This is a genomic window from Duganella phyllosphaerae (genome assembly GCF_001758785.1).
Lineage (GTDB): Bacteria > Pseudomonadota > Gammaproteobacteria > Burkholderiales > Burkholderiaceae_D > Rugamonas > Rugamonas phyllosphaerae.
On record NZ_LROM01000016.1, the window covers coordinates 1 to 51,678 of the forward strand.

The following is a 51,678-nucleotide window of genomic DNA, read 5'->3' on the forward strand; positions in this document are numbered from 1 at the left end:
CTTTGCCGAGGTTAGCCGGCTACGCCATCGCCGACTACGCCACTGCGCACCAACAGGGCGCCTCGAAAAACCGTCGCGAGCGGCCTGTTATCGTCGGGAGTAGCGCAAGCGTACTCCGGTACGCTGAGCAACGCAGCGGCGATAGCGGGCCGCGCAGTAGGTTTGTCGAGGCGCACCAACATTGATAGGACTGTTATGACCCACGTTGTCACCGAATCTTGCATCAGCTGCCGTTATACGGACTGCGTCGATGTTTGCCCGGTAGATTGTTTCCGCTCTGGACCGAACTTCCTCGCCATCGACCCGGACGAGTGCATCGACTGCGCCGTGTGCGTGGCCGAGTGCCCGGTCAATGCGATTTACGCCGAAGAAGACGTTCCCGGCGACCAGCAGCAATACATCAAGCTCAACGCCGACCTGTCGCGCCACTGGCCTTCGATCACCAAGACCGTCGCCCCGCTGCCGGACGCCGACCAGTTCAAGGACGTTAAAGATAAGCTGCACCTGCTGGTACGCTAAGACGTCTGTCTGGCCAGGCAACACCGGGCCGCGCGCCAGCTACAGCGTGCAGCGTGGTGTCGCCTAACCACTATTGAAATCACAGGAAAAACGAATGAATAGCACTGTCACCCCTACCGGCGTCATCGAAACCGATGCCGTCATCATTGGCGCCGGCCCGGTCGGCCTGTTCCAGGTCTTCGAACTGGGCCTGCTGGAAATCAAAGCCCATGTGATCGACTCGCTGGGCGCGGTGGGCGGACAATGCGTCGAACTGTATCCTGACAAGCCTATCTACGACATCCCGGCCGTGCCTTCGTGCACCGGCCAGGAACTGACCGACAACCTGCTCAAGCAGATCGAGCCGTTCGAGCCGACCTTCCACCTGGGCCAGGAAGTGGTCAAGGTGCAGCGCCGCGACGACGGCCGTTTCGACGTCGCCACCACCGCCGGTACCGAATTCATCACCAAGACCATTTTCATCGCTGCCGGCGTCGGTTCGTTCCAGGCCCGCACCCTGAAAGTGGACGGCATCGACGTCTTCGAAGGTTCGCAGCTGCACTACAAGGTCAAGGATCCGGCCCAGTTCGAAGGCAAGAACCTGGTCATTTGCGGCGGCGGCGACTCGGCCCTGGACTGGGCCCTGAACTTCGTCGGCAAGGCCGAATCAGTCGTGCTGCTGCACCGCCGCGAAGACTTCCGCGCCGCACCGGCGTCGGTCGCCAAGATGAAAGCGCTGTGCGACGACTACGAAATGCAATTGATCGTGGGCCAGGCCACCGGTTTCGAGACCAAGGACGACAAGCTGACCGAACTGAAGGTCACCGGCCAGGACGGCGTCACCCGCCGCGTGCCGCTCGACATGCTGCTGGTGTTCTACGGCCTGTCGCCAAAGCTGGGCCCGATCGCCGAATGGGGCCTGGACATCGAGCGCCGCCAACTGAAGGTGCAAGATACCGAGAAGTTCGAAACCAATGTGCCGGGCATCTTCGCCGTGGGCGACATCAACACCTATCCGGGCAAGAAAAAGCTGATCCTGTCGGGCTTCCACGAAGCCGCGCTGGCCGCCTTCGGCGCCGCGCCGTACATCTTCCCGGACAAGAAGATTCACATGCAGTACACCACCACCTCGCCGAAGCTGCACAAGGTGCTGGGCGTCGAGACTCCGGTCTTCGACTGAGCATGAATCGCGCGTTACTATCGCCACGCCAGTAACGCAACACTCAAGTGGATGTCCTACACAAAAGCAGCGGAAACGCTGCTTTTTTTATGGGTTCGGCAGTATTATTCTTTGGAGGGGCATGTTGCGCAATATCAGCAATTTTGCTTCGAAGCACCTAAAATACGCTGATCGCCAGCCCGAAGCGGCTTGCCACGTTGAATTGGCGTATCATGCAGTAATTGGTGCAACGCACCATAAATACACCGGGACAACTACCATGCTCTACCAGCTGCACGAAATGCAACGCTCGATGCTCACGCCACTGATGCAGTGGGCCGACGCCTCCGCCAAAATCTTCAGCAACCCGGTCTCGCCGCTCGCGCATACGCCGTTCGCGCAGCGCATCGCCGCCGGCTACGAATTGATGTACCGACTGGGCAAGGACTACGAAAAGCCGGCCTTCGAGATCGATACCTCGCCGGTCAAGGGCCTGGACCAGCCGGTGGGCATCATCGAACAGGTGGAAGTGAACAAACCGTTCTGCCGCCTGATCCACTTCAAGAAAGACTTGGGCGAGCAACAGGTCAAGGACCTGGCGCAGTCGACCGTGCTGCTGGTCGCGCCGCTGTCGGGCCACCACTCCACGCTGCTGCGCGACACCGTGCGCGGCCTGCTGGTCGAGCACGACGTCTTCATTACCGACTGGACCGACGCGCGCATGGTGCCGCTGAGCGACGGCGCCTTCCACCTCGACGATTACATCTATTACGTGCAGGATTTCATTCGCCACCTGGGTCCGGACGTGCACGTGATTTCCGTTTGCCAGCCGACCGTGCCGGTGCTGGCTGCCATTGCGCTGATGGCCACTGCGAAGGATCCGAAACTGCCGAAAACCATGACCATGATGGGCGGCCCGATCGATCCGCGCCGTTCACCCACGGCAGTGAACAACCTGGCCACCGAGAAGAAATTCTCGTGGTTCGAAAACACCGTGATCTACCCGGTGCCGTCGAACTACCCCGGCTTTGGCCGCAAGGTGTACCCGGGCTTCCTGCAGCACGCCGGGTTCATCGCCATGAACCCGGGCCGCCACGCCCAGAGCCACCGCGATTTCTACAACCACCTGGTCAAGGGCGACGAGGAAACCGCCGAATCGCACCGCAAGTTCTACGACGAGTACAACGCCGTGCTCGACATGCCGGCCGAGTACTACCTCGACACCATCAAGACCGTGTTCCAGGACTTCGCCCTGCCGCTGGGCATCTGGAAAGTGGGCGGCCAGCTGGTGCGTCCGCAAGACATCACCACGGTGGCGCTGTTCACGGTCGAGGGCGAGCTGGACGACATTTCCGGCGCCGGCCAGACCCAGGCCGCGCACGACCTGTGCAGCAATCTTCCGGACACCATGAAGCAGGACTTCGTGGCCCCGGGCGCCGGCCACTACGGCATCTTCTCGGGCCGCCGCTGGCGCGAGATGGTGTGCCCAAAGATCACCGACTTCATCAAGCAACACGCTTAAATCGCGGACCCAAAGCCGGCACCTGAACACGCCGGGCTTTTTTTTCAGCCAAATACATCACGTTGTGATATATTTCTTCATGACTTACAAAACCCTGGCCAAATCTGACTTCGCCGCGCTGTCCGAATTCCGCTACCAGATGCGCCGCTTCGAACGCTTTTCCGAAGACGTGGTGCAAGCGCAAGGCATCACTCCGCTGCAATACTTGCTGCTGCTGCACATCAAGGGCTACCCGGGCCGCGACTGGGCCACGGTGGGCGAACTGGCCGAACGCCTGCAAGCGAAGCATCATGGCGTGGTGGCGCTGGCCACCCGCTGCGAAGCGATGGGCCTGGTCGTGCGCCGGGTGAGCGAGACCGACCGCCGCCGCGTGGAAATCCACTTGCTGCAGCACGGCGAAACCATCCTGGCGCAGCTGGCCGAACAGCATCGCATCGAATTGCTGTCGCTCGACGGCGTGTTTACGATTCCGCGGATCCGCCATGCGTAGCGGGAGACAGTACGCCGCATGCGGTTTTTCGGTGCGCGGCGCGCAGATGTCGGATAATGGCGTTTTACCGATTTTAAAACCGCCGTGTCCGACCTCCGCACCCTCGCCGACCGCATCGAAGACGTCCTGCCGCAAACACAATGCACAAAGTGCGGCTTCGATGGCTGCCGTCCGTACGCGCAGGCTATAGCGGACGGCGCGGCCGAGATCAACCAGTGCCCGCCGGGCGGCCTGGAGGGCATCGCCCGGCTGTCGGCAGTCACCGGCCGCAAGATCATCGCGCTCAATCCCGTCAACGGCCTCGAACGGCCGCGCGCGGTGGCGTATATCGACGAGACGCTGTGCATTGGCTGCACTTTGTGCATCCAGGCCTGCCCGGTGGACGCCATCGTCGGCGCCGCCAAGCTGATGCACACCATCGTGCCCGACCTGTGCACCGGCTGCGACCTGTGCGTGAACCCGTGCCCGGTCGACTGCATCGTGATGTACCCTGTCACGGAAGCGACCGGCTGGGCCGCGTGGAGCCAGCCTGACGCCGATGCCGCGCGCGAACGCCACGACTTCCGTATATCGCGCCTGAAGCGCGAAAAGCAGGAAAACGACGAACGCCTGGCCAGCAAGGCCGCTGCCAAGATGGACGCGGTGGAAGCACTGGCGCCGGTGGACGACGCCGGCGCAGCGGAAAAGGAGCGCAAGCGCGCCATCATCGCCGCGGCCATGGAGCGCGCGCGGGCCAAGAAAGAAGCAGCTGCCGCTGCCGACAGCCAGAACGGAACCGAGCCTGAATGAATCCAGCCAAACGCCACGAAATGTTCGTGCGCTTCCGCGCCGCCAATCCCCATCCCAAGACCGAACTCGAATACACCACGCCGTTCGAACTGCTGATCGCGGTGCTGCTCTCGGCGCAAGCGACCGACGTGGGCGTCAACAAGGCCACCCGCAAGCTGTACCCGGTGGCCAATACGCCGCAGGCTATCCTCGATTTGGGCGAGGAAGAACTCAAGACCTATATCCAGACCATCGGCCTGTATAAAACCAAGGGCAAGAACGTGATCGCCACCTGCAAGATGCTGGTGGAGCTGCACGGCGGCGAGGTGCCGCGCGACCGCGAGTCGCTCGAAGCGTTGCCCGGCGTGGGCCGCAAGACCGCCAACGTGGTGATGAACACGGCGTTTGGCGAGCCGACCATGGCGGTCGATACGCACATCTTCCGTGTTTCCAACCGCACCGGCCTGGCGCCCGGTAAAAACGTCGACATTGTCGAGCAGAAGCTGTTAAAGTTTGTACCCAAGGAATTTTTGCAGGATGCGCATCACTGGCTGATCCTGCACGGCCGCTACACCTGCAAGGCGCGTAAGCCGGAGTGCTGGAATTGCATGCAGATCGATTTGTGTGACTACCGCAGCAAGACCCCGGCGCCAGCAACGTTGTAAGCACGCCACGCGCCTGCTATCCTTTACACGTTTATTAATGCAAACAAATACGTTCGACGCCCTGGCATGTCCTGCATGCCGCGTACCACTCAATGCCGGCATGACAATTACGACCGGCTTGTCCGTGCAAAGTGGCGTGCTAAGCTGTCCTGATTGCGCGATCCATATCCCGGTGGTACAAGGCTTCCCGATGTTTACCGAAGCGCAGCTCGGCAGTGCGACCGATGCGCACGCGGCGCTGCCAGCCCTCGACGCCAAACTGGCCCCAAGCGCCGATTACATGTCGTTTCTGCACCGCCGCCATGTGCGCCGGATTCCCGACCGCTACGCCGCCTTCCAGCCATTTAACGAATCGACGCGGGCGTTCTACGCCTTGCTCGACCTGGTGCGCATGCAGCTGCGGCCTGGCGACCTGATCCTCGACAGTTGGGGCCGTACCGGCTGGAGCGGCGAGATGCTGGCGGCGCTGTTCCCAGAGCAACACGTGGTGTCGATATGGGAGGGCAACTTCGACGTGCTCGGCTACATGGGCTATGCGCACTGGCTGGCGGCCGGGCGACGCGCGCCTAACCACGATATCGTGTTCGTGCCGCCGGGTGGGCCGCTGCCGTTCGGAGACGGCAAATTTGCACTGGTCCACGGCCTCGACTCGCTGCACCGCTACGCACCAGCCACCTTCATCGGCGACCTGCTGCGTATCGCCCGAGACGACGCGCCTATCATCTTCCCGCACGTGCACATGGCCAACAGCGAACCGTCGCCGTACTTCGACCGTGGCGGACTGATCGTGCACGGCAGGCGTCACCTGCAACGGCTGCAAGCTGCCAGCAAGCGCCAGGCGCGCAGCGCCATCGTCATGGCCGAGGTAACGCTGTTCGATGCCGGTGTGCATGGCGCCACGACCTTGCTGAACGAGCCCGATACGCCACATTACAACGGCCTGGTGGCGTTGGTCCCGCCTGCATGGGAGAACGCCCCGCTGCGCCGCGCCGACCTCGACTTTGCAGTGCCCGGCGCGCACGGAATCGTCAACGCGCTGCTCGACCTGGACGGCCTGAATGGCCGCGCCGTCGTCGATCCGAATGCACTGGGCGGCCTGATGGCAGATCTGCTGCTGCGCCATCCATGCTATGCCGGGCGCCTGGAACGGCTCGAAACGCAAACGCTCGCGCCGCAACAGTTGCAGATTTTGTTCCAACTGGGCCAGATGCGAACCATGGACGAGACCGCGAAACGGCTGCAACTGCCACTCGGGCACGTCTGCGACCTGGCGCGCGCCATGGTCAACACCGAGCTGCTGCAACTGGCGCCGGTCAGTGGCGCCATGGCGCGCCTGCAAACGTACTACGCAAGCCAGATCGTCCGACCGCTGCCGCAGGAGGAAACCTTCGACTACCTGTGGCAATTGCTGCCGGCACTGTACCGTGACCGGCCACTGCTACTGTGCGGTATCGACGACAGCGCCTTCGGCGTGGATGAGGTGACGCTGCTCGTACCGACCCTGCAACAGGGCTTGCGCGCGCTGGGCGTTGGCCCCGGCGACCGCGTCGTCATGTTGTGCGCCCAACACCCGGAAGCGGTGCTGCTGACCTGGGCCATCTGGCGCGTGGGCGCGGTGGTGGTACCGCTGCGTAAAGAGCTGGCGGAGACGCCCACCCAGCTGACGCCGTTGCTCAACCGCATCGAACCGGCCCTGCTGGTGCTGGACCGTCCGCGCCACGGCGCCGCTGCCCTCGCCGCCTGCCCGGCCGTGCTGCTCGACGCCTTGCAAGACGACGAGGCGCCGCTGCCTGCCAACAACACCCTGCCGGAACTGTCCGACCTGCTCAAAGGCTGGCTGGAACTGCCTTCCGAGTCCACCGCGCACGTGGTGCAACCGGACGACCCCGCCGTTATTCTGTTCACCTCGGGCAGCACCGGCACGCCCAAGGGCGTGGTCCACAGCCAACGCGCGCTGCTGCACAGCGGCCAGTTGGCCGCCACCGAGTTTGGCTGGCATGACCAAGACTTGCTGCTGTCGCTGGGCGACTTCCACACCATGAGTGGCTTGCGCAACCCGCTGGTGGCAGCGCTGTTCGCGGGCGCGGGTGTATACTTGGCCGACGAGACCGAGCGCCACGGCGTGGGCAAGACCTTGCAGGCGGCGCAGCGCCATGGCGTGACCGTGCTGTCCACCGGCCCGGCCTGGCTGGCTATGCTCGACCTACTGCCGTCCCACCTGACCCTGCATCCGGCCCGCCTGCGGCAAATCCTCTGTACCGGCGCGCCACTTCAATCGACGCTGCATGCGGCCTTGGCGCAGCGCATGCAGCTTGCCATCGTCGATTATTACGGCCTGACCGAAACGGGCGGCCTGTGCATGGTGTTCGACCATGCACCCGGCGCCGACGATGCTGCCCCCCAGGCAGGCGGCAGGCCGGTGGGCGCCGTGGTGCAGATTTGCGACGCCAGCGGCGCGCCCTTGCCAGCCGGCCAGCCCGGCGAACTGCGCGTACACAGCAACCAGCTGATGCTCGGCTACTGGCGCGATGCCGGGCAAACCGCCCAGGTGGCGCGCGACAACTGGCTCTACACCGGTGACATCGCCAACCATGACGGCCACGGCCGTATCACGCTGCTGGGCCGGTACGATGACCGGCTCAAGAACGAATATGGCGACATCGTCCACCCGGCGCTGCTGGAGCGCGCCGTGTGCGCCCTGCCCCAGGTGCGCGAAGCCGCCATCACATCCGGTCCGCAAGGCCTGGTGGGAATGCTGGTGGTCGATGTCGGTTTCGACATGGCGGCGTTCGTCGCGGCCTGCCGTCACCAGCCCACTGCGGATGTGATGCCACGCCAGTGGCAGGTGCAAGATGCCCTGCCCTATACCGCCGCAGGCAAGCTCGATCGCAAATCGCTGGCGCAATCCCTCATCAAAGTTTAGAAAGCAGCATATGTTCGAATTCCGTCCCGGCCTTGCCGAAGCGCCCTTTTTGATAGGTCCGAAAGCCCTGTACCATGGCGAACTGGACAAGCAGATCGCCATGGTGGCGGCCCGTCTGCTGGCTGGCAACATGGGCCAACAACGCGTGCTGTTTATGGTACGTGACGACCTGGCCCTGATTCCACTGTTGCTCGGCTGCCTACGCGCTGGCGCGATCCCGCTGCTGCTCGACCCCGGCACCGCCGCTGGCCAGGTACAGTACCTGCTCGAGCACGCGCAAGTGGCCGGCGTAATCGCCGATGCCGACCGCATCGCGCAATGGCAGCAGGCCGGCATGACCCTGCCCGCGCAGCAGATCGGGGTAGCCGGCGCCCAAGCCAAGGGCAAGCTGCTCGGCAAGTTGCTGGGGCGACGCGCGCCGGTCGACCTCGACAACTGGCCCGGCCTGCTGTCGGCGCCGGCACCGGCAGCACTGCCGCCAGCGCGCCAGGAAGGTCCCGCCTACGTGGTCTTCACCTCGGGCAGCACGGCGCGCCCGAAGGGCGTGGAGATGCACTGGCCGGCACTGCTGGCGCACCTGAGTACGATCGGTAATCACTACGGACTGGACCACAACTCGCGCATCATGAACCTGATGCCGCTCTCGCATGGTGATGGCCTGGTGCAGGGCGTGCTGCTTGCGTACCAAGTGGGCTGCGCGCTGGTCCGACCGGCGCCGTTTTCCATCATCGGCATCGAGGCACTGTTGATCGCTGTCTACCGCGAGCAGGTTTCCCACCTGATCGCCGCGCCCACCGCGCTGGCGCTGATACAGCAGTACGGCAGCCACCTGGCAGAAAACTTCAGCAACGGCCGTTTCCAGTTTGCGATCTCGTGCAGCGCGCCCTTGAATCCCGCCATCTGGACCGGCTTTGCCAGCACTTTCAAGGTCAAACTGATCAATACCTACGGCTTGAGCGAAACCGGCGCCTGCGGACTGTACGCCGGACCGGACGCCGCCAGCCACAAGGTAGGGAGCGTGGGCATGCCGCGTGACATGCAGGCCAAAATCCTGCTCGAGGACGGCAGCGCAGCGGGGGACGACGAGTCCGGCGAACTGTGCCTGCAAGGCGCCAACCTGATGCACGGCTACCTCGACAATCCCGAAGCCACCGCCGCCGTGTTGCGCGACGGCTGGCTGCACACGGGCGACCAGGCGCGGCGCGACAGTGACGGTGTCTACTGGATCACCGGCCGCCTCAAGGACCTGATCATTTGTGGCGGCTACAACCTGTCACCGGAAGCCATCAACAGCGTGCTGCTGCAACACCCGGCCGTCCTGGAAGCGGCCACCGTCGCCCTGCCCGATGCGACCTGGGGCGAAATACCGGTGGCCTGCGTGGTGCTGCGCCCCGCCATGGAGGCCGACAGTGCGCAATTGTTGGCCCATTGCGGTAGCCAATTGGGCGCGCACGAGCTGCCCAAGCGAATCGTGTTCAGCTCGCAATTGCCGCGCACGCCGTCGGGCAAGGTCATTACGGCCCAACTGCAAAAGTCGCTGTCCGTAATGCCGGCTGGAGCGGCCGCCAGCCGTGATTGGCGTGCCCAGGTTTTTTCTCTTGCTGCGGAACTGTTCCACGTTGCACCCGACGCGTTGCAGGACAGCTCCGGCCCTGCCAACACGCCGGGCTGGGATTCGCTGGCCCATATCAATTTCGTGATCGGACTGGAAGCGCGGTTCGGAATCCGGCTCAGTCCAACCGACGTGGTGCACATGGAATCGCTGGGGGCGACCGTGCAAATGATCGAGCGGCTCGCGCGCTGAGATGGGGACAGCACCACAGTTGCCACCGCTGCGCGTCTGGCTGTACGGCCTCTTTTTCGCCGCAGCCGTGCTGGCGCTGCTTATGCCCCTGCGTCAGCTGGTCGAAAAAAAGACTGGCGAGACACTGGCAGCCGACGTGCAGCAGTTTCTGAGTGCCCCGCGCGCCCAAGGCGATGTACGCGTACTGGGACTGGGCTCCTCGCTGCTCCGGGCCGCAACGCCAGCTGCGAACTACCAGCACTTGCAAGGCCCGCGATGGCGGCGACTTACGAAGAGCTATGTTGGCCTCGGTCACCTTGACGTAGTGCTGCAGAGTATCGTCCAGCAGCCGCCAGACGTGCTGGTAATCGACACGAACCTGCTGCTGCCGAGCGATACGCTGATGGAGGATCTGCGCGATACCTTGGCCGATGCCCCAAAAAACGCCGTCTACGCGGTGATGGCGCGGATGGGCCGGGGTGCGCCTTGGTCCGAACAGGTGCTCCAGCAACAAGACGCCCCATTCCGCTGCGTTGCCGTCGCGCCAGAGCGACTGCAACAGCAAAGAGCGATCCTGGTGCCGCTACAGCAGGCGGAGTTGTCACGTGCAGCGGTCGACACAGTGCTAGCCGGTAAGTTATCGCGCCTGTCGCAGAAAGGCGTGCGGATCGTTTTTCTCGACCTGCGCCGCAGCCAGCAATTCGAGCAGGACCTCCTCGTGGAAAAACAGCGCTGGCTACAACGCTGGCAGCGCGTGCTGCCTCCGGGGCCGACCATTCGTTACCTAAGCTCACCGGATTTCCATCAACCCGACCTGTACTGCGATGGCCGCCACTTGAGTAGCGCAGGCGCGCTGCGCTTCGCCCCTTGGTGGCGGTACCAGCTCGAGCAGATGAGCAAGGATCACTAGGATGGTGTGGCTCACTACTTTCGGCTTGTTATTCCTGCCGGTTATGGTTGTGTTGTATTGGCGCCTGTCGGTCGCGTGGCGGTCGTGGCTGCTGGTGGGGGGCGGGATCGGGCTGCTGGTGCATGATGGCTGGGCCAGCCTGTTGGCATGGACTGCTTTGCTACTTTGGGTGGCACTGATCTGCGGACCACAGTGGCGGCATCGGGGCGCAATGCAGACATTAGGCCTGACCGGACTGCTGCTTATGTTTGGTGGCTACCAGTTTGGCAAGGCCAGCCACGGTCTGATCCCTTGGCTGGGATACGCATTCGTCTCGCTAAAAGCTTGGCACATGATCGCCGAACACGGCGGCGGCCTGCTGCGCGAAGGCCGCGCCGGCGTCACCCTGGCCTACCTGCTGTTCCCTCCCACGCTGGCAGTTGGTCCGGTGCAACGCTATGACAGCTTCCGGCTAGAACTGCTGCGCGCGCGATGGAACAGCGCGATGGCATCGCAGGCACTGCAACGCCTGTTGTACGGTTACGTAAAAGTAGCGTTGCTGGCCGCCTACCTGCTGAACCACAAGCTCGGCATGCTGGGCATGGGCACTGGCAACCAATGGCTCGATACGTACCTGCCCTTGCTCGGCTACGGCCTCAACCTATACTGGCAATTTTCCGGTTACTGCGACATCGCCATCGGCTTTGCCGCGCTGCTTGGCATACGGGTGCCGGAGAATTTCCATTTCCCGTTCTCCGCCAGCAATTTGCAAGACTTCTGGCGCCGCTGGCACATCACAGTATCGGAATGGTGCCGCGACTTCGTGTTCCGCCCCATCCTGTCGCGCACCCGGCAATACATGCTGGCCAGTCTGGTCAGCATGGTAGTGCTGGGCCTGTGGCACGAGCTCTCGCCGCGCTACCTGGCCTGGGGTTTGTTCCACGGCGCCGGCTTGGTGGTAACGCACCTTTGGGCAAAACACATGCCATGGGCGGCGGCGTTGCGCACCAATGCGCTGTGGCGCGCTGCCAGCTGGTTCCTCACGCTGCAATTCGTCATCCTCAGCTTTGCACTGACTTCGACGCCGGACCTGGCGGCCGCCTGGCGCTGCCTGGCAACGCTGTTCGCACCATTGATACCGGGGAGTTAAACCATGTACGCATTCCTGTTACGCCACCTGCCGACGCCGCTGGTGCACGCGCTCTACACGCTATGGTACGGCGGTCTGCTGTTGCTGCTGTGGCTCAAGTGGCCGGCTGCGCTGGGCATGGGGTTCCGCTACGGCCAACTTTGATTACACCAGCACCAGGTTATCGCGGTGCACCAGCTCCTTGCCTTCCAGGAAGCCGAGGATGCCTTCGATTTCGCTCGACGGCTTGCGCATGATGCGGCGCGTTTCGGCGCTGGTGTAGTTCGACAGCCCGCGCGCCACCGGCACGCCAGCGTGGTCCACGCACGTGATCACCGCGCCGCGACCGAATTCCCCCTTCACTTCCACCACGCCGATCGGCAGCAGCGACTTGCCCTCGGCCGTCAGCTTTTGCACCGCGCCCGCATCGAGCACGACCTGCCCTGCCGTGTGCAGGTGGTCGGCCATCCATTGCTTGCGCGCAGTGAGGTGGCCGGTTTGCGCGGCCAGTTCGGTGCCGATGGCTTCGCCGGCGGCGAGGCGTTCGAGCACATGATCTTCGCGCCCGTAAGCGATCACGGTGTGCGCACCCGACTTGGCGGCGCGCTTGGCGGCCAGGATCTTGGTCAACATGCCGCCGCGCCCCAGGCTGCTGCCGGCGCCGCCGGCCATCGCTTCCAGCGCCAGGTCGCCGGCGCGGCCGTGCTGGATCAATACCGCTTGCGGGTCCTTGCGCGGATCGGCGCTGTACAGGCCCTTCTGGTCGGTGAGGATGATCAGGGCGTCGGCCTCGATCAGGTTGGCCACCAGCGCGCCCAGGGTATCGTTGTCGCCGAACTTGATCTCGTCGGTGACCACCGTGTCGTTCTCGTTGATGATCGGCACGATGCCAAGGCGCAGCAAGGTGGTCAGCGTGGAGCGGGCGTTCAGATAGCGTTCGCGGTCGGCCAGGTCGGCATGGGTGAGCAGCACTTGCGCCGTGCCCAGGTTGTGGGCACGGAAGCTGGTTTCGTAAATTTGCGCCAGGCCCATCTGGCCGACGGCCGCGCAGGCCTGCAATTCGTGGATGTCGTGCGGACGGCGCTCGAAACCGAGGCGCAACATGCCTTCGGCAATCGCGCCGGACGAGACCAGTACCACCTGCTTGCCGAGCGCGCGCAAGGCGGCGATCTGCGCGGCCCAGCGGGCGATGGCGGCGTGGTCGAGACCGCGGCCGTCGTTGGTAACCAGCGACGAGCCGACCTTGATGATGATGCGTTGGGCTTTTTGTATGACGGAATTCATGGGTGCGACACTGCTCCAGACAAGCGAAAAAAACGACCGTGGTTGTGCTGTGATTGTGCTTAATGTGCGCAGGTCGGGCGGATGGCCTTGCTTGCTGCAGAAGGTTGCCGGGCTCGTGGTGACAAAGGCCGGCGGGCATCATCAGCTGATGGCGATTATGCCGATGGAAAAAAAAAAAGGCATAAGCAGCTACTGCTGATTATGCCTTTGATACCAGATTCCGTCGAGGACCGGTGCGGTCCCCGCGTGAAAATCAGTCGAGAATCTTGAAGCGCGGATCGTCCGGATCGATCGACGAAATGCCGCGTGCTTCTTCGGTCATCTGCGTCTCTTCGCTGCGCTGCTCGGTGTGACGCACTTGTTCCAGGTGCATCTGGATGGCGTTGACCAGCTCTTGCGTACCATCGCGGCTCAGCGCCGAGATCTCGAACACCGGGCCCTTGAAGCCGAACTTCTTGATGAAGTCCTTGACGCGCTTGACACGTTCCGCTTCCGGCACCATGTCGAGCTTGTTGAGCACCAGCCAGCGCGGCTTGTCCACCAGCGCTTCGTCGTACTTTTTGAGCTCGTTGACCAGGGCCTTGGCTTCCTTGACCGGATCGACATTGGTCTCGAACGGCGCCAGATCGACGATGTGCAACAGCAGACCGGTGCGCTGCAAGTGACGCAGGAACTGGTGGCCGAGGCCCGCGCCTTCGGCGGCACCTTCGATCAGACCCGGGATGTCGGCGATCACGAAGCTTTTCTCGTGCGATACGCGGACCACGCCCAGGTTCGGGAACAAGGTAGTAAACGGGTAGTCGGCGATCTTCGGACGGGCGTTCGATACGGCCGAAATGAAGGTGGACTTGCCGGCGTTCGGCATGCCCAGCAGGCCGACGTCGGCCAGCACTTTGAGCTCCAAGCGGATTTCGCGGCGTTCGCCTTCTTTACCCTCGGTCTTCTGGCGCGGTGCGCGGTTGGTCGAGGTCTTGAAGTGGATGTTACCCCAGCCGCCCTCGCCGCCCTTGGCCAGCAATTCCATCTGACCGTGCTCGGTCAGGTCGGCCAGGATCTCGCCGGACACGTCGTCGATGATCAGAGTGCCGACCGGCATGCGCATGTGGATATCGTCAGCGCCCTTGCCGTAGCAATCGGCGCCACGGCCCGATTCGCCGTCTTTCGCGCGGTGCACCTTGGAGAAGCGGAAATCGACCAAGGTATTGATGTTACGGTCCGCTACAGCCCAGATCGAGCCACCCTTGCCGCCGTCGCCGCCGTCAGGGCCGCCAAATGGGCGGAATTTTTCACGGCAAAACGAGGCGCAACCATTGCCGCCGTCACCACCGATTACTTCAATTTTTGCTTCGTCGATAAACTTCATGATGTACCGCCATAAAACTAAAAGGCCCTACCATGGGCAGAGCCTTTTCGATTGAAGGCTTGCGCCTTACAAAATCGGACCATGCGCCCCGCGCATCATCCGTTCAGCGTTATTACGCTGCTGCTGCTACCACGGTAACGTACTGCTTCGAGCCTGCGCCCTTGATCACGAACTTGACCACGCCGTCCACCAGAGCGAACAGGGTGTGGTCTTTGCCGGTGCCAACGCCTTCGCCGGCGCGCACTGGGGTGCCGCGTTGACGAATGATGATGCCGCCTGCATTGATCGTTTGACCGCCGTAAACCTTAACGCCCAGGCGTTTTGATTCTGAGTCACGACCATTTCGCGTTGTGCCGCCGCCTTTTTTGTGTGCCATGCTAAAGCTCCTTGAGTACTAGTGTGCCGGAACGGGATTAGCCGTTGATCGAGACGATTTGGATTTCGGTGTAATTCTGACGATGGCCTTGATGCTTCTGGTAGTGCTTACGACGACGCATCTTGAAAATCTTCACCTTATCGTGACGACCTTGAGCCACAACAGTAACCAGTACCGTAGCACCTTCAACCAGGGGAGCACCAAACTTGATGCTGTCGCCCGCGCCAACGGCGAGGACTTGGTCAATGGTGATTTCGGAACCAATGTCTGCAGGTATCTGTTCTACTTTAAGTTTTTCGCCAGCGACAACTTTGTATTGTTTGCCACCGGTTTTTATGACCGCGTACATGATTTGAAACCTCTTCATATGTTGAGAAAAATCCGCCAGCGCCTTGCAGCTACGAGTACTGCTGTCCTGCATGGAAACCGGGGAACCGCAGATTATACATGGGATGGGTTTTCGCGTCAAAAACTATTCACAAACTGCCGGCGGCGTGGTATGTCAGTCAACTTGGCTCTCCATCAAGATGGACAAATCCACCAGCGCCCCCGGTTGAGAGGGCCATGTCGTATAATCTCGGCACCTATAATGTCAACGCACAGGTTCGTCTTGTCTGCCGCCACCCAAACCGCCCCCCAGAACACCATCGCCCACTCGATCGCCGCCGACATGGACGCGGTCAATGCGGTGATCCGCCGCAAGCTGCATTCCGAGGTCAGCCTCGTCAATCAGATTGCCGAATACATCATCAGCGCTGGCGGTAAACGCCTGCGGCCGGTATTGGTATTGCTGGTAGCTAATGCGTATTCCTACAAGGGTACGGCCCACCACGAACTGGCCGCCGTGGTCGAATTCATTCATACCGCCACCCTGCTGCATGACGACGTGGTCGATGAATCGTCGCTGCGCCGGGGACGCGCCACCGCCAATGCGCTGTTCGGCAACGCCGCGTCGGTGCTGGTGGGCGACTTCCTGTATTCGCGTTCGTTCCAGATGATGGCCGACCTGGCCAATATGCGCGTGATGCAAATCCTCTCGGAAGCGACCAACGTGATCGCCGAAGGCGAAGTGCTGCAACTGCTGAACATGCACGACCCGGACGTGAGCCAGGAGCGTTACCTGCAAGTGATCCGCTCGAAAACCGCCAAGCTGTTCGAAGCCGCCGCCGAACTGGGCGCACTGATCGCCGGTGCCACCGAACCGCAGATCGCCGCCGCCGGCGAATACGGCCGCTCACTGGGTACCGCGTTCCAGCTGATCGACGACGTGCTCGACTACGCCGGCGACGCTGCCGAAATCGGCAAGAACGTCGGCGACGACCTGCGCGAAGGCAAGCCGACGCTGCCGCTGATCTACCTGATGGAAAACGGCACGCCGGAACAGCGCGAACTGGTGCGCACCTGCATCGAGCAAGGCGACGAGCAGCACTTCGACGCCGTGCTGGCAGCGGTCACGAGCAGTGGCGCACTGGACTTCACGCGCCGCCAGGCCGAGCTCGCTGCCGAGAGCGCAGCCCAGGCGATTGCCGGACTGCCCGAGAGCGAATACAAGGACTCGCTGCTGCAGCTGGCGCATTTCTCGGTTAATCGCACGCACTAACCGCACGGGCGCGGTTTACCCCTGAGACCCATGGGGTCGGACCCCGTACGGGGTCCGACCCCGGCCTTGGCCGTGCGGTCTTACAAAATTTCCAGCACCAGCTCCGAAGGCCGGCACAGGCGCACGCCCTTGTCGGTCACCACGAACGGCCGGTTGATCAAAATCGGATGGGCCAGCATCGCGTCCAGCAGCGCCGAATCGGGCAACGATAAATCACCGAGGCCCAGCTCGCCGTACAGGTCGCCCTTGTCGCGCATGGCCTGGCGCACGGTCAGGCCGGCTTGGCCTATGAGTTCTCCCAGCTGCGCCCGGGTGGGCGGGTTTTTCACGTAGTCGATGATCTGCGGCTCGACACCGGTGGCGCGGATCGCCTCCAGGGTCTTGCGCGACGTGCCGCAAGCGGTATTGTGATAAATCGTGATTGCCATGATGCTGCCTTCGAGGATCAATTCAAAGGCAGCATTATCACCTAGAACTTCGTCGCCAGACTCACACCGATCGCGCGCGGCATCAGCCGATAGCCCTGCACGATCGACGCCACCTGCGGATGCTGGATCACGGTATCGTTGTCGAACGCATTCTTGACGAACACGGTGACCGTGTAGTTGTCGACGCTGGTACCGGCGCTGAAGTCGGCCGTGTGGTAGCCGGGCCGGTCGTGGTCGGTCGATTGCGGGTTGAGCGAACCCTTGCTCGCACCCACCCACTGCACGCCTCCCATCACGAACGCGCTCTGGGCGCCGGCCAGGGCGAAGTTGTAGCGCGCACTGATGGCCGCGTTGTACTTCGGTACGCCCTGGATGCGCGCGCCAGCCACCGCCCCCACTACGCCGTTCTGGCTGCCGACATCGTTGCTCAGCTCGGCCTTCACATAACCACCCGAGGCGCTCAAGGTCAGCCCGGCCATCGGCTTGGCCTTGATGTCGAACTCGACGCCACGGGTAGTGGCGTCGCCGGCGTTGGCGTTATAGGTGTAGGCGCAGGTGGGCAGGTACACGCCTTGCTGGATGTTTTTCCATTTTACGTAGAACACGTCGGCGTTGACCGTCAGGCGGTTGCCCAGGAAGCGCGACTTGCTGCCCAACTCGTAACTCCACAGGCTGTCGGCCTCGTAGTTGGGTGGGCCTTCGCTCAAGCCGTTCAGTTCCAGGTCGGGGCCGCAGGTCGTCGGCGGCACGAAGATGTTCGAGCCGCCCAGCCGAAAGCCCTTGGCCACGCTGGTGTACACGGTGTTGGCCGGGTCGACCTCCCACGTCAAGGCATACTTGGGCGTGAACGCGTGCGACGACAGGCTGGCGCCGCTGTTGTTGCCGGCGCCGGCCAGGTAGTTGCCGTTGCGCTGGGCCAGCGTCGACTTCGCTTTCAGGTAACGCGCGCCGACGGTCGCGTGCACGGCGGGGCTGAAGTAATAATTGGCTTCGCCAAAGATCGACGCCTGCTTTTCGCGGTAGTGGAACTGGCCGGCAAACGCGTCGTCGTTCGGAAACGCGCCGGGCCGCACGTCCGGCAACAGCTCGGGATCGTCAATATCGAAGCCGAACGATTTAAAGGTATCGGTCAGGCCGAAGATCGGATCGTTCTCGGCGATGTCGGTGCGCTGGCGCGAGAAATAGGTGCCGGCCAGCCAGGTCCAGGGCGACACCGCCGCATTGGCCGGGTCATACGGACGCGAAGCCAGGCGGAATTCCTGCGACACCTGGCGCACCCGGTTTTGCAGGTACACGGCCGATGGCAGGCCGGCAATCGCGTCGATGAGCTCGGGCGGCGCCTTGCCGCCGTCCTCGGTCGAAGTAAGGAAAGTCGAGAGCGAATAGCTGTTGTAGGCCGAGCCGTTCTGGGTGCGGTCGAACTTGCGCGAGAAGTAGCTGGTGGCCGACGTCAGGTCGGCGCCGCCCAGGTCCCAGTTGACGGTGATGCTGGGCGCGAGCAGCTTGTCGATCGATGGCTCGCGCACTTGCTTTTGCGCCTGGTAGTTGGGGCGGTCGAGGTTGAAGGCCGAGATATCTTTCGCATCGAGGCGCTGGAAATACAGCGACGGCGTCACGATCACATCGCGCGTGGCCCGCCACTTGAGCGCCACGCGCAGTTCCTGGTCGCTGATCTTGTTGATGTTATTGGCCAGGACAGACCCGTTGCCATCGACCTGGTCGATGAAGCCACCCGTGTGCTGGGCCTGCACACCGATGCGCAGCGCCAGCTCGTCGGGTACCAGCGGGAAATTGCCGACCACATTGGCCGACCAGCTGGCGCTGCCGCCCTTCGTATTTGACGCTTCCGTGTACGTGGTCACTTCGCGCTCTTTCAGATCCGGCTCGTTGGGCACGAACTTGATGGTGCCGCCCATCGAGCTGGCGCCATACAAGGTCGCCTGCGGGCCGCGCAGCACTTCCACCCGGTCGATATCGAAAAAGCGCGGCTCGATATTGCCCATGGTGTAGACGTTGCCGACCGTGACCGGCGTATCGCCGAGGTACACACCCACGGTGGCGGCCCCGGCGGTTGAGCTGACGCCACGGATTTCGATATTCGACGTCCCCGGCCCCGCCCCGCCGTTGCCGCTGGCAGCGGTAAACGAGATATTCGGCACCACGCGCGTGAGGTCGGTGATGTCGCGGATGTGCTCCTCCTGCAACTGCTTGCCGGTCACCGCCGAGATGCTCATGGCCACCTTGGCCGGGTCTTCCCGGCGCTTTTGCGCGGTGACCGTGACCACTTCGATCTGGTCGTTATTGCTCATCTGCTGAGCCACCTGCGCCTGTGACTGCGCCACCGGCGCCTGAAGCGCCAACGCTGCCGCAACCGCACTGAACATGATCGTCCGTCGTGTTTTCATCCGTATCCCCAGTCGCCAAAGTGAGCCATGAGAGCGCACAGCGCCCTGAAATGATGCATCTTTTGCCAATCAACAAGCTTAACCATCTTAATCTTTTTGCAAAGCAAGATCTTTGCCAAGCGGGGGGAAAGCGTTGGCGGTTAGCCACAGGCAGCAGCGATGATGAGGTGGCGCAAACAAAGGACGAAAGCAGCTCAAGCACCGTGGCGCACGCGCATCACCCGATTGAAGCACGGGCGGGAATATGCTGAAATATTGGTTCGTCGGGGTGTAGCTTAGCCCGGTAGAGCGCTACGTTCGGGACGTAGAGGCCGGAGGTTCGAATCCTCTCACCCCGACCAACTTTGCCAAGGATCAAGTCAAACAGGAACCGTTACCATGACGAACACTGACCGCTTTACCAGCGTATGGGACGCGATCGAAGATACGCCGGAAGAAGCCGCGAACATGAAGGTTCGTTCTCAGTTGATGCTGCAACTGAAAAGCCACATCACCAACTCCGGGCTGAGCCAGGCAGACGCTGCCAAGATCCTGGGCATCACACAACCGCGCGTATCCGACCTGATGCGTGGCAAGATCAATCTGTTCGCTATCGATGCGCTGGTGAATATGGCCGCCAAGGCAGGCCTGCAGGTCGAACTCCAGTTGCTCGATGCAGCGTGACTGGCACGACCTGAACCTGTCGGGAAGCGCAAGGAATTCGCCATAGGCCAAGCCAAAACAACTTGCAGAAAAAGCGGCAAAGGTCGTCATCCGTCCCAGCCCTCCCCGTGCGCCTGCAATGCTAGACTGAACCCCAGTCAAAACAACGCCACGGAGACGACATGCCACAAACGAGCGCTGTACTGAATTCTCAACCCACCGAACCACCAAGCTACGTCCACGGCGCCCACGACGTGCCGCTGATCGGCGTCACCATCGGCCGCTTCCTGGCCGACATCGCCGCGCGCCACCAGGACAACGAGGCGCTGGTGGTGCCGCACCAGGGTGTGCGCTGGACGTATGCCGAACTCGATGCGCGTGTGTCGCGGCTGGCGGCCCGACTACTTGCGCTGGGTTTGCAGCCGGGCGACCGGGTCGGCATCTGGTCGCAGAACTGCGCGGAATGGGTGCTGGTGCAGTTTGCCACTGCCCGCGCCGGGCTGGTGCTGGTCAACATCAACCCGGCCTACCGGCGCAGCGAGCTCGAATACGTGCTGGGCAAGGTGCAGTGCGCAGCGCTGATCCTGGCGCCGTCATTCAAGGCCAGCGACTACCTGGCCATCGTCAACGCCGTGGTGCCGGAACTGCGCCACAGCAGTCCCGGCCAACTGCAAGCAGATAAGCTGCCGCAGCTGCGCCACGTGATCCGGCTGGGCGCTGAGCGCACGCCCGGCATGCACAACTTCGACGAGCTGCTCGCCCTGCCCGATGCGCAGCAGCAGGCAGCACTGGCGGCCCTGGAAGCCACGCTGCAATTCGACGACGCGGTCAATATCCAGTTCACGTCCGGCACCACCGGCGCGCCCAAGGGCGCCACGCTCACCCACCACAACATCCTCAACAATGGCTTTTTCGTGGGCGAAGCGATGCGCCTGACCGAGCGCGACCGGCTGTGCATCCCGGTGCCGCTGTACCACTGCTTCGGCATGGTGCTCGGTAACCTGGCGTGCGTCACGCATGGCGCGACGATGGTGTTTCCCGGCGAGAGTTTCGAGCCGGCGGCGGTGCTGGCCACGGTGCAGGCCGAACGCTGCACCGGACTGCACGGCGTGCCTACCATGTTCATCGGCATGCTCGATCATCCCGATTTTGCCAGCTACGATTTATCGACGCTGCGCACTGGCATCATGGCCGGCTCGCCCTGCCCGGCCGAGGTGATGAGCCGCGTGATCGAGCGCATGCACCTGACCGAGATCACGATTGCCTACGGCATGACGGAAACCTCGCCGGTCAGCTTCCAGAGTTCGGTGGACGACCCGGTGCACCTGCGCGTATCCACCATCGGCCGTGTGCATCCGCACCTGGAAGTGAAAATCGTCGATGGCGACGGGCGCATCGTGCCGCGCGGCGTGAAGGGAGAACTGCTCACGCGCGGCTACTCGGTCATGCTCGGCTACTGGGGCGACGAGGAGCAGACGCGCGACACCATCGACGCCGCGCGCTGGCTGCACACTGGCGACCTGGCCGTGCTCGATGCCCAGGGCTTTGCCAGCATCGTCGGCCGCGCCAAGGACATGGTGATACGCGGCGGCGAAAACATCTACCCGCGCGAGATCGAGGAGTTTTTATACCGCCACCCCAAGGTGCAGGACGTGCAGTGCGTGGGTGTGCCGGACGCAAAATACGGCGAGGAACTGTGCGCCTGCATCATCGTCCGACCGGGCATGACCGCCGACGAGGACGAGATCCGCGCTTTTTGCCAGGACCAGATCGCGCGGTACAAGATTCCACGCTATATCCGCTTCGTGCCGGCGTTCCCGATGACGGTCACCGGCAAGATCCAGAAATACCTGCTGCGCCAGCAGGTGGCGACCGACCTGGGGCTGGCGCAAGACTAGGCAGCCGGCACCATCTGCACCACCACCTTGCCCTTCGCCCGCCCCTGGTCGAGGTAAGCGAGCGCCTCCTGCGCCTGCGCGAACGGATATACCTGGTCGATCACCGGCCGGATGGCGCCCGCGTCCAGCAGCTTGCCGATCTCGGCCAGCTGGCCGCCATCCGGGCGCACGAACATGAACGAATAATCGGCGCTGCGCCGCTTGGCCAAACCCCGGATCTTGCGGCTCAGCAGCCCCATCACCAAGCGGAACACCACGTTCATGCCGCGCTGGCGGGCAAAGTCCGCGGTGGGTGGGCCGATCAGCGATACCACGTGGCTGCCCGGACGGACGATTTTCAGTGCCTGTTCCAGGCCGTCGCCACGTACCGTGCCCAGCACCACGTCGTAACCGCTCAGCACTTGCGTGAAGTCCTGCTGCTTGTAGTCGATGACTTCGTCGGCGCCGAGGCTGCGCACCAGCGCCACGTTGGCGGTGCTGGTCGTGGTGGCCACGCGTGCACCCATCTGTTTGGCCAGCTGGATCGCGAACGAACCGATGCCGCCCGAGCCGGCCGGGATGAACACTTTCTGGCCCGGCAACAGCCGCGCGTGTCCGTGGAACGACTGCCACGCGGTCAAGCCCACCATCGGGATCGACGCAGCCTGCACGAAGTCGAGGTTGACCGGCTTGTGGGCGGCCGCGTGTTCGGACACGGCAACGAACTCGGCCAGCGAACCGCGGCCGGTATCGAACACGCTGGCAAACACCGCGTCGCCGACCTTGAAGCGGCTGACACCGGCGCCGGTGTCCACCACCACGCCGGCGAGGTCGCTGCCGATCACGGCAGGCAACGCAAACTTGAGTAGCGGCTTGAAGTCGCCCTTCGGAATCGCATTGTCGATCGGGTTGAGGCCGGCCGCGTGAACCTGCACCAGGATCTCGCCAGGCCCCGCCACGGGACGGGCCACCTCGCCCAGCGCCAGGGCGCCGCTCTTGCCGTACGCTTTCAGGATGAGTGCCTGCATGGATGCCCTCAGTTGGCCAGGGTTGGGTAATCAGTGTAACCGTTGGCGCCAGGCGTGTAGAACGTTGCCGGGTCCGGCGCATTCAACGGCGCATCGCGGCGCAGGCGCTCCACCAGGTCCGGGTTGGCAATGAACGGGCGACCGAACGCCACCAAGTCGGCCTCGCCAGCAGTCAGCGCCTGTTCGGCGCTGGCCTTGTCGAAGCCGCCGGCGCCGATGAACGGGCCGCCAAACGCTGCGCGCAAGGCCGCCTTGATGCTGGCCGGCACTGGCGGCGTGCCCATCGCGGAATGGTCGAGCACGTGCACATACATCAGGCCCAGTTGCGACAGTTCCGACACCAGCGCCACGTATTGCTCATCGACGCCGTCATAGGCGCCGGCAGCATTGACCACGCCGTAGGGAGAGAGGCGAATGCCCACGCGCTCGGCGCCGATCGCAGCGACCGCGGCGCGCGCCACTTCCAGCACGAAGCGGTTGCGGCCTTCGGCGGTCGCGCCATAGCCGTCGGTGCGCAGGTTGATATTGGCGTTGAGGAATTGCTCGAGCAAATAGCCGTTGGCCGCGTGCAGTTCGATGCCGTCGAAACCGGCCTCGATCGCCAGGCGCGCGGCGTTGGCATATTCGGCCACCGCGGTGGCGATGTCCGCTTCGGTCATGGCGCGCGGCGCCGTGTGCGGCACGGCTTCCTCCTTGCCATCGACGCGCATCTCGCCAGGGCACACTTCGGCCGAAGGCCCCACCACCACGGCGCCGGCCGGCAGGTTATCGGCGTGGGTCACGCGGCCCGTGTGCATCAGTTGCACGACGATCTTGCCGCCTGCGGCATGGACCGCGTCGGTTACCAGGCGCCAGCCTGCAGCGTGCTCGGCATTGAACAGGCCGGGAATCCGTGGGTAGCCGAGGCCGTTGGGCGATGGCGCCGTGCCTTCGGTGATGATCAGGCCGGCGGTGGCGCGCTGGGCGTAGTACGTGGCCATCAGGCTGTTGGGCGTATTGTTGTTGACGGCGCGGCTGCGGGTCAGTGGCGACATCACCACGCGGTTGGCCAGCTCGGTGCCGCGCAGGTTTAAGGGTTCAAACATCATGGTGGTTGTCCGGAGTGATGGGTTAAGCAGGCAGCAGGCGCGGCGCGACGGTGCCGGTCTGGGCGGTGGCGAACAGGGTCACGCGGGCTGCTTCGTATTTTTCGATCAGTGACGCGTCGGCAATCGATGGCAAGGTCAGGGTTTCGCCCTGGTCCAGGCCGAACAGCGCGGCATCGACCATGGCGTCGGCCGCCATCACGGTTTCCGGCGCCAGCACGGCCAGCGGCACGCCCGACGGGTCCCACAGCTCGGTGGCGGTGGCAGCCGGCAGCACCGCTTGTACCTTGACGCCGGTCTTGGCCAACTCGTGCTCGATGCCGCGCGTAAAGGCCACCACGAACGACTTGGTGCCGCTATAGACAGCGGTGATCGGCAGCGAGTGCAGGCCCAGCACCGAGGCGACGTTGATGATCAGGCCGGCGTTGCGCTGTTTGAACGCTGGCAGCACGGCGTACGTCAGGCGGGTCAGCGCGGTAATGTTCAGGGCCAGTTGCGCGGCCACATCCTCCGGGCTGCTGGCAGCCAGCGGCGCCAGGCGGGCGATGCCGGCGTTGTTGACCAGCACGCTCACGGCCGGATTGTTGGCCAGCACGTCGGCCACGCTCTCCTGCCCTGCGCTGGTGGCCAGGTCGGCCACCAGCGGCGTCACCTGCACGCCGTGTTTTTCGGTGAGGCTGGCAGCGAGGGTCTGCAGGCGGTCGGCGCGGCGGGCGACGAGCACCAGGTCGTAGCCACGGGCGGCAAAACGGTCGGCATAGACGGCGCCGATACCGGACGAGGCGCCGGTGATGACGGCGATATTGCGGTGGCTGTGAGCGGTAGACATGACTTTTTCCTTTAGTGAACTGCAAAAAATATGACGATCATCATATTACGAGGCAAAAAAAAACCGCCGAGGAATTACTCGGCAGCCGGTAAATACTGCTTGAGAGTGGCCGCGCACAGCGCCGCCGACAACTTGGGATCGTCCACCGCCCGGGCCAGCATGGTGGTGCCGATCAGGGAGGCGAGCAAGGACATGGCCTGTTCGTGGGCCTCGGGCTGGCCCCACTCGGGCATCTGGCGCGCCAGCACGTCGATCATTTCCTTGATGTGCACCGTGGCGACCTGGCGTACCTCGGGCGCCTGGCGCGGCATTTCGGATGCCAGCGCCGACACCGGGCAGCCGTGCTCGATGGACGCGATGTGTTGCGGTGACAGGTAAGCTTCCATGATGGCCTTGATCGCCTGGCCGGGCGGCGCACTGGCCGCCACCTTGGCCGCCAGCGCCACCGCGTCGGCGCCTGCGCGGTCGCCGGCCTCGGCCAGCAGCGCGTCGCGCGAGGCGAAGTGGGCGTAGAAGCCGCCATGGGTCAGGCCGGCCTCCTTCATGATATCGGCCACGCCGGTGCCATCGTAGCCACTGCGGCGGATGGCGCGCGAAGCCACCTCGACGATACGGTCGTGGGTGACTTCCTTGCGGCTGGCAGCCGGGCGCTTGGCGGATTTGGTTTGCATGACGGTCATCATATACCCGTTTTAATTTGGCTGCAAGCCGCGCCTTGTTTTGGCGAACACGGTTACCGCACCGGCGGCATCGCGTCCGTCTCAGCTTGGCCGGCCGGGCGCGCCAGCCATGCCACCGCCAGCGACACCAGCAGCAAACCCAGTGCCACCGGCGCAAACGCCCGCACGCCGAACCGGTCGAGCAGCAAGCCACCCGCCAGGCCGCCCCCGGCAATGGCCAGGTTCCATGCCGTCACCAGCATCGATTGCGCCACGTCGGCAGCAGCGCCGGCGACGTTGTCGAGCGCGGTCTGAAACAGCGTGCCGGAGCCGCCGAACGCCACGCCCCACAGCGCAACAGCGAGATAAATCATGCCGGGGGCCGGCTGCGCGGGGATCAGCACCAGCAGCAGCGCCGCCAGCGCAAACAACGCATGGCTGGCAATGATCAGCGCGCGCAGGTGGCGGTCGATCAGCACGCCGGTAATCCAGATGCCGGCCAGCGCAGTCAGGCCGAACACCAGCAGCACCACGTCGATGCGCGGCGCCAGCCCGGCGCCGGCCAGGAACGGCGCGATATAGGTGTACAGAATATTGTGGGCCAGCACATACACCAGCACCATCGACAGCACCGGCCGCACGCCGGCCAGCGCCAGCACCGATGCCAGTGTCGATACCAGCGACCGGCGCGTGCTGGACGGCTGGCCCGCCACGTCGGGCACCTGGCGCCACACCCACAGCATCAACAGCAGCGCCAATGCACTCATGGCGGCAAAGCACAGGCGCCAGCCCAGCAGCTTGCCGAGCAAGGTCGCCAGCGGCACGCCAAGCGCCAGCGCCAGAGGCGCGCCCACCATCGCCACCGCGATCGCCCTGCCCTTCTGGGGCGCCGGCACCATGCGCGCCGCATAGCCGGCCAGCAGCGCCCACAGCACGCCGGCAGAAATGCCCGCCACCAGCCGGCCCGCCATGATGGCGCCGTAGTGGCTTGACAAGCTGGTGATACTGTTGGCGATGGCAAAACCGGCAATCGCCAGCAGCAGCAACGGCCGGCGGCGCCAGCCCTGGGTGAGCGTGACCAGCGGAATGGCCGCCACCAGCGAGCCGATCGCGTAAATCGTCACCATCTGGCCGACCAGTGCTTCAGAGACCGACAGGCCGGCTGCGATCGGCAGCAACAGGCCGGCCGGCAGCGTTTCGGTAAGGATGGTGAGAAAGCCGGCCATGGCCAGGGCCAGCAGGGCTGCCAGCGGCAGTGGGCGCTCGTTTGACATGTGATGTCCTTTGGATAAAAAGAATCGATCATAGGCAGCGCGCCAATAAAGAAAAAGTCGGGTACAGTTCCTCGTTCTAAGGACATAACTGTCCGCAATCAGGGAGATGCATGGACAGCTTGACCGGCTTTACGGTGTTCGTGGCAGTGGCGGAGGCGCGCAGCTTTGTCGCAGCCGGCCGCGCCCTCGGCGTGTCGGCGTCGGCCGTGGGCAAAAGCATCGCCCGTCTCGAAGACAAGCTCGGTGTGCGGCTGTTTCACCGCAGCACGCGCAGCATCACGCTCACTGCCGAGGGCGGCCTGTTCCTCGAACGCAGCCGGCGCATCCTGGCCGAGATCGAAGCGGCCGAGCAGGAACTCTCGCAAGCGGCCGGGGCGCCGCACGGACGGCTGCGCGTGAGCCTGCCGCTGGTCAGTACACTGGTGCTGCCGGTGCTGAGCGACTTCATGCGCCTGCATCCGGCGGTGCAGCTCGACCTCGACTTCACCGACCGCATGGTCGATGTGATCGACGAGGGTTTCGACGCCGTGGTGCGCACCGGCCAGCCTACCGACTCGCGGCTGTCGGCGCGCCAGGTCGGCACGTTTCGCCAACTGCTGGTGGCTTCGCCCGCTTACCTGGCCCAGCGCGGCGTGCCGCAGGCGCCGGCGGATCTGCTCCTGCACAGCTGCCTGCATTTCCGCTTTCCCCATAACGGCAAGCTCGATACCTGGCCGCTTCCCGGTGAGGACGACCAGCCGCCGTGGTCACCGCCCATCTCGATGGTCTGCAACAACATCGAAACCCGCGTGTGCTTCGCGGTGCAGGGGCGCGGTATCGCCTTCCTGCCCGATTTTTCGATCCGCGACCAACTGGCCGACGGCCGCCTGGTGCAGGTGCTGCCCGGCTGCGAGCGCAGCAGCGCGTTTCACGTGCTGTGGCCGGCCAGCCGCCATCCGTCGCCCAAGGTACGGGCCCTGGTGGACTTCCTGTGCGAACATCTGTTCGCGGCGCCCCCGCCTACGACCAAACAGGAGCATGGCAAACGATGAAGACGGTGTTGTTCTGGTTCCGCAACGACCTGCGCCTGCACGACCAGCCCGCCCTGCAGGCGGCGCTGGCCAGTGGCGCCCGATATCTGCTGCCGGTGGCGTGCCTGCCGGCACCCGATGAGGCTACCGCCTGGGGCTGGGAACGCGCCAGCCCACAGCGCCGCGCCTGGCTCCACGGCGCGCTGCGCGACCTGGACCGGCAACTGACCGGCCTTGGCTGCCCGCTGCTGGTGTGCGATGGCGATCCGGCCACCGTGCTGCCGGCGCTGGCCGCTGCGGTCGGCGCTACCGAACTTTACTGCGAAGACATCGCCGCGCCCGAGGAACAGCAGCACGTGGCGTCTCTGCGCGCTGCCGGCCTGGCGGTGCATACCACCTGGCAGAGCAGCCTGCTCGATCCGCAGTACCTGCCGTGGACGGTGGATGCGCTGCCGGCCAGTTATACGCCGTTCCGGCAGGCGGTCGAGCGGGCGCTGCAATCGGCTGCGCCGGTGCCGCAACCGATGGCGCCAGCCAGTGCTGCGGCATCGACAGCCCCATCCGCTGATACTGCGCCGGTGTCGCACAGGTCGTTCCCCGCCTTGGTCGCGGCGCCGCTGGCAGCGCCCGGCGCCATGTTGCCGTGGCCGCCGGCGGCTACCGCTGCTGGCGCGACCCTGCCGGGCTACCGCGCTGTACTGCTTGCGGCACCGGACGATGCGCTGCTGGCCGATCCCCGTTCATCGCTGCCGGCTGGACCGGCAGGCCTGCAAGGCGGCGAGACCGCCGCCCTCGCGCACCTGCACCAGTATTTGCAACGGCGCCTGCCCGACAGCTACAAGCGCACCCGCAACCAGTTATACGGCGTCGATTTTTCCAGCAAGTGGTCGCCGTGGCTGGCCAATGGCGCACTGTCGGCGCGGCGCATCCTGGCCGAGGTGCGTGCTTACGAGGCCCAGCATGGCGCCAACGAAGGCACCTACTGGCTGTGGTTCGAACTGCTGTGGCGCGACTACTTCCGCCTGCTGCATTTGCAGTATGGTGCGGCGCTGTACCGCGAACGCGGCCTGTCCACGCGGTCCGCAGCACCGCCTTCTGCTACCTCGGATGAGCGCACTGCCAACCTCGCTCGCTGGCGCCACGGCGCAACCGGCGAGCCGCTGGTGGACGCCGCCATGCGCGAACTGCTGCACACCGGTTACCTGAGCAACCGCCTGCGCCAGGTCGTGGCCAGCTACCTGCTGAACGAGTTGCAGGGCGACTGGCGCGCCGGCGCCGCGTGGTTCGAGTCGCGCCTGGTCGATTACGACGTCTACAGCAACCAGGGCAACTGGCTGTACATTGCCGGACGCGGTACCGATCCGCGCGGCGGGCGGCATTTCAATCTCGAGAAGCAGACCGCCGAGCATGATCCCGATGGCGTTTATCGCCGGCGGTGGGCGGGAAGCGAATGTCCGTAGCGCGGGGCTACGGAAAACTCAGCACGAAACGCGCCTCGTCGCCATCGGTATCGAGCCGCGCCGCGCCGCCATGCACCGCCATGATGGCGCTGACGATCGCCAGTCCCAGGCCGGTAGAACCGTCGGCATTGCCGCGCGCGGGATCGGCGCGGTAAAAGCGGTCGAACAAATGCGGCAAGTGTTCTGGCGCAATGGGTGCGCCCGTATTGGCGACCGTGATCTCGGCGCCGCTGCCGCGCCGGTCTGCGCGCAGGGTGATCGTGCTGCCCGGCTGCGCATGGCGCACCGCGTTCGAGACCAGGTTGGCCAGCGCGCGGCGCAGCAGGGCCGGATCGGCCTGCACCACCGCCTCACCCACGCAGGCGATGTGCACGTCCTGCTCCTCGGCCATGCCCTCGTAAAAGTCGGCCACCTTGCGCAGTTCGTCCAGCGCGGCCAGCGGCTGGCGCGCCAGCAGCACGTCGTCCTGGCCGGCGCGCGCGAGGAACAGCATGCTCTCGATCATGCGCGCCAGGCGTTCCAGTTCCTCGATATTGGAGCCGATCAGCTGCTCGTAGTCTGCCGTGCTGCGCGGCTGCGCCAGCAGCACCTGGCTTTGCCCCAGCAGGTTGGTGATCGGCGTGCGGAACTCGTGCGCCAGGTCGGCCGAAAAGCCCGACAGCCGTGCATAGCCCTCCTGCAGGCGCGCCAGCATGGCATTCAGGGCATCGACCAGCGGTTGCAGCTCGGACGGCGCGTCGCCGGCATCGAGTCGCTGCGCCAGCGTACCGGGACGCACCAGCGCCGCGTGGGCCGCGATGCGCCGCAGCGGCCGCAGTCCACGATGCAGCATCAGCGCCGCGCACAGGGCGGCAGCGAGCGCACTGACGGCGGCGGCAATGGCGATGCGCCAGCGGTATTGGCCGAACATCGCATCGCGCTCGGCGTACAGGCGCGCCACGTACACGTTGACATCCCGGGTACCCAGGCGCGCGGCCGCAGCCACCACCCGGCCCGGCTCACCATTGCGGCCGTGCCAGCTGACGATCGCGTCACGGTCCGGTGCGGCGCCGGCCATGATCGGTAGCGGATAGCGCTCGCTGCCGGCGTTGATATCGGCCAGCACGGCGCCGTCAGCGGCCACGATGCGCACCAGCGAGTTTTCCTGGCCGCTCATGGTGTCGCGAAAAAATTCCGGTTGCGTGCCCACCAGTTCCGCCGCACCGGGACGGGCCAGCACGATCTGCACCTGGCGCAGCTTGCCCAGCAGCTGGGCGTCGTCGCGGCGCTCGATCTGGGCCACGAACTCGCGGTACAGGTACGCACCCAGGCCGGCCGCCGCCAGCGCCACGATCAGCATGAACAGCGCGGTCACCCGCACTGTCAGCGAAGAGCGCCAGCGCCTCATGGCGCGTCCGGAACCGGGACCGGAACCGGGGCCAGGTCGCACACATAACCCATGCCGCGCCGGGTGTGGATCAGTTTGACCGGGAACGGGTCGTCGAGCTTGCGGCGCAGGCGGCGCACGGCCACTTCGATGACGTTGGTGTCGCTGTCGAAGTTCATGTCCCACACCTGCGAGGCGATGATGGAGCGCGACAGCACCTGGCCCTGGCGCTGGGCCAGCAGGTGCAGCAGCGCAAACTCCTGCGAGGTGAGCACGATGGTGGTGGCGCCACGCCGCACGCGGCGGCGCAGCACGTCGATTTCGAGGTCGCCGATGCGGATCAGGTCATCCTCGCGCGCCGGGCCACGCCGCAGCAGCGTGCGGATGCGCGCCACCAGCTCCACGAACGCGAACGGCTTGACCAGGTAATCGTCGGCGCCCAGTTCCAGCCCGCGCACGCGGTCCTGCACTTCGTCGCGCGCGGTGAGAAACAGCACCGGCACCTGCTCGGTGGCCTGGTCGGCGCGCAATGCCGCCAGCACCTGCCAGCCGTCCATGCCGGGCAACATCACGTCCAGCACCACCAGCGCGAGGTCGGCGGCGCCCTCTTTTGCCATGGCCAGTCCCTCGCGGCCGGTGCGCGCCAGGCGCACCGCAAAACCCGATTCGGCCAGGCCGCGCATCAGGTAGTCGCCGGTCTTCGGCTCGTCTTCGATAATCAGGATGGTCATGAAAGGGCTCGCCTGCAAAACAGTCATTCTACCCCTGCCATCGCGGGCGCTGGATGACGAAATTATCATCTGGCGGTCAGCTTCTTGTCGGGATCGGGCAGGCACACTGCGGTCTTCGTTTAGCCGAGGACATCATGACTTTTACTACTGCACTCCCCGCTGCCTTGATCGCTTTCGCAGTCGCAGCGCCGGTCAATGCGCAAGACCTGGTTCAGCGACCGGCCGTGACTCTTGAAACCGCCAACCGCCTGGCCACCGCCGCCGCCGGCGCCTGCCAGCAACTGGGCCGCACCATCGTGGTCGCGGTGCTCGATGGCGGCGGCCACCTGCTGGTGGTCCGGCGCGACCCGGCGGTCGGTCCGCACAACATCGAGGCGGCCCGGCGCAAGGCGTTCACCGCGCTCTCCACCCGCACTGCCACGCTGGACCTGGCGCGCCGCGCAGCGCTCGATGCGGACAGCCGCAACCTCAACACCCTGCCCGAGCTGTTGCTGCTGGGCGGCGGCGTGCCCCTGACGTTCAAGGGTGCGCCGGTGGGCGCCATCGGCGTGGCCGGTGGCGGCGGCGCCGGCAACGACCATGCGTGCGCGCTGGCAGCGATTGCCGCCGTGTCCGCCCTCGATCAACCAACTTCGTCAACCACCAAGGAATCACCATGAACCAGCTGAAAAACTTCGCCCTCGCCCTGTCGTTCGCAGCCACCGCTACCACAGCCGGCCTAGCGGTCGCCGCGCCGGCAGCCAACCCGCTCAGCGTCCACGTGCTGGACCTGCAAAGCGGCCAGCCAACGGCCGGCATCCGCGTCACGCTCGAGGAACGCAATGGCGATGGCAGCAACGACTGGCGCGCCCTGGCCGCCGGCGTGACCAACGCCCAGGGCAGGATTGCCGCGCTGTACCCGGAAGGCAAAACCATGGCGGCTGGCGATTACCGCATCGTGTTCGAGACCGGCGACCATTTCAAGCGCGAAGGCAAGGCTACCTTTTTCCCGCGCATCCCGGTCGAGTTCAAGACCGAGGCGGGCGTGGCGCACTACCACATTCCGCTGCTGCTCAGCCCCTACGGCTACTCCACCTACCGCGGCAACTAGGCGGAACGCCAGCCATCGAGCCTGGCCCGTACATCGCGCATCGGCGAATTGCCGAACACCCGGCTGTATTCGCGGTTGAACTGGCTGGCGCTCTCGTAACCGACTTCGAAAGCCGCGCTGGCCGCATCGAGGCCGTCGATCAGCATGCGCCTGCGCGCCTCGTGCAGGCGCAGCTGCTTCTGGTACTGCAAGGGGCTCATCGAGGTCAGGCGACGAAAATGATGGTGCAGGGTCGACACGCCCATGCCGGCCTGCTGCGCCAGTTGCTCCATGCGCAGCGGCTGCGTGTAGTGGTCGCGGATCCAGTCCACCGCGCGGGCCGTGCGGTCGCTGTCGCCGCCGGCGGTGGCGATTTCGCGCAGGCGCGCGCCCGCTTCGCTGTGCAGCACGCGGTAAATGATCTCGCGCTGCAGCAGGTCGCCGAGAAACGCCGGCGGCTCGCCTGAACCCAGCAGGTCGAGCATGCGGCCGAACGCTTCCACCAGTTCCACCGTCACCACGCCGGTGGCCATGCCATAGGCGTCGGATGCTTCGACCCGGGCAACGGGTGGCGCGCTGACCAGCACCTCGCGCACCAGGCGGATATCGAGGCCCAGCCGCAGGCACATGTAAGGCGCCTCCACGCTGGCGTCGAGCACCTCGCTGCTGACCGGCAGGTCGAGGGCGGTGAGCAGGAAACGCGAGCGGTCGTAGACAAAGCTGTTCTCGCCCAGGTGCACGCGTTTGCTGCCCTGCATCACCAGCGCGATGCTGGGCAGGTAGGTGGTGGGTGCCGGCGGCGTCGGTTCCAGGTGGCGGTACACCGTGAGCGCGGCGATGCCGGTGGGGTTTTCGATGGCGCTGACCAGCGGCGCGCTCTTTCGCACCAGCTCGGCGCACAATGATTCGATCGTTTTATCCATGGTTGAGGCCAATGATAGCCACTGGCGCCCCCGGCTGGCTACCGGATTCGGCGATGCCAGAGGATTAGGCAAGCGACATAGAGGAACGGGATACCGCCGTGCCTGTCGAGGCGGCACACTGGTCCGGTTAGCCGGGCATGGCCCGGCATTCCCGAACCATGGAGCCCCAGATGCCAGACACGATGCCAAAAAACCCGGTGCCAGCCGCGCCAGCGATTGACCGCCGCACCTTCATCGCCACCAGTTCCGGCGCCGTGGCCGCCACCATGCTGCCCGGTGTCAGCAAGGCAGCAGGCCAGAGCCCTTCCACCAGCGACGCCATCCCCTTTGCCAAAACCACCCTCAATGTGAACAGCAAACAACACCAGCTCGAACTCGATACCCGGGTCACCCTGCTCGACGCGCTGCGCGAACACCTGCACCTGACCGGCACCAAGAAGGGTTGCGACCACGGCCAGTGCGGCGCCTGCACGGTGCTGGTGGGTGGCCGCCGCATCAACTCGTGCCTGAGCCTGGCCGTGATGCACGACGGCGACCACGTCACCACCATCGAAGGCCTGGGCACGCCCGATAAGCTGCACGCGATGCAGGCAGCCTTCGTCAAGCACGACGGCTACCAGTGCGGCTACTGTACGCCCGGCCAGATCTGCTCGGCCGTGGCCACGCTCGACGAAATCAAGCGCGGCGTACCGAGCCACGTCACCGGCGACCTCAATGCCGCGCCGCTGCTGAGCGCCGAAGAACTGCGCGAGCGCATGAGCGGCAATATCTGCCGCTGCGGCGCCTACTCCAACATCATCGACGCCATCACCGACGTGGCCGGGAGCCGCGCATGAAAGCCTTCACCTACGAACGCGCCCGCACCCCGGCCGAAGCGGCAGCGGCCATCGCCCGCACCCCGGGCGCGCGCTTCATTGCCGGCGGCACCAACCTGCTCGACCTGATGAAACTGGAAATCGACACGCCCGCGCACCTGGTGGACGTCAACCACATCGGCCTGGACCAGATCGCCGCGACGCCGGACGGCGGCCTGCGCATCGGCGCGCTGGTGCGCAACACCGAGCTCGCTGCCGACGCCACCGTGCGGCGCGGCTACGGCGTGCTGTCGCGCGCGCTGCTGGCTGGCGCCTCGGCGCAGCTGCGCAACAAGGCCACTACCGCCGGCAACCTGCTGCAGCGCACGCGCTGCCCGTATTTCTACGACACCAACCAGGCCTGCAACAAGCGCCAGCCCGGCAGCGGCTGCGCGGCCATTGGCGGCTTTACCCGGGGCCTGGCCATCATCGGCCACAGCGACGCCTGCCTGGCCACCCACCCGAGCGACATGGCCGTGGCCATGCGCGCGCTCGATGCGGTGGTGGAAACCGTGCGCGCCGACGGCGCCACGCGCAGCATTGCGATCGCCGACTTTTACCGCCTGCCCGGCAACGCGCCCGAGCGCGACACCAACCTGGCGCCCGGCGAGCTGATTACGTCGGTGGTGCTGCCGCCACCGGTGGGCGGCCAGCATTTCTATCGCAAGGTGCGCGACCGCGCCTCGTATGCGTTCGCACTGGTGTCGGTCGCCGCCATCGTCCAGCCGGACGGCAGCGGGCGCGTGGCGCTGGGCGGTGTCGCCCACCAGCCGTGGCGCCGGGCGGAAGCCGACAGCGCGCTGCAACAAGGCGAGCAAGGCGCCCGGGCCGCCATGGCGCACCTGCTGGACGGCGCCAGACCGACCGCCGACAACGGCTACAAGGCAGTGCTGGCCGAACGCACGCTGCACGCCATCCTGGAACAAGCCACCAAGGAACGCGCATGAAATTCGACAAACCCGCCACCACCAATCCGATCGACCAGCTGAAGGTAGTCGGTAAACCACTGTCGCGCGTGGAAGGCCTGCTCAAGGTCACCGGCACCGCCACCTACGCCTACGAACAGCACGCGGCCGCGCCGAACGCCGCCTACGGCTACGTGCTGGGCGCCGCCATCCCCAAGGGCCGCATCGACAGCATCGACATCGCCCGCGCCCGCGCCGCCCCCGGCGTGCTGGCCGTGGTCACCGCCGACAACGCCGGCAAACTGGACAAGGGCGAGTTCTACGCCGCCCGCGCGCTGGCCGGTCCCGACGTCGATCACTACCACCAGGCCGTGGCGCTGGTGGTGGCCGAAACGTTCGAACAGGCGCGGTCCGCGGCCCAGCTGATTGCCGTGCGCTACACGCGCAGCGCCGGCGCCTTCGACCTGGCCGCCGCCAAGGACACGGCGCCGCCGCCGAAAGCGGCCAAGTTCACGCCGCCGGCCGAAACCGGCATCGGCGACTTCGCCTCCGCGTATGCCGGTGCCGCCGTCAAGCTCGACCAGTACTACACCACGCCCGACCAGGCCCACGCCATGATGGAGCCGCACGCCAGCATCGCCTCGTGGAACGGCGACCAGCTCACGCTGTGGACCGCGATCCAGCAGATCAACTGGGGTGGGCGCGACCTGGCCAAAACGCTCGGCATCGCGCCAACGAAGGTGCGGCTGGTGTCGCCGTACATCGGCGGCGGCTTCGGCGGCAAGGGCACCATCCTGTGCGACGCCGTGCTGGCTGCTTTAGGCGCGCGCGCAGCCAAACGGCCGGTGAAAGTGGCGTTGCAGCGCCCGCTAATGTTCAACAACGTCACCCACCGCCCGGCCACCATCCAGCGCCTGCGCATCGGCGCCACCAGCACCGGCGAGATCGTCGCCATCGGCCACGAAAGCTGGTCCGGCAATATCGCCGGCGGCCGGCCCGAGGCAGCCACCGCTCCCACCCGCCTGCTGTACGCGGGCGCCAACCGCATGACGCGCCTGCGCCTGGCCCACCTGGACCTGGCCGAAGGCAGCGCCATGCGCGCACCTGGCGAGGCGCCCGGCATGATGGCGCTGGAAATCGCCATGGACGAACTGGCCGAGCAGCTGAAGCTGGACCCGGTGGAACTGCGCATCCGCAACGACATCCAGGTCGATCCGGAAAATCCCGGGCGGCCTTACTCCCAGCGCCAGCTGGTGCAATGCCTGCGCACCGGCGCCGAGCGCTTCGGCTGGCAAAAGCGACCGCAGCGCCCGGCCAGCCGCCGCGACGGCCGCTGGCTGGTCGGCTACGGCGTGGCGGCGGCCATCCGTGGCGCGCCGATCACCACGTCTGCCGCCCGCGTGCGCCTCGACCAGCGCGGCGTGATCACGGTGGAAACCGACATGACCGACATCGGCACCGGCAGCTATACCATCATCGCCCAGACCGCCGCCGAGATGATGGGCGTGACGGTCGAGCAGGTGGTGGTCAAACTCGGCGACTCGCGCTTTCCGGAATCGTCCGGCTCCGGCGGCCAGTGGGGCGCGGCCTCGTCAACCGCCGGCGTGTATGCGGCGTGCGTCAAACTGCGCGAGGCGGTGGCGAAGCAGCTCGGCTTCCAGGCCGATGACGCCACCTTTGCCGACGGCCAGGTACGCTGGGGCGGGCGTAGCGTGCCGCTGGCCTATGCCGCGCGCACGCGCGAGCTGGTGGGCGAGGACAAGATGGAGTACGGCGAGCTGTCGAAACAGTACGCGCAGCAAACCTTCGGCGCCCATTTCGTGGAAGTGGCAGTGGATGCCGCCACCGGCGAGGTACGCATCCGCCGCATGCTGGCCGTGTGCGCGGCCGGACGCATATTGAATCCCAAGACCGCGCGCAGCCAGATCATCGGCGGCATGACCATGGGCGCGGGCGCGGCGCTGATGGAGCACATGGTGGTCGATCACAAGCTCGGTTTTTTCGTCAACCACGACCTGGCCGGCTACGAGGTGCCGGTACACGCCGACATCCCGCACCTGGACGCGATCTTCCTCGACGAGGTCGATCCCACCATGAGCCCCCTGAAAGCCAAGGGCGTGGGAGAGCTGGGCATCAGCGGCGCGGCAGCGGCGATTGCCAACGCAATTTACAACGCCACCGGGGTGCGGGTGCGGGATTACCCGGTGACGCTGGACAAGCTGATCGACAAGCTGCCGCTGCGGGCATAAGCGCGCCGCGCCGCCACCCGCAGGGTCACGCGGGTGCCGCTGCCGGGGGCGCTGTCCACGTGCAGCGTGCCGCCCACGTCGCTGGCGCGTTCGCGCATGCCGGTCAGGCCCCAGTGTCCAGGGCGGTGGCCCTGCGCGGACACCTCGGCCGGCAGTCCGCGTCCACGGTCGCCCACTTTGAGCGCGAAGTGGCGCGGCGCATAGTGCAAGTCCACCGTGACGGTGGCGCTGTGGGCATGGCGGCAGGCGTTGAGCAGCGCTTCGCGGGCGATGGCGTATGCTTCCGCCGCCACCGCCGTCCGCAAAGGCCGCGCCGTGCCCTGCACCGTCAAGCAAAATTGCGCGTCGTGACGCGGCGCGAGCGAGTGACCCAGTTGCGACAGCGCGGTGTCCAGGTCACCCGACAATTCGTGGCCGATGCGCAGCTCCAGCACCTGCGCCCTGCCTTCGTTGAGCACTTCCTCGGCCGTATCGAGCGAGCGATCGATGCTGGCGCGGGCCAGGTCATCGGGCGCCAGGCCGTGCTTGATGCGGTCGAACTGCAGCATCAGCGCTTCCACGCTTTGCAGGAAGTTGTCGTGCAGCGTACGGGCGATGCGTTGCCGTTCCCCCAGGCGCTCACGCAGCCGTTCGGAGATGCGCCGGGTGACCAGCGCCAGCCGCCACCAGTAACACAGCAACAGCAGCACAATCGCCGCTGCGCCGCACAGCAGTTTGAACCAGATGGTTTGCACGAAAGCCGCCTCGATGCGGAACGCCACCGCGCCCGGCACGGTACTCCACACGCCGTCCTCGTTGGCGGCGATGACCTCGAAGCGGTAGTCGCCCGGACCCAGGCTGGTATAAAACGCCTGCCGCCGGGCGCCCGCATCGCGCCAGTCTTGCTCCAGGCCGCGCAGGCGAAACCGGAAACGGATACGCTCCGGCACCGACAGACCGGCCGCCGTGAAATCGACCTCCAGGTTGCGCGTGCGGCGCGGCAGTACCTGTCCCGATACGGGCCGGTATTGCTCGCGGTCGGTGCGCAGTGCGAGCACCTGCGCCGCCGGCGGCCGCCGGTTGCGCACGATGTGCGCCGGATCGATCCAGCCCACGCTGCCGGACGTGGCGTACCACAGGCGACCGTCGGCCGCTTCCGTGAGCGCGCTCAGCGGCCGCAGCGGCGCCGGCTTGCCTTCGTGGCCGTCCAGGTGATTGAACCGTTCGACGGGCAGGCGCAGCGCACCGCTGCGCACGCGGGCCAGGTCGGCAGCGGCCACGCGCGTGAGGCCATCGGCCCCGTGGAGCCACAGTTCACCGCCGCGCGTGAGCGCCATGCCCGAGCCGCCGCCCAGCGCGGTGCCGTCCTCCCCCTGCAGCGCGGCAAAACGGCGGCCGTCGAACCAGCCCACGCCCTGGTCGCCGCACACCCAGAGACCGCCGCTGCTGCCCGGGTCGGCAACCATCACCGTGATATTGCCCACTTCGAGGCCGTCCCCGGGGCCGTATTCGCGCACGGTGGCGCCGTCCAGCACGGCCAGGCGGTTGCCGGGATAGCCGAACCACACCCGGCCCCGCGCATCGGCCAGCAGCGACACGCTGGTGCGCGTGGCCAATGCGGCGATGCCGCCGCCTGGCTGCCACTGACCATCGCGAAACACGTGCACGCCCTTGCGCATCACCGACACCCACAGCCTGCCAGAAGCGTCCATCGCCAGCGCCTGCACGTCGTGGCCGCGCAAGTCGGGCGGCAGCGGCCAGCTTTGCCAGCGACCGGCTGCGCGATGCCATAGCGTCAACCCGCTCGCGAACCAGGCGCTGCCGTCCGGCGCACGCGTGGTGGCCGTCACGCCCAGCAGTGGCGTGGCCTGGCGCGTGCCATCGGCAAGCAGGCCGAAGCTGCGCTGCTCGTAGTTGCCAGTCGACTGGAAGTTTCCGACCCACACCGCGCCGTCGCCATCGGCCTGCACGCTCAGGCCGCTGAACATGCGCGGCGGCAGCGCAATCGTGGTCAGGCGCGATTCGCGCACGCGGTCGACGCCATTTTCGGTGGTGAACCACAGGTTGCCTTCGCGGTCGTCGAAGGCGTTGTAGATCAACTTGCCGCTGAGATTATTGGGCGCATAAAACGCGCGCTGGGTGCGCAAGTCGGGCGTCAGCAGCTTGACCCCGGCGTCGGTGTTAATCCACATGGCGCCGCGCTGGTCGAGAAAAACGCCGAACGGCTGGTCGCCGTCGGGCAGGTGCAGTGGCGTGAGCGCGCCGGTGGCAGGCGCATAGCGGTACAGCTTGTGCTCGGTACTTACCAGCAACACGTCACCATCGGGCCGCAGGTGGCCGATTTCGATATCCTTGCCCGCCAGCACCCGGCGGAAGCGGTGGCCGCCAGGCGTGCTGCGATACATGCCGTCCGGGTGGTAGGCCAGCACCGTCTGATCGGGCAGCACCGTAAAATAATGGAAATCGCCGGCCGGCAGGCCGTCCTCGGGCTCGACGTGGCGCCAGCGCTGGCCTTCCAGCCAGTACAGCCCGGTGGAAGCCGAGAGCCAGACTACGCCCTTCGCTGTCCGCGCCAGGCGGTACACCGAGCGTTCCGGCAAACCGTCGCTGGCATCGTAATGGCGCACGCGGCCCTGGTCGAAGACGCTGACGCCGCCAAAGTTATAACCTACCCACAAGGCTGTGCCCACCACCAGCAGGGCGTTGGTGTTGGACGAGCGCAGCTTGTTGCCGTCGATGGCGGTGAGGCGCTCGAAATGGACGCCGTCGAAACGGTGCAAGCCGTCGCCGGCGGCAAACCACAGCATGTCGCGATGATCCTGGGCCATATCGAACGCGGCGGTCGGGGCGCCATCCTGCTTGGTCCAGGCAGTGTGCACCATGCTCGTGTGCCAGTACGGATAGGAAGCGGCGCCAGCGCCGGTGACGCCTGACCACAGGACGACAAACACCAGCCAGCGCACGGCGCAGGCGGTCGATATTGAACGAAGCGGGAACATAAAACAGGCCAGAAAACGGACTGTTATTGTAAAGGCGGGGCACTGGTTTCGGAGGGACCGGGGCCTCCGCCTGATGGCCTATCCACGCCTCTGGCTAACGGCAGAGGCGCAGATCGGCCGGCGTGCCGGCCACGCTTAATCGAGGAAGTCGGCGAACTCGCGCTGTGCGTAACCGTGGAGATTTTTCCACGGCGCCGGCGTTGCACCGGCGCGCGCCACCACGTCCACCCGGCGGTAAAAGGTCCCGGCCTTGTCGCCGCTCTCGATCATCAACGGAATCTGGCGCTGTTCGTCCCACAGCACGCGCTGATAGACGCCATTGTCCTCGCGCTCGCGCCACCTGGCGCCCGGGGTGGTGCTGGCGCGGGTGGTCACTGTCATGGTTTTGAGCAGCCGTGGATCGAGCAGGTAGAACGCGCGGTCCCACGAACCGTCGAAGTTGACGTTGTCAAATTCGGTGGCGGGAATCGTGATCACCGCCTTCTCCCTGGCATCGACAAACTCCAGGCGCGGCGTCTTGCCGGCAGCGATCACGTGGCGCGGCATGGCGATGTGATTGAGGCCGTGGCGGTGGCCACCCTCTTCGTTCTGGTGCTGGTGCTGGTGCTGGGGCGCATTGGCCGGCAGCACGCGCGCGCTCCACACGTGGCCGGGCCGGCGCAACATGGTTTCCTGGTAGCGCGACTCGCGGGTGACGCCGTCGGGCGTCAAGGTTTTGCTGTAGTAGGTAATCGCCAGGTCCAGGTCCGGCGCGGAGGCAGCCGGCGCGTTGGCGACGGCGTGGACGGTGCCAGCGAGGCTGAGCGTGGCGAGAAGGACAGATAGGCTGGAAGTTTGCATGATATTTCTGTATGAATTAATGCCGACTCCGTTTATTCCGTCATTCCCGCGTGCGCGGGAATGACGGAATGGCGTTTTTCGTCTTGATTGGATTCCCGCCTGCCTGGCGGTCCACCAAGACCCTTTGCATCGCGTACTTAAAACCCGAACGCCGTCTTCAGCAAACCGAACACCTTGGTGTTATCCAGCGTGCCCTTGAACGGCTTGGCGCCGGCGCCGGTGGCGAACAGTTTGACATCGCCGCCGCCGTGGGTTTCGCTCGACAGGCGCACACCGGTTTCCTGCAGGTAGTTGTCGGCCATGACGGTGGTGCTGTCGAGGTTGTCGCGCAGGTTCGGGCGGTTCGGGCCGTTGCCGAATACCAGCGTGGTGTAGGTCTTGCCATCGGCATCCTTGGCCGGCTGGCCGTCGCGGTAGCCGCGGTTGATGTCGAGGATAGGATTGCCGCGCTTGCCGTAGCCGTTGAACGCCAGCGTGTGGTCATGGTCGGCGGTGACCACGATCAGGGTGTTGGTCAGGGTCGGGTCGGTCAGCCTGGCCTTGGCCAGCGCGGCCTTGATGGCGTCGTCGAAAGCGATGGTGTCGGTCAGCGCGCGCTTGGCGTTGGTACCGTGCAGCGCGTGGTCGATGCGGCCGCCTTCCACCATCAGGAAGTAGCCGTTGGTGTTTTGCGCCAGCAGGTCCATGGCCTTGACCGTCATCTCGGCCAGGCTCGGTTGCGCGGCGCCCTCGCCCAGCGGCGGCGTGGCGGTGCGATCGAGTTCGTATTCGAGGTGGCTGCGGCTGCTGTACAGGCCGATGAACTTCTTGCCGGTGGCGGCGTTCATCTCGGTCTTGTTGGCGGCCACCGTGTAGCCCTTGGCGGCCAGCTCGGTCAGCAGGTTGCGGCCATCGGCGCGGCCGGTGGTGTTGCCGGCGCCGTAAGGGGTGAAGTGGTTGCGGCCACCGCCCATCAGCACATCGACGCCATCGCCCAGGGCCGTGTTGAAACCGGCGCCGCCGGGCACCAGCTGCGCGGCGATCTGGTACTGGGCGTTGCGGTTGCAGATGTGCGACCAGGCCGTCGCCGGCGTGGCGTGGGTCAGCTCGGTGGTGGTAATCGTGCCCACGGCCTTGCCCTTGGCCTTGGCCAGTTCCAGGATGGTGGCAGCCGGGGTGCCGTTGGTGGCCGCGCAGTTGTTCACGCCGAGGTTGCCGTTGGCGTCGCGGCCCGGGTTGGTGGCCACGGTTTCGGGCGACATCGAGATCACCTCGTTGTTCATTTTGACGCCGGTCATGTAGGCGGCCATCGACGGGGCGCTGTCGGTGGTCTGGGCGTCGGCCGAGAAGGTCTTGATGCGCGCAGTGCGCTCGAGCGTGTCCATGGTCAGGCTGCCGTCTTCGCCGTACTTGTAGATGCGCGCGGCGGTGATGGTGGTGGGGCCCATGCCGTCACCGAGGAAGAAGATGATGTTCTTGGCTTCGCCGGCGGCGTGCGCTGGCAGGGCAAAAGTCGTGGCAAGGCCCAGGGCCAGGCTGGCCGCAATCAGGGTAGGTTTCATGTCTGGTATCCGTGTGAAAGTTTTACAGGCCGGAAGCGGTCTTGACCAGGCTAAACACCTTGGTGTTGTCGATGGTGCCGGTGAAATTCTCGGCGCCCTTGCCGATGGCGCCCAGGAACACGTCGGCGCCGCCGTGGGTCTCGCCGCCGACGGCCACGCGCACCACCGCTTCCTGGTGGTAGGTGTTGGCGCCGGTCACGCTGTCGTCCATGCTGGCCATGCTGCTGCGGTTTCCCTGGGTGCGGTTCTCGCCGTTGCCGAAGCCGATGATCGAATACGGTGCGCCGTCGAGGTCCTTGTCCACCGCGCCGGTCACGTAGTTCTTCACCACGCCCAGCACGCCGGCGTTGGCGGCGGTGGTCTTGCCGGTGCGCTTGGCGTAGCCGTTCAGCACCAGCGTGTGGTCATGGTCGGCGGTAACCACGATCAGGGTGTTTTTCAGATCAGGGTCGGCGATGCGCGCCTTGGCCAGCACGGCCTTGATGGCGTTGTCGAACGCCACCATGTCGTGCAGGGCTTTCTTGGCCGTGGTTTCGTGCAGCGCGTGGTCGATGCGCCCGCCTTCCACCATCAGGAAGTAACCCTTGCTGTTCTTGGCCAATACGTCCATGGCCTTGGTGGCCATTTCCGCCAGGCTCGGTTCCTTGGCCGGATCACGGTCGAGGTCATAGCTCATGTGGCTCGAGGTGAACAGGCCCAGCAGGCGCTCGGTCTTGCTGGCGTCGACGGCATTGAGCTCGGTGACGTTGCTGGCAAAGGTGGCGTTTTTGGCCTTCATCTCGTTGATCAGGTTGCGGCCGTCGCTGCGCTTGCCGCCGGCGGCGACCGGCACGAAGAACTGGCTGCCGCCGCCGAGCAGCACGTCCAGCCCCGTGCCGAGCGCGGGATTGAAGCCGGCGCCGCCCGGCACCGAGGCGGCGGCGATATCGTTTTCCAGGTCGCGGTGGCAGATGTGGGCGTAGGTCGCCGCTGGCGTGGCGTGGGTGACGCGGGTGGTGGTGACCACGCCGGTGGCCATGCCCTGCGCCTTGGCCTGTTCCAGCAGGGTCGGCACCGCCGTGCCATTGCTGGCGCCGCAGTTGTTGCCGAGCTTGTTGCCATTGGCGTCGTTGACCGGATCGACCGCGACCGTGTTGGTCGACATCGAGATCACTTCGTTGTTCATTTTCACGCCGGTCATGTAGGCGGCCATCGACGGCGCGCTGTCGGTCACCTGGGCGTCGTTGGAGAAGGTTTTCACGAACGCCGACTCCGGCAGCGTATCGACGGTCAGTTCGCCCTCTTCGCCCACGGCGTAGATGCGGGCGGCGGTCATGGTGGTCATGCCCATGCCGTCGCCGAGGAAGAAGATCACGTTCTTGGGGGCGGCAGCCACCGGGGTGGTGGGCGCGGCGTTGTTGACGGGGGTGGAATCGCTGTTGCAGCCGGCCAGCAGGGCGGCGGTCAGGCCGGCAACGAGCATCGGCTTGCACAAGGAGTTGCGGTTCATGGTGTGTATCCGGCAATCGTTTTAAAGATTTGCAAGATAACAAGCCGGTGTTACCAGCTGATGACAGGCCGTGGCCCTCCTACAACGTCAGGCCGCGTGCGGACCGCCCCGGTGCAATGGCAAGGTGACGCTGAACGTGGTGCCGTTCTCCTCGCCGGAAACGACCTCGATGCGGCCGCCGTGGGCATGGGCGATCTGGCGCGCGATGTAGAGGCCGATGCCAAGGCTGGTGTGTTCGCCCGCATCCGGGCTGCCCTCGTGGCCCACCCGCACCAGCGGGTCGAAGATGCCGGCGATCTTGTCGGCCGGAATGGCCGGTCCGAAATTGTTGACGGTGATGATAATGTCGTTGCCGCTATCGGCCACCACGGCAATCGCCACGGGGGTATCGACCAGCCCGTACTGGATGGCGTTGCCGATCAGGTTGGACAGCATTTGCGCGATGCGGCCGTTGTCGATCATCGCCATCACGCTGGCCGGCGCCTGCAGGGCGATATTGCGCTCCGGGTGGAAGGTGCGCAGTTCTTCCACCACCTGGCGGCTGACGTTGGCCAGGTCGCCGTGGCGCGCATCGATCGGCATGCCGGCGCCGAAGTGGGTGCGGGTGTAGTCGATCAGGTCGTTGACCAGGCTGCCCATGCGGCGGGCGCTGTTGTACATGCGGGTGGCCGCCAGCGCGTACTTGGGCGGAATGTCGCTCGCTTGCATCATGAAGCTCGATCCCATCACCACCGCGCCGAGCGGGTTGCGCAGGTCGTGCGCCAGGATGGCCAGGAACATGTTCTGCGACTTTTTCACCAGGTACTCGTAGCGCGCCACCGATTCGGCCAGCGCCTGGTCGATCGCCTCGTTAAAGCGCGTCATGTCGCCGCTGTCGGTAGCGCGTTCTTCCTTGGTGAAAGCGTCCCACAGCGCCAGCACGCTCGAGCGCAGGGCGCGGTATTCGGACACCAGTTGCACGATGGTGTAGCCCGACAGCAGGCGTGCTTCGGCGTGGATTTCGGAGGCGGTGTCTTCATGGTCGCGGTCCCCCAGGCCCTGCGACTTGGCCACCCGTTCGCCTTCGGACTGCGGCTGATCGAGGTCGTCGGCCACGGCCAGCAGCATCTGCCGGGCGTGGTCGCGCAGCGCGACGTCGTCCATGGTCAGTGCCGGCGGTTCGACGGTGCGGGCAAAATCTTCCCAGGCCTGCAGGATCGCCTCGATATTGGTGCGGATAAAATCGGCAAGCCGAAGGTGTGCCATGGGTGCTCGCCTCGCGTTAAGGGGACTATCAAAGGGGTGGGCGATGATAGCACCTGCGGCTTGCCGCACTGTTGCTTACTTACATCGACGTCAGCGTAAAACCGCCATCGACCATCAGGCTCTGGCCGGTAACGAAACGCGCCTCGTCGGTGGACAGCCACACGGCCACGTCGCCCACATCGGCCGGCAGGCCCGCGCGGCGCAGCGGCGTGGCGGCGGCAAAGCCGGCCAGCGCTGCGTCGTCGCCCAGGCGGTGAAACATCGGCGTGTCGATAATGCCGGGATACAGGTTGTTGATGCGGATGCCCTGCGGCCCCACTTCCTGCGCCACCGCGTGCATCATGGCGTCCATGCCGCCCTTGCTGGCCGCGTAGGCCGAGCTGCCCGCCACCGCGCGCACCGCCAGCCACGACGACGTGTTGACGATCACGCCGCCGGCCTTCATCGCCGCTACCTCGTGCTTGATCGACAGCCAGGCGCCCTTCAAGTTGGTGCCGATGATGTGGTCGAAGTCGTCCTCGGTCAGCTCGGCGATCGGCGCGAAGCGCCCTTCCGCGCCGGCGTTGTTGAAAGCGATGTCGAGCCGGCCGTGGCGCGCCATCACGGTGGCGACCAGTTGCCGCACACTGGCGCCTTGCGACACGTCCGCCACGCAGGCCGAGGCGACGCCGCCGGCAGCCGTGATCAGGGCCACGGTGTCATCGAGTTCGGCCTGGCGGCGCCCGGCCACCACCACATGCGCGCCTTCGCGTCCGTAAGCCAAAGCGGCGGCGCGGCCGATGCCGGAGCCGCCGCCGGTGACCAGCGCCACGCGACCCGGCAGTCGCTGGTTGAAATTCTGTTCCATAATATGCCTTCCAGTAAACGAAGCACCTACTATAGACGCGCCGTTTGCCGGCGATAAGCCGTCCACCATCACCTGGCCTGCTGGCCCGTATTCATCAATCATGCGCTCGAACGAACTTGCCGAACTGATCGCCTTTGCCGCCGTGGCCGAGCACAAAAGCTTTCGCCGCGCGGCCGAACAGCTGGGCCTGACCGCCTCCACGTTGAGCCACTCGCTGCGCGCGCTGGAAACGCGGATGGACGTGCGCCTGCTTAACCGCACCACGCGGTCGGTGGCGCTGACCGAAGCCGGCATGGCGCTGCTCGACCAGGTAGGGCCGGCGCTGCGCCAGATCGCCGGCGCGGTGGACCAGGTCAACGCCGCCAGCAGCGAACCGCGCGGTACGGTGCGCATCAACGCCTCGCACCTGGCGGCCGACCTGGTGCTGGGCCGGCGCCTCGGCGACTTTGCCCGCGCCCATCCCGGCATCACGCTCGACATCGCCAGCGACGACCGCTTCGTGGACATGGTGGGCAACGGTTACGACGCCGGCATCCGCTTGGGTGACAGCGTCGAGCAGGACATGGTGGCGATTCGCCTGACCGCGCCGCTGCGCATCGTGGTGGTGGGTTCGCCCGCCTACCTGGCCGAGCGGCCGGCGCCAGCAACGCCAGACGAACTCGATGCGCACCGCTGCATCGGCTACCGCATCAGGAACGGCAGCGGCACCGGCAAATTATGCAAATGGGAGTTTGGCCGCGACGGCGTCACGGCCGCCTTCGAGCCCGGCGTCCAGTTGGTGGTGGACAGCCACGCGATGCTGGTCGGCGCTGCGCTGTCCGGCGCCGGCCTCGCCTACGTGGTGGAGGCGGCGGTGGCCGGTCATCTGGCCGCTGGCCGCCTGGTAACGGTGCTGGACGACTGGTGCGCACCGGTGGCAGGGTTTTTCCTGTACTACCCGAGCCAGCGCCAGCTGCCGTCGGCCTTGCGGGCGCTGGTCGAATTCCTGCGTGCAGGCCAGGGCGCCTGACGACGGTCAGCCTTCGGTATCGATGGTACAGGTGAGCGCCGTCACGCCCTCCTCGGTGCCGGCAGACAGTACGCCAAGCTTGGTGGCGCGGCTATAGTGCTGGCCGTCCTTGCCGGGTTTGAGCTTGGCTGCCTTGGCCAGCTGGGCGACGGTTATGCCTGGCAAAAAAGCGCGATAAACCTGCTCGCCGCTGTCATTGGCGACCGCAATGCGCAGGGTATCGAAGCCGAACACTTTCAGTGGCACGGGCAGCGTCACCGGATCGGTGCCCTGCGACGCATTCCAGCCAGCGCTCGCCAGCGTGCCTTCGGCCTGCTTGAACTTGTCAATGCTGGCGCAGGTCAGCGCCGCCTCGATCGAGGGCCGCGCCTTGGCCCATGCGGCCGCATCGGCCGCGCCGGCTCTTGGCGCGCCCATGGCAAACGCTGCCAGCATGCTGGCGATCACCAGCCCGCGTGCGGCGGCGCGGCGTTGTGGATGACGGATGGTCATGGATGCTCCCGTGTTTGAGTTATTTATATGATAACTCGGGTTGTATTGCCGGGCCCGCACGGTTAGCCGCGTGACTGCGGCCTCACGATGCCTGGGCGCGCCGCCACTGCGCCGGGCCATGGCCTTCAGTCCGCCGGAATTCGCGCGCCATGTGGCTTTGGTCGGCAAAGCCGCAGCGCTGGGCGATGTCGGCCAGCGTCAGTTCGGAGCGCAGCATCAGGTGGCGCGCGCGCGCCAGGCGGCGTGTGATCAGCCAGCGGTGCGGGGTAACGCCGGTGCTGACCTTGAAGGCGCGGCCGAAGTAGCCCGGTGAAAGCTGGCACAGCGCCGCCAGTTCCATCAGGCCGATGCGGGTATCGAGGTGCGCTTCCATGTATTGCTTGGCGCGCGACTCCTGCCATGGCGCCAGGCCGCCGCGCTGCGGACCGCGCCGGGCCTGGCCGGCATAGTGCTGCGTGAGGTGGCTATGGACCGACAGCAACAGCGTGTCGAGAAACAGCGACGTGGCCGGTCCGGACGGGTTCACTGCCACCCGGGCGATGCGGGCCAGGTGCGCCAGTACCAGGTCGTCCGCGCCCTCAAGCAGCGGCAGGTTGTCCAGGCGCCGGGTTTCCTGGACGTCGGACAGGGCGTCAAGCGCGGCATGGGGCAGGTAGAGTTGGACGCATTCGTAACCGCTTACCAGGTCGGCCACCGGCCGGCTGCGCAGGTCGAGCATGGTCAGCGCGCCGGCCTGATACGGATCGACCAGCACTGCCTTGCCATCGAGCCACAGGCGGTGCTGGCGCAGCGGTTGCAGCTGCACGGCCAGCAGCAATGCCGGTTCGGCCGGAATCGGCGCCGTCATGCCGGTGCCGCTGCGCGCCTGCAACCACGTCAGCGCCACATCGTTGGCCAGGGCCGCGCTTTCGACCGCAGGCAGATGCCGGCGGCCAAAATACTCGCCCATGGTGTCGCCGTACGCCTTGCCCACTTGCCCCTCCGCAGCGCTGTTTTGTCGCCCGACAGTTTACCAGTGTCCCGACTGGCCTGCCTGTAAGCCCCCGATGGCGACGTTTTACCGCCGGCCACGTCGTTTTTGTACAAGCCGGCGGGGATCGGCCCGCACTATGCTGGGCTCGACGGAATAGTGGAAAGGGAGCGGCACGATGCGCAGCAAACGACAGAACAGATTACTGGTGGCCGGCCTGTGCGCCTGCGCCGCCGGCCTGACGCTGCAGCGCGAGGGACTTGGTGTGGCTGCCATGCTGGCCGTCATGGTGGTCTGGCTGGCCTACCGGCTGGGGTGCGCCGAACGCGGCCCAGCCGCCACGCCACCGCCGACCGGCGACGATATCCGCCTGGCCGAACGCGCGCGCATCGCCCGCGCGCTGCATGACGCTTTTCTGCAAAGCCTGCAAAGCCTGATCCTGCGCCTGGGCGTGGCGATCGCAAGGCTGCCGGCGGGCTCGAACGACCGCCTGGAGCTGGAACGGGCGCTGGACCTGTCCACCGCTGTGATGGAAGAAGGCCGCGACGAATTGATGTACTTGCGGGCCGCCACGGTCTCGACCGACCTGGCCACGGCGCTGGCCCGTAGCGCCGAACGGTTTCGCCACGACAGCGCGGTGGCAGTAGCCATACACAGCCACGGCGCGGCGCTGGCCATGTCGGCGCTGACCCGGTCCGAGGTAGTGCGCATCGCCTGCGAAGCCATCGCCAACGCCCTGCGCCACGCCCAGGCGCGGCATGTCGATATTGCGCTGGAATGGGGCAGCCACGCCCTCACCCTCGCCATCACCGACGACGGCGTGGGCCTGCCTGACGCGCTGCTGTTGCAAACGCGGCTCGGCGGCTGGGGGCTGACCGGCATGCACGAGCGCGCGGTGCTGATCGGCGCCAACCTGTCGCTGGCGCGCCGCGCAGAAGGCGGCAGCCGGGTGACACTGGTGGTGCCGTGCACCCCGCAACCGGAAGACGCCGGCCTGGCATGGCACCAGCGCCTTTACGGACGCCGGCACCAGTGGTAAAAATTACGGCACGATGGCCGTAAACAGGTACACCGCGAAAATCACCAGGTGCACCGTGCCCTGCATCACCGTGGTGCGGCCGGTACCGAGCGACAGCGTGGCCACGATCAGCGACAGCAACAGCAGCACGCTCGACTTCACATCGATACCGAGCGACAGGGTCCAGCCGGTCATCAACGACACCACCGCCACGGCCGGAATGGTCAGGCCGATACTGGCCAGGGCCGAACCGAGCGCCAGGTTCAAACTGGTTTGCAGGCGGTTGGCGCGGGCGGCGTGGAACGCGGCGATACCTTCCGGCAGCAGCACCACGGCAGCGATGATGATGCCGACCACGGCCTTCGGTGCGCCCAGCTTGAGCACGGTCGCTTCCAGCGTGGGCGACAGCATCTTGGCCATCAACACCACGCTGCCCAGGCAGGCCAGCAGCAGCGCGGCCGACAGCCAGGTCATTTTCAATGGCGGCGGCGGCGCGTGGGTGTCTTCGTCGTTGGTGGCCACTTCCGGCAGGAAGTAATCGCGGTGGCGCACGGTTTGCACCAGCACGAACGTGCCGTACAACACCAGCGATACCAGCGCGATGAAGCCAAGCTGGCTGGCGCTGTACGACGGGCCGGGCACGGTGGTGGTGTAGTTGGGCAGGACCATGGTGAGGATGGAAATGGCCGCCAGCGTGGTCAGCGCGGCCGACACGCCCGACAGCGTAAAGGTCTGCTCGCCGTGGCGCTTGGCGCCGGCCAGCAGGCACAGGCCCAGCATGCCGTTCAGGATGATCATCACGGCCGCGAACACGGTATCGCGCGCCAGCCCTGCCGTGGACTCGCCGCCGGCGATCATCAGCGAGACGATCAGCGCCACCTCGATGGCCGTGACGGCCAGCGCCAGCACCAGCGTGCCGTACGGTTCGCCCACCCGGTGCGCCACCACCTCGGCGTGGAACACGGCTGCCAGCACGCCGGCAAACAGGCCAGCCACCAGCAGCAAGGTATACACCTGGCCGACCATGGCCTGGGCGCCCATCGCCTGGCCGGCGATCAGCAACCAGGCCACCACCGGCGCGGCGACGGACCAGAGGGGCAAAGACTTCGCTATTTTCACTGTGACGCTCCCGTGCTTGATTCTGGAAAGCGCATTGTAACTTGCGCATCCCTCGACCCTGTCACGGCAGCGTATGCGTGAGTCCGGACGGTCAGGCCGCAGCCGGCATGCCCCGCGCGTCCGCCTGCTTGCGCCGGCGCATCCAGCCGATCAGCCCCAGGCCACCGAGCATCATGGCGTAGGTGGACGGCTCCGGCACGGCGGTGACCGAGATATTGTCCACCGCGACGTCGAAGTTGGTGAAGCCGTACATATAGCCGGGCACGAAGGTGCCGAAGACCACTTCGTCCACGCTGGCCAGGACGTCGGCAAAGCTGCGGCCGGTGGGCAGCTTGGGACCTGCGCCGTCGTCGGTGGAGCCGTAACCGCCCCAGCCCGCCGGCAGGCCGGTGGCGGTGGGGTCGCCGATGGTGACCGACAGGTGCTGCCAGTCCTGGGTGGCGTCGATGGTGCCGAGCTTGTACCACACGCTCGAGTACGGCATCCCGGCTGGCGTGTTGCCGTAGTCGCGCAGCTCCACCACCACGTCGCGCGCGACGTCCTGGTTGAAGAACTTGATCTCATTGGCCTTGATGTCGAGGCCCAGCGTCACAGGTCCCTTGGCGGTGTAGTCGCCGAGGAAGGCGGCGTTGGTGGTGGTGCCGAACGAAATGCCGAAGTTTTCGATCACCGTGCGCAGCGCCGGCGCGCCGTGGCCCATGCTGGTGTCGATGCCGGAGCCGCCGATGCCGTCTGCCGGTTCCATGCCATACCAGCCCTGGTTACCGTTGGAAAAATCCACCGTGGTGGAGCCGCCGGCAGCAAACGCGGCGCCACCAGCTACGGACAACACCACCGCCATCAATGCTTTGTTCAAAGTCATGAGTCTTCCTTTGTCAGTTGGAGGG

At 65.6% G+C, this 51,678-nt stretch carries 48 protein-coding genes and 1 tRNA gene; 25 read left to right on the forward strand and 24 right to left on the reverse strand.

Annotated elements, in window-relative coordinates:
• Positions 1-195 precede the first annotated feature (195 nt).
• From fdxA to DUPY_RS28245, 11 genes are all read left to right on the forward strand, one after another.
• Entirely contained in the window at positions 196-519 is a 324-nt protein-coding gene (gene fdxA / locus DUPY_RS00730; RefSeq protein ID WP_056137511.1) for a ferredoxin FdxA, read from the forward strand.
• Between the two features lie 94 nt (positions 520-613).
• A complete protein-coding gene (locus DUPY_RS00735; RefSeq protein WP_019921565.1) occupies positions 614-1,678 on the forward strand; it encodes an NAD(P)/FAD-dependent oxidoreductase in 1,065 nt (354 codons plus the stop codon).
• A 259-nt stretch (positions 1,679-1,937) separates the two neighbouring features.
• A complete protein-coding gene (locus DUPY_RS00740; protein WP_070245820.1) occupies positions 1,938-3,179 on the forward strand; it encodes a polyhydroxyalkanoate depolymerase in 1,242 nt (413 codons plus the stop codon).
• 79 nt (positions 3,180-3,258) lie between these two features.
• Entirely contained in the window at positions 3,259-3,669 is a 411-nt protein-coding gene (locus DUPY_RS00745) for a MarR family winged helix-turn-helix transcriptional regulator (RefSeq protein ID WP_070245821.1), read from the forward strand.
• Between the two features lie 84 nt (positions 3,670-3,753).
• Positions 3,754-4,458, forward strand: a complete 705-nt coding sequence (gene rsxB, locus DUPY_RS00750) for an electron transport complex subunit RsxB (protein WP_070245822.1) — start codon at positions 3,754-3,756, stop codon at positions 4,456-4,458.
• On the forward strand, positions 4,455-5,102 hold the full coding sequence (gene nth, locus DUPY_RS00755; protein ID WP_070245823.1) for an endonuclease III: 648 nt from the start codon (positions 4,455-4,457) through the stop codon (positions 5,100-5,102). The genes rsxB and nth overlap by 4 nt, the downstream gene beginning before the upstream one ends.
• 37 nt (positions 5,103-5,139) lie before the next feature.
• Entirely contained in the window at positions 5,140-8,025 is a 2,886-nt protein-coding gene (locus DUPY_RS00760; RefSeq protein ID WP_084640477.1) for an AMP-binding protein, read from the forward strand.
• A gap of 10 nt (positions 8,026-8,035) precedes the next feature.
• A complete protein-coding gene (locus DUPY_RS00765; protein WP_070245825.1) occupies positions 8,036-9,829 on the forward strand; it encodes an AMP-binding protein in 1,794 nt (597 codons plus the stop codon).
• A gap of 19 nt (positions 9,830-9,848) precedes the next feature.
• The gene (locus DUPY_RS00770) at positions 9,849-10,718 is read left to right on the forward strand and encodes a hypothetical protein (RefSeq protein WP_141749361.1); all 870 of its coding nucleotides are present in this window, start codon (positions 9,849-9,851) and stop codon (positions 10,716-10,718) included.
• A 331-nt stretch (positions 10,719-11,049) separates the two neighbouring features.
• The gene (locus tag DUPY_RS00775; RefSeq protein WP_167359002.1) at positions 11,050-11,847 is read left to right on the forward strand and encodes an MBOAT family O-acyltransferase; all 798 of its coding nucleotides are present in this window, start codon (positions 11,050-11,052) and stop codon (positions 11,845-11,847) included.
• Positions 11,848-11,850: 3 nt separating this feature from the next.
• Positions 11,851-11,991 carry a hypothetical protein gene (locus DUPY_RS28245; RefSeq protein WP_167359003.1) on the forward strand — a complete coding sequence of 47 codons (141 nt, stop codon included), beginning with the start codon at positions 11,851-11,853 and terminating at the stop codon, positions 11,989-11,991.
• On the opposite strand, the gene proB is transcribed toward DUPY_RS28245, so the two are convergent.
• Positions 11,992-13,110, reverse strand: a complete 1,119-nt coding sequence (gene proB, locus DUPY_RS00780; RefSeq protein WP_070245828.1) for a glutamate 5-kinase — start codon at positions 13,108-13,110, stop codon at positions 11,992-11,994.
• Between proB and DUPY_RS27635 the strand changes: the two genes are divergently transcribed.
• On the forward strand, positions 13,097-13,309 hold the full coding sequence (locus DUPY_RS27635) for a hypothetical protein (RefSeq protein ID WP_141749362.1): 213 nt from the start codon (positions 13,097-13,099) through the stop codon (positions 13,307-13,309). The genes proB and DUPY_RS27635 overlap by 14 nt on opposite strands.
• Before the next feature lie 54 nt (positions 13,310-13,363).
• On the opposite strand, the gene obgE is transcribed toward DUPY_RS27635, so the two are convergent.
• From obgE to rplU, 3 genes are all read right to left on the reverse strand, one after another.
• On the reverse strand, positions 13,364-14,473 hold the full coding sequence (obgE, locus tag DUPY_RS00785) for a GTPase ObgE (RefSeq protein ID WP_019921558.1): 1,110 nt from the start codon (positions 14,471-14,473) through the stop codon (positions 13,364-13,366).
• Positions 14,474-14,585: 112 nt separating this feature from the next.
• Entirely contained in the window at positions 14,586-14,849 is a 264-nt protein-coding gene (gene rpmA, locus DUPY_RS00790) for a 50S ribosomal protein L27 (protein ID WP_070245829.1), read from the reverse strand.
• A gap of 37 nt (positions 14,850-14,886) precedes the next feature.
• Positions 14,887-15,198, reverse strand: coding sequence for a 50S ribosomal protein L21 (gene rplU, locus DUPY_RS00795; protein ID WP_026637237.1), 312 nt, complete (start codon positions 15,196-15,198; stop codon positions 14,887-14,889).
• A gap of 240 nt (positions 15,199-15,438) precedes the next feature.
• Between rplU and ispB the strand changes: the two genes are divergently transcribed.
• Positions 15,439-16,449, forward strand: a complete 1,011-nt coding sequence (gene ispB, locus DUPY_RS00800) for an octaprenyl diphosphate synthase (RefSeq protein ID WP_208599974.1) — start codon at positions 15,439-15,441, stop codon at positions 16,447-16,449.
• An 80-nt stretch (positions 16,450-16,529) separates the two neighbouring features.
• On the opposite strand, the gene arsC is transcribed toward ispB, so the two are convergent.
• Positions 16,530-16,877 (reverse strand): arsenate reductase (glutaredoxin), encoded by a 348-nt coding sequence (gene arsC, locus DUPY_RS00805; protein ID WP_070245858.1) that lies wholly within the window; start codon positions 16,875-16,877, stop codon positions 16,530-16,532.
• A gap of 41 nt (positions 16,878-16,918) precedes the next feature.
• Positions 16,919-19,261 (reverse strand): TonB-dependent receptor, encoded by a 2,343-nt coding sequence (locus DUPY_RS00810; RefSeq protein WP_084640479.1) that lies wholly within the window; start codon positions 19,259-19,261, stop codon positions 16,919-16,921.
• A gap of 285 nt (positions 19,262-19,546) precedes the next feature.
• Here DUPY_RS00810 and DUPY_RS00815 point away from each other — a divergent pair.
• From DUPY_RS00815 to DUPY_RS00825, 3 genes are all read left to right on the forward strand, one after another.
• Positions 19,547-19,623, forward strand: a tRNA-Pro gene (locus DUPY_RS00815).
• 37 nt (positions 19,624-19,660) lie between these two features.
• Entirely contained in the window at positions 19,661-19,945 is a 285-nt protein-coding gene (locus DUPY_RS00820) for a helix-turn-helix domain-containing protein (RefSeq protein WP_070245832.1), read from the forward strand.
• Between the two features lie 161 nt (positions 19,946-20,106).
• Positions 20,107-21,822, forward strand: coding sequence for an AMP-binding protein (locus DUPY_RS00825; protein WP_070245833.1), 1,716 nt, complete (start codon positions 20,107-20,109; stop codon positions 21,820-21,822).
• Here DUPY_RS00825 and DUPY_RS00830 read toward each other — a convergent pair.
• From DUPY_RS00830 to DUPY_RS00850, 5 genes are all read right to left on the reverse strand, one after another.
• Positions 21,819-22,829 carry an NADP-dependent oxidoreductase gene (locus DUPY_RS00830; protein ID WP_070245834.1) on the reverse strand — a complete coding sequence of 337 codons (1,011 nt, stop codon included), beginning with the start codon at positions 22,827-22,829 and terminating at the stop codon, positions 21,819-21,821. The genes DUPY_RS00825 and DUPY_RS00830 overlap by 4 nt on opposite strands.
• A gap of 8 nt (positions 22,830-22,837) precedes the next feature.
• Positions 22,838-23,917 carry an alkene reductase gene (locus DUPY_RS00835; protein WP_070245835.1) on the reverse strand — a complete coding sequence of 360 codons (1,080 nt, stop codon included), beginning with the start codon at positions 23,915-23,917 and terminating at the stop codon, positions 22,838-22,840.
• 22 nt (positions 23,918-23,939) lie between these two features.
• Positions 23,940-24,743: an SDR family NAD(P)-dependent oxidoreductase gene (locus DUPY_RS00840; protein WP_070245836.1), complete on the reverse strand. Its 804-nt coding sequence runs from the start codon at positions 24,741-24,743 to the stop codon at positions 23,940-23,942.
• A gap of 74 nt (positions 24,744-24,817) precedes the next feature.
• Entirely contained in the window at positions 24,818-25,426 is a 609-nt protein-coding gene (locus DUPY_RS00845) for a TetR/AcrR family transcriptional regulator (RefSeq protein WP_070245837.1), read from the reverse strand.
• Between the two features lie 50 nt (positions 25,427-25,476).
• A complete protein-coding gene (locus DUPY_RS00850; protein WP_070245838.1) occupies positions 25,477-26,676 on the reverse strand; it encodes an MFS transporter in 1,200 nt (399 codons plus the stop codon).
• A 110-nt stretch (positions 26,677-26,786) separates the two neighbouring features.
• Here DUPY_RS00850 and DUPY_RS00855 point away from each other — a divergent pair, with 110 nt between their 5' ends.
• Together DUPY_RS00855 and DUPY_RS00860 are read left to right on the forward strand one after the other, a co-directional pair.
• Entirely contained in the window at positions 26,787-27,707 is a 921-nt protein-coding gene (locus DUPY_RS00855) for a LysR family transcriptional regulator (RefSeq protein WP_070245839.1), read from the forward strand.
• Complete coding sequence (locus tag DUPY_RS00860) at positions 27,704-29,146, forward strand: DASH family cryptochrome (protein WP_070245840.1); 1,443 nt, start codon at positions 27,704-27,706, stop codon at positions 29,144-29,146. The genes DUPY_RS00855 and DUPY_RS00860 overlap by 4 nt, the downstream gene beginning before the upstream one ends.
• Positions 29,147-29,153: 7 nt before the next feature.
• Here the strand turns inward: DUPY_RS00860 and DUPY_RS00865 are convergent, their stop codons facing one another.
• Both DUPY_RS00865 and DUPY_RS00870 read right to left on the reverse strand, forming a co-directional pair.
• Positions 29,154-30,533: a heavy metal sensor histidine kinase gene (locus DUPY_RS00865; protein ID WP_070245841.1), complete on the reverse strand. Its 1,380-nt coding sequence runs from the start codon at positions 30,531-30,533 to the stop codon at positions 29,154-29,156.
• Entirely contained in the window at positions 30,530-31,243 is a 714-nt protein-coding gene (locus tag DUPY_RS00870) for a heavy metal response regulator transcription factor (RefSeq protein ID WP_070245842.1), read from the reverse strand. Before DUPY_RS00870 ends, DUPY_RS00865 begins: the two co-directional genes overlap by 4 nt.
• 134 nt (positions 31,244-31,377) lie before the next feature.
• On the opposite strand from DUPY_RS00870, the gene DUPY_RS00875 reads away from it, so the two are divergent.
• Both DUPY_RS00875 and uraH read left to right on the forward strand, forming a co-directional pair.
• Entirely contained in the window at positions 31,378-31,902 is a 525-nt protein-coding gene (locus DUPY_RS00875; RefSeq protein ID WP_070245843.1) for a GlcG/HbpS family heme-binding protein, read from the forward strand.
• Positions 31,899-32,333 carry a hydroxyisourate hydrolase gene (gene uraH, locus DUPY_RS00880; RefSeq protein WP_070245844.1) on the forward strand — a complete coding sequence of 145 codons (435 nt, stop codon included), beginning with the start codon at positions 31,899-31,901 and terminating at the stop codon, positions 32,331-32,333. Before DUPY_RS00875 ends, uraH begins: the two co-directional genes overlap by 4 nt.
• Here uraH and DUPY_RS00885 read toward each other — a convergent pair.
• The gene (locus DUPY_RS00885; protein ID WP_070245845.1) at positions 32,330-33,235 is read right to left on the reverse strand and encodes an AraC family transcriptional regulator; all 906 of its coding nucleotides are present in this window, start codon (positions 33,233-33,235) and stop codon (positions 32,330-32,332) included. The genes uraH and DUPY_RS00885 overlap by 4 nt on opposite strands.
• 170 nt (positions 33,236-33,405) lie before the next feature.
• Here DUPY_RS00885 and paoA point away from each other — a divergent pair, with 170 nt between their 5' ends.
• The 3 genes from paoA to paoC are packed head-to-tail and all read left to right on the forward strand — an operon-like array spanning position 33,406 to position 37,243.
• Positions 33,406-34,071 (forward strand): aldehyde dehydrogenase iron-sulfur subunit PaoA, encoded by a 666-nt coding sequence (gene paoA, locus DUPY_RS00890; protein WP_208599975.1) that lies wholly within the window; start codon positions 33,406-33,408, stop codon positions 34,069-34,071.
• Positions 34,068-35,036, forward strand: a complete 969-nt coding sequence (locus DUPY_RS00895) for an FAD binding domain-containing protein (protein ID WP_070245846.1) — start codon at positions 34,068-34,070, stop codon at positions 35,034-35,036. Before paoA ends, DUPY_RS00895 begins: the two co-directional genes overlap by 4 nt.
• Positions 35,033-37,243 carry an aldehyde oxidoreductase molybdenum-binding subunit PaoC gene (paoC, locus tag DUPY_RS00900; protein ID WP_070245847.1) on the forward strand — a complete coding sequence of 737 codons (2,211 nt, stop codon included), beginning with the start codon at positions 35,033-35,035 and terminating at the stop codon, positions 37,241-37,243. Before DUPY_RS00895 ends, paoC begins: the two co-directional genes overlap by 4 nt.
• On the opposite strand, the gene DUPY_RS00905 is transcribed toward paoC, so the two are convergent.
• The 6 genes from DUPY_RS00905 to DUPY_RS00930 form a co-directional block, all read right to left on the reverse strand.
• Entirely contained in the window at positions 37,192-40,221 is a 3,030-nt protein-coding gene (locus DUPY_RS00905; protein WP_084640481.1) for a sensor histidine kinase, read from the reverse strand. The genes paoC and DUPY_RS00905 overlap by 52 nt on opposite strands.
• Before the next feature lie 135 nt (positions 40,222-40,356).
• Positions 40,357-41,061, reverse strand: coding sequence for a hypothetical protein (locus tag DUPY_RS00910; protein ID WP_070245848.1), 705 nt, complete (start codon positions 41,059-41,061; stop codon positions 40,357-40,359).
• A 137-nt stretch (positions 41,062-41,198) separates the two neighbouring features.
• A complete protein-coding gene (locus tag DUPY_RS00915) occupies positions 41,199-42,602 on the reverse strand; it encodes an alkaline phosphatase (RefSeq protein ID WP_141749363.1) in 1,404 nt (467 codons plus the stop codon).
• A gap of 22 nt (positions 42,603-42,624) precedes the next feature.
• Entirely contained in the window at positions 42,625-44,091 is a 1,467-nt protein-coding gene (locus DUPY_RS00920) for an alkaline phosphatase (RefSeq protein WP_070245849.1), read from the reverse strand.
• An 87-nt stretch (positions 44,092-44,178) separates the two neighbouring features.
• Positions 44,179-45,336: a sensor histidine kinase gene (locus tag DUPY_RS00925; protein WP_070245850.1), complete on the reverse strand. Its 1,158-nt coding sequence runs from the start codon at positions 45,334-45,336 to the stop codon at positions 44,179-44,181.
• A 79-nt stretch (positions 45,337-45,415) separates the two neighbouring features.
• The gene (locus DUPY_RS00930) at positions 45,416-46,183 is read right to left on the reverse strand and encodes an SDR family NAD(P)-dependent oxidoreductase (protein WP_070245851.1); all 768 of its coding nucleotides are present in this window, start codon (positions 46,181-46,183) and stop codon (positions 45,416-45,418) included.
• Positions 46,184-46,283: 100 nt separating this feature from the next.
• Between DUPY_RS00930 and DUPY_RS00935 the strand changes: the two genes are divergently transcribed.
• A complete protein-coding gene (locus tag DUPY_RS00935; RefSeq protein ID WP_070245852.1) occupies positions 46,284-47,192 on the forward strand; it encodes a LysR family transcriptional regulator in 909 nt (302 codons plus the stop codon).
• A 6-nt stretch (positions 47,193-47,198) separates the two neighbouring features.
• Here DUPY_RS00935 and DUPY_RS00940 read toward each other — a convergent pair whose 3' ends face one another.
• Positions 47,199-47,684 (reverse strand): hypothetical protein, encoded by a 486-nt coding sequence (locus tag DUPY_RS00940; protein ID WP_070245853.1) that lies wholly within the window; start codon positions 47,682-47,684, stop codon positions 47,199-47,201.
• An 82-nt stretch (positions 47,685-47,766) separates the two neighbouring features.
• Positions 47,767-48,657, reverse strand: coding sequence for an AraC family transcriptional regulator (locus DUPY_RS00945; protein WP_070245854.1), 891 nt, complete (start codon positions 48,655-48,657; stop codon positions 47,767-47,769).
• 175 nt (positions 48,658-48,832) lie between these two features.
• Here DUPY_RS00945 and DUPY_RS00950 point away from each other — a divergent pair, with 175 nt between their 5' ends.
• Positions 48,833-49,693, forward strand: coding sequence for a sensor histidine kinase (locus tag DUPY_RS00950; protein ID WP_070245855.1), 861 nt, complete (start codon positions 48,833-48,835; stop codon positions 49,691-49,693).
• 3 nt (positions 49,694-49,696) lie between these two features.
• On the opposite strand, the gene DUPY_RS00955 is transcribed toward DUPY_RS00950, so the two are convergent.
• Both DUPY_RS00955 and DUPY_RS00960 read right to left on the reverse strand, forming a co-directional pair.
• Complete coding sequence (locus tag DUPY_RS00955; RefSeq protein WP_229255192.1) at positions 49,697-50,713, reverse strand: calcium:cation antiporter; 1,017 nt, start codon at positions 50,711-50,713, stop codon at positions 49,697-49,699.
• Positions 50,714-50,882: 169 nt separating this feature from the next.
• Positions 50,883-51,653, reverse strand: coding sequence for a PEP-CTERM sorting domain-containing protein (locus tag DUPY_RS00960; protein ID WP_070245857.1), 771 nt, complete (start codon positions 51,651-51,653; stop codon positions 50,883-50,885).
• Positions 51,654-51,678: the final 25 nt, after the last annotated feature.

What these genes read in the sequence shown, in the direction of transcription:
- nth (WP_070245823.1), top strand. Translation starts at nt 4,455, where the DNA reads ATGAATCCAGCCAAACGCCACGAAATGTTCGTGCGCTTCCGCGCCGCC.
- paoC (WP_070245847.1), top strand. Translation starts at nt 35,033, where the DNA reads ATGAAATTCGACAAACCCGCCACCACCAATCCGATCGACCAGCTGAAG.
- DUPY_RS00955 (WP_229255192.1), bottom strand. Translation starts at nt 50,713, where the DNA reads ATGGGCGCCCAGGCCATGGTCGGCCAGGTGTATACCTTGCTGCTGGTG.
- proB (WP_070245828.1), bottom strand. Translation starts at nt 13,110, where the DNA reads ATGAATTCCGTCATACAAAAAGCCCAACGCATCATCATCAAGGTCGGC.
- DUPY_RS00835 (WP_070245835.1), bottom strand. Translation starts at nt 23,917, where the DNA reads ATGATGTTTGAACCCTTAAACCTGCGCGGCACCGAGCTGGCCAACCGC.
- DUPY_RS00765 (WP_070245825.1), top strand. Translation starts at nt 8,036, where the DNA reads ATGTTCGAATTCCGTCCCGGCCTTGCCGAAGCGCCCTTTTTGATAGGT.
- DUPY_RS00875 (WP_070245843.1), top strand. Translation starts at nt 31,378, where the DNA reads ATGACTTTTACTACTGCACTCCCCGCTGCCTTGATCGCTTTCGCAGTC.
- uraH (WP_070245844.1), top strand. Translation starts at nt 31,899, where the DNA reads ATGAACCAGCTGAAAAACTTCGCCCTCGCCCTGTCGTTCGCAGCCACC.
- DUPY_RS00825 (WP_070245833.1), top strand. Translation starts at nt 20,107, where the DNA reads ATGCCACAAACGAGCGCTGTACTGAATTCTCAACCCACCGAACCACCA.
- DUPY_RS00960 (WP_070245857.1), bottom strand. Translation starts at nt 51,653, where the DNA reads ATGACTTTGAACAAAGCATTGATGGCGGTGGTGTTGTCCGTAGCTGGT.
- DUPY_RS00850 (WP_070245838.1), bottom strand. Translation starts at nt 26,676, where the DNA reads ATGTCAAACGAGCGCCCACTGCCGCTGGCAGCCCTGCTGGCCCTGGCC.
- DUPY_RS00940 (WP_070245853.1), bottom strand. Translation starts at nt 47,684, where the DNA reads ATGACCATCCGTCATCCACAACGCCGCGCCGCCGCACGCGGGCTGGTG.
- DUPY_RS00950 (WP_070245855.1), top strand. Translation starts at nt 48,833, where the DNA reads ATGCGCAGCAAACGACAGAACAGATTACTGGTGGCCGGCCTGTGCGCC.
- DUPY_RS00810 (WP_084640479.1), bottom strand. Translation starts at nt 19,261, where the DNA reads ATGTTCAGTGCGGTTGCGGCAGCGTTGGCGCTTCAGGCGCCGGTGGCG.
- DUPY_RS00745 (WP_070245821.1), top strand. Translation starts at nt 3,259, where the DNA reads ATGACTTACAAAACCCTGGCCAAATCTGACTTCGCCGCGCTGTCCGAA.
- DUPY_RS00735 (WP_019921565.1), top strand. Translation starts at nt 614, where the DNA reads ATGAATAGCACTGTCACCCCTACCGGCGTCATCGAAACCGATGCCGTC.
- DUPY_RS00905 (WP_084640481.1), bottom strand. Translation starts at nt 40,221, where the DNA reads ATGTTCCCGCTTCGTTCAATATCGACCGCCTGCGCCGTGCGCTGGCTG.
- DUPY_RS27635 (WP_141749362.1), top strand. Translation starts at nt 13,097, where the DNA reads ATGACGGAATTCATGGGTGCGACACTGCTCCAGACAAGCGAAAAAAAC.
- fdxA (WP_056137511.1), top strand. Translation starts at nt 196, where the DNA reads ATGACCCACGTTGTCACCGAATCTTGCATCAGCTGCCGTTATACGGAC.
- DUPY_RS00870 (WP_070245842.1), bottom strand. Translation starts at nt 31,243, where the DNA reads ATGACCATCCTGATTATCGAAGACGAGCCGAAGACCGGCGACTACCTG.
- DUPY_RS00925 (WP_070245850.1), bottom strand. Translation starts at nt 45,336, where the DNA reads ATGGCACACCTTCGGCTTGCCGATTTTATCCGCACCAATATCGAGGCG.
- ispB (WP_208599974.1), top strand. Translation starts at nt 15,439, where the DNA reads ATGTCAACGCACAGGTTCGTCTTGTCTGCCGCCACCCAAACCGCCCCC.
- DUPY_RS28245 (WP_167359003.1), top strand. Translation starts at nt 11,851, where the DNA reads ATGTACGCATTCCTGTTACGCCACCTGCCGACGCCGCTGGTGCACGCG.
- DUPY_RS00865 (WP_070245841.1), bottom strand. Translation starts at nt 30,533, where the DNA reads ATGAGGCGCTGGCGCTCTTCGCTGACAGTGCGGGTGACCGCGCTGTTC.
- DUPY_RS00855 (WP_070245839.1), top strand. Translation starts at nt 26,787, where the DNA reads ATGGACAGCTTGACCGGCTTTACGGTGTTCGTGGCAGTGGCGGAGGCG.
- DUPY_RS00830 (WP_070245834.1), bottom strand. Translation starts at nt 22,829, where the DNA reads ATGCAGGCACTCATCCTGAAAGCGTACGGCAAGAGCGGCGCCCTGGCG.
- DUPY_RS00845 (WP_070245837.1), bottom strand. Translation starts at nt 25,426, where the DNA reads ATGATGACCGTCATGCAAACCAAATCCGCCAAGCGCCCGGCTGCCAGC.
- DUPY_RS00820 (WP_070245832.1), top strand. Translation starts at nt 19,661, where the DNA reads ATGACGAACACTGACCGCTTTACCAGCGTATGGGACGCGATCGAAGAT.
- arsC (WP_070245858.1), bottom strand. Translation starts at nt 16,877, where the DNA reads ATGGCAATCACGATTTATCACAATACCGCTTGCGGCACGTCGCGCAAG.
- DUPY_RS00860 (WP_070245840.1), top strand. Translation starts at nt 27,704, where the DNA reads ATGAAGACGGTGTTGTTCTGGTTCCGCAACGACCTGCGCCTGCACGAC.
- DUPY_RS00895 (WP_070245846.1), top strand. Translation starts at nt 34,068, where the DNA reads ATGAAAGCCTTCACCTACGAACGCGCCCGCACCCCGGCCGAAGCGGCA.
- DUPY_RS00775 (WP_167359002.1), top strand. Translation starts at nt 11,050, where the DNA reads ATGATCGCCGAACACGGCGGCGGCCTGCTGCGCGAAGGCCGCGCCGGC.
- DUPY_RS00915 (WP_141749363.1), bottom strand. Translation starts at nt 42,602, where the DNA reads ATGAAACCTACCCTGATTGCGGCCAGCCTGGCCCTGGGCCTTGCCACG.
- rpmA (WP_070245829.1), bottom strand. Translation starts at nt 14,849, where the DNA reads ATGGCACACAAAAAAGGCGGCGGCACAACGCGAAATGGTCGTGACTCA.
- DUPY_RS00885 (WP_070245845.1), bottom strand. Translation starts at nt 33,235, where the DNA reads ATGGATAAAACGATCGAATCATTGTGCGCCGAGCTGGTGCGAAAGAGC.
- DUPY_RS00740 (WP_070245820.1), top strand. Translation starts at nt 1,938, where the DNA reads ATGCTCTACCAGCTGCACGAAATGCAACGCTCGATGCTCACGCCACTG.
- rplU (WP_026637237.1), bottom strand. Translation starts at nt 15,198, where the DNA reads ATGTACGCGGTCATAAAAACCGGTGGCAAACAATACAAAGTTGTCGCT.
- paoA (WP_208599975.1), top strand. Translation starts at nt 33,406, where the DNA reads ATGCCAGACACGATGCCAAAAAACCCGGTGCCAGCCGCGCCAGCGATT.
- DUPY_RS00760 (WP_084640477.1), top strand. Translation starts at nt 5,140, where the DNA reads ATGCAAACAAATACGTTCGACGCCCTGGCATGTCCTGCATGCCGCGTA.
- obgE (WP_019921558.1), bottom strand. Translation starts at nt 14,473, where the DNA reads ATGAAGTTTATCGACGAAGCAAAAATTGAAGTAATCGGTGGTGACGGC.
- DUPY_RS00920 (WP_070245849.1), bottom strand. Translation starts at nt 44,091, where the DNA reads ATGAACCGCAACTCCTTGTGCAAGCCGATGCTCGTTGCCGGCCTGACC.
- DUPY_RS00840 (WP_070245836.1), bottom strand. Translation starts at nt 24,743, where the DNA reads ATGTCTACCGCTCACAGCCACCGCAATATCGCCGTCATCACCGGCGCC.
- DUPY_RS00910 (WP_070245848.1), bottom strand. Translation starts at nt 41,061, where the DNA reads ATGCAAACTTCCAGCCTATCTGTCCTTCTCGCCACGCTCAGCCTCGCT.
- DUPY_RS00935 (WP_070245852.1), top strand. Translation starts at nt 46,284, where the DNA reads ATGCGCTCGAACGAACTTGCCGAACTGATCGCCTTTGCCGCCGTGGCC.
- DUPY_RS00930 (WP_070245851.1), bottom strand. Translation starts at nt 46,183, where the DNA reads ATGGAACAGAATTTCAACCAGCGACTGCCGGGTCGCGTGGCGCTGGTC.